At 67.6% G+C, this 57354-nt stretch carries 46 protein-coding genes and 1 pseudogene (1 of these 47 running past the window's edge); 24 read left to right on the top strand and 23 right to left on the bottom strand.

All coding sequences use genetic code 11. From position 1 onward, the window contains the following. The 4 genes from yidC to ACZK2G_RS21860 form a co-directional block, all read left to right on the top strand. Window positions 1–938 carry the 3' portion of a membrane protein insertase YidC gene (yidC, locus tag ACZK2G_RS21875; RefSeq protein WP_253077910.1) on the top strand. The gene continues 778 nt to the left of window position 1, outside the view, so 938 of the gene's 1716 nt are visible here — the last part of the coding sequence; its start codon lies beyond the left edge, outside the window; the stop codon is at window positions 936–938. 119 nt (window positions 939–1057) lie between these two features. Beyond that, entirely contained in the window at window positions 1058–3730 is a 2673-nt protein-coding gene (locus ACZK2G_RS21870; protein ID WP_478474353.1) for a polysaccharide deacetylase family protein, read from the top strand. 3 nt (window positions 3731–3733) lie between these two features. Further along, window positions 3734–5083 (top strand): tRNA uridine-5-carboxymethylaminomethyl(34) synthesis GTPase MnmE, encoded by a 1350-nt coding sequence (gene mnmE / locus ACZK2G_RS21865; protein WP_046983839.1) that lies wholly within the window; start codon window positions 3734–3736, stop codon window positions 5081–5083. A 292-nt stretch (window positions 5084–5375) separates the two neighbouring features. Further along, a complete protein-coding gene (locus tag ACZK2G_RS21860; RefSeq protein WP_046983838.1) occupies window positions 5376–6491 on the top strand; it encodes a glycerophosphodiester phosphodiesterase in 1116 nt (371 codons plus the stop codon). A 127-nt stretch (window positions 6492–6618) separates the two neighbouring features. Here the strand turns inward: ACZK2G_RS21860 and ACZK2G_RS21855 are convergent, their stop codons facing one another. Together ACZK2G_RS21855 and ACZK2G_RS21850 are read right to left on the bottom strand one after the other, a co-directional pair. Beyond that, window positions 6619–7389, bottom strand: a complete 771-nt coding sequence (locus ACZK2G_RS21855) for a rhomboid family intramembrane serine protease (protein ID WP_478474351.1) — start codon at window positions 7387–7389, stop codon at window positions 6619–6621. Window positions 7390–7483: 94 nt separating this feature from the next. Next, on the bottom strand, window positions 7484–8446 hold the full coding sequence (locus ACZK2G_RS21850; RefSeq protein WP_012512556.1) for a TerC family protein: 963 nt from the start codon (window positions 8444–8446) through the stop codon (window positions 7484–7486). A gap of 384 nt (window positions 8447–8830) precedes the next feature. On the opposite strand from ACZK2G_RS21850, the gene ACZK2G_RS21845 reads away from it, so the two are divergent. Both ACZK2G_RS21845 and ACZK2G_RS21840 read left to right on the top strand, forming a co-directional pair. Further along, window positions 8831–10000, top strand: a complete 1170-nt coding sequence (locus ACZK2G_RS21845; RefSeq protein WP_478474349.1) for a class I SAM-dependent rRNA methyltransferase — start codon at window positions 8831–8833, stop codon at window positions 9998–10000. Window positions 10001–10094: 94 nt separating this feature from the next. Then, window positions 10095–11336: a dipeptidase gene (locus ACZK2G_RS21840; protein WP_478474347.1), complete on the top strand. Its 1242-nt coding sequence runs from the start codon at window positions 10095–10097 to the stop codon at window positions 11334–11336. A 58-nt stretch (window positions 11337–11394) separates the two neighbouring features. Here ACZK2G_RS21840 and ACZK2G_RS21835 read toward each other — a convergent pair whose 3' ends face one another. From ACZK2G_RS21835 to ACZK2G_RS21825, 3 genes are all read right to left on the bottom strand, one after another. After that, window positions 11395–12822: an amino acid permease gene (locus ACZK2G_RS21835; protein ID WP_046983834.1), complete on the bottom strand. Its 1428-nt coding sequence runs from the start codon at window positions 12820–12822 to the stop codon at window positions 11395–11397. A gap of 158 nt (window positions 12823–12980) precedes the next feature. Beyond that, window positions 12981–13400 (bottom strand): hypothetical protein, encoded by a 420-nt coding sequence (locus tag ACZK2G_RS21830; RefSeq protein WP_046983833.1) that lies wholly within the window; start codon window positions 13398–13400, stop codon window positions 12981–12983. Between the two features lie 52 nt (window positions 13401–13452). Continuing rightward, window positions 13453–14523, bottom strand: coding sequence for an aldo/keto reductase (locus ACZK2G_RS21825; protein WP_478474345.1), 1071 nt, complete (start codon window positions 14521–14523; stop codon window positions 13453–13455). A gap of 113 nt (window positions 14524–14636) precedes the next feature. Here ACZK2G_RS21825 and ACZK2G_RS21820 point away from each other — a divergent pair, with 113 nt between their 5' ends. After that, window positions 14637–15539, top strand: a complete 903-nt coding sequence (locus tag ACZK2G_RS21820) for a LysR family transcriptional regulator (protein WP_136639521.1) — start codon at window positions 14637–14639, stop codon at window positions 15537–15539. A gap of 124 nt (window positions 15540–15663) precedes the next feature. Here ACZK2G_RS21820 and leuE read toward each other — a convergent pair whose 3' ends face one another. Both leuE and ACZK2G_RS21810 read right to left on the bottom strand, forming a co-directional pair. After that, a complete protein-coding gene (gene leuE, locus ACZK2G_RS21815; protein ID WP_046983831.1) occupies window positions 15664–16293 on the bottom strand; it encodes a leucine efflux protein LeuE in 630 nt (209 codons plus the stop codon). A 15-nt stretch (window positions 16294–16308) separates the two neighbouring features. Continuing rightward, window positions 16309–17280, bottom strand: coding sequence for a LysR family transcriptional regulator (locus ACZK2G_RS21810; protein WP_478474343.1), 972 nt, complete (start codon window positions 17278–17280; stop codon window positions 16309–16311). 91 nt (window positions 17281–17371) lie between these two features. On the opposite strand from ACZK2G_RS21810, the gene ACZK2G_RS21805 reads away from it, so the two are divergent. After that, window positions 17372–18379: a zinc-binding alcohol dehydrogenase family protein gene (locus ACZK2G_RS21805; protein ID WP_295381811.1), complete on the top strand. Its 1008-nt coding sequence runs from the start codon at window positions 17372–17374 to the stop codon at window positions 18377–18379. A gap of 121 nt (window positions 18380–18500) precedes the next feature. Here ACZK2G_RS21805 and ACZK2G_RS21800 read toward each other — a convergent pair whose 3' ends face one another. Then, window positions 18501–19106 carry a glutathione S-transferase family protein gene (locus tag ACZK2G_RS21800; protein WP_253077902.1) on the bottom strand — a complete coding sequence of 202 codons (606 nt, stop codon included), beginning with the start codon at window positions 19104–19106 and terminating at the stop codon, window positions 18501–18503. Between the two features lie 45 nt (window positions 19107–19151). Here ACZK2G_RS21800 and ACZK2G_RS21795 point away from each other — a divergent pair, with 45 nt between their 5' ends. From ACZK2G_RS21795 to ACZK2G_RS21785, 3 genes are all read left to right on the top strand, one after another. Next, window positions 19152–20708, top strand: a complete 1557-nt coding sequence (locus ACZK2G_RS21795; RefSeq protein WP_046983827.1) for a DNA recombination protein RmuC — start codon at window positions 19152–19154, stop codon at window positions 20706–20708. A 71-nt stretch (window positions 20709–20779) separates the two neighbouring features. Beyond that, the gene (locus ACZK2G_RS21790) at window positions 20780–21178 is read left to right on the top strand and encodes a hypothetical protein (RefSeq protein WP_046983826.1); all 399 of its coding nucleotides are present in this window, start codon (window positions 20780–20782) and stop codon (window positions 21176–21178) included. A gap of 137 nt (window positions 21179–21315) precedes the next feature. Further along, a complete protein-coding gene (locus ACZK2G_RS21785) occupies window positions 21316–21861 on the top strand; it encodes a glutathione peroxidase (protein ID WP_046983825.1) in 546 nt (181 codons plus the stop codon). Window positions 21862–21961: 100 nt separating this feature from the next. Here the strand turns inward: ACZK2G_RS21785 and ACZK2G_RS21780 are convergent, their stop codons facing one another. The 6 genes from ACZK2G_RS21780 to ACZK2G_RS21755 are packed head-to-tail and all read right to left on the bottom strand — an operon-like array spanning window position 21962 to window position 26055. Continuing rightward, the gene (locus ACZK2G_RS21780) at window positions 21962–22972 is read right to left on the bottom strand and encodes an MlaA family lipoprotein (RefSeq protein WP_046983824.1); all 1011 of its coding nucleotides are present in this window, start codon (window positions 22970–22972) and stop codon (window positions 21962–21964) included. Window position 22973: 1 nt separating this feature from the next. Beyond that, window positions 22974–23285, bottom strand: a complete 312-nt coding sequence (locus ACZK2G_RS21775; RefSeq protein ID WP_012512544.1) for an STAS domain-containing protein — start codon at window positions 23283–23285, stop codon at window positions 22974–22976. Further along, complete coding sequence (locus ACZK2G_RS21770; RefSeq protein ID WP_046983823.1) at window positions 23275–23937, bottom strand: MlaC/ttg2D family ABC transporter substrate-binding protein; 663 nt, start codon at window positions 23935–23937, stop codon at window positions 23275–23277. The genes ACZK2G_RS21775 and ACZK2G_RS21770 overlap by 11 nt, the downstream gene beginning before the upstream one ends. Further along, window positions 23934–24458: an outer membrane lipid asymmetry maintenance protein MlaD gene (gene mlaD / locus ACZK2G_RS21765; RefSeq protein ID WP_010487482.1), complete on the bottom strand. Its 525-nt coding sequence runs from the start codon at window positions 24456–24458 to the stop codon at window positions 23934–23936. Before mlaD ends, ACZK2G_RS21770 begins: the two co-directional genes overlap by 4 nt. Before the next feature lie 59 nt (window positions 24459–24517). After that, on the bottom strand, window positions 24518–25267 hold the full coding sequence (locus ACZK2G_RS21760; RefSeq protein ID WP_046983822.1) for an MlaE family lipid ABC transporter permease subunit: 750 nt from the start codon (window positions 25265–25267) through the stop codon (window positions 24518–24520). After that, window positions 25267–26055, bottom strand: a complete 789-nt coding sequence (locus ACZK2G_RS21755) for an ABC transporter ATP-binding protein (RefSeq protein WP_046983848.1) — start codon at window positions 26053–26055, stop codon at window positions 25267–25269. The genes ACZK2G_RS21760 and ACZK2G_RS21755 overlap by 1 nt, the downstream gene beginning before the upstream one ends. Window positions 26056–26248: 193 nt before the next feature. Here ACZK2G_RS21755 and recC point away from each other — a divergent pair, with 193 nt between their 5' ends. The 3 genes from recC to recD are packed head-to-tail and all read left to right on the top strand — an operon-like array spanning window position 26249 to window position 35147. Beyond that, entirely contained in the window at window positions 26249–29593 is a 3345-nt protein-coding gene (gene recC, locus ACZK2G_RS21750) for an exodeoxyribonuclease V subunit gamma (RefSeq protein ID WP_478475613.1), read from the top strand. Further along, window positions 29590–33270 carry an exodeoxyribonuclease V subunit beta gene (gene recB / locus ACZK2G_RS21745; RefSeq protein ID WP_478474338.1) on the top strand — a complete coding sequence of 1227 codons (3681 nt, stop codon included), beginning with the start codon at window positions 29590–29592 and terminating at the stop codon, window positions 33268–33270. Before recC ends, recB begins: the two co-directional genes overlap by 4 nt. After that, a complete protein-coding gene (gene recD / locus ACZK2G_RS21740; protein ID WP_478474337.1) occupies window positions 33267–35147 on the top strand; it encodes an exodeoxyribonuclease V subunit alpha in 1881 nt (626 codons plus the stop codon). The genes recB and recD overlap by 4 nt, the downstream gene beginning before the upstream one ends. A gap of 384 nt (window positions 35148–35531) precedes the next feature. Here the strand turns inward: recD and ACZK2G_RS21735 are convergent, their stop codons facing one another. The 6 genes from ACZK2G_RS21735 to ACZK2G_RS21710 all read right to left on the bottom strand — a co-directional run bounded on the left by ACZK2G_RS21735 (window position 35532) and on the right by ACZK2G_RS21710 (window position 41206). After that, a complete protein-coding gene (locus ACZK2G_RS21735; protein ID WP_046988844.1) occupies window positions 35532–35930 on the bottom strand; it encodes a hypothetical protein in 399 nt (132 codons plus the stop codon). A 94-nt stretch (window positions 35931–36024) separates the two neighbouring features. Beyond that, the gene (locus tag ACZK2G_RS21730; RefSeq protein WP_046988843.1) at window positions 36025–38064 is read right to left on the bottom strand and encodes an FUSC family protein; all 2040 of its coding nucleotides are present in this window, start codon (window positions 38062–38064) and stop codon (window positions 36025–36027) included. A 3-nt stretch (window positions 38065–38067) separates the two neighbouring features. Further along, the gene (locus tag ACZK2G_RS21725) at window positions 38068–39528 is read right to left on the bottom strand and encodes an efflux transporter outer membrane subunit (RefSeq protein ID WP_046988842.1); all 1461 of its coding nucleotides are present in this window, start codon (window positions 39526–39528) and stop codon (window positions 38068–38070) included. Further along, on the bottom strand, window positions 39525–40442 hold the full coding sequence (locus tag ACZK2G_RS21720; protein ID WP_046988841.1) for an efflux RND transporter periplasmic adaptor subunit: 918 nt from the start codon (window positions 40440–40442) through the stop codon (window positions 39525–39527). The genes ACZK2G_RS21725 and ACZK2G_RS21720 overlap by 4 nt, the downstream gene beginning before the upstream one ends. Further along, entirely contained in the window at window positions 40439–40648 is a 210-nt protein-coding gene (locus ACZK2G_RS21715) for a DUF1656 domain-containing protein (protein WP_010487502.1), read from the bottom strand. The genes ACZK2G_RS21720 and ACZK2G_RS21715 overlap by 4 nt, the downstream gene beginning before the upstream one ends. Window positions 40649–40750: 102 nt before the next feature. Continuing rightward, window positions 40751–41206, bottom strand: coding sequence for a MarR family winged helix-turn-helix transcriptional regulator (locus ACZK2G_RS21710; protein WP_012481667.1), 456 nt, complete (start codon window positions 41204–41206; stop codon window positions 40751–40753). Window positions 41207–41682: 476 nt separating this feature from the next. On the opposite strand from ACZK2G_RS21710, the gene folE reads away from it, so the two are divergent. The 4 genes from folE to ACZK2G_RS21690 all read left to right on the top strand — a co-directional run bounded on the left by folE (window position 41683) and on the right by ACZK2G_RS21690 (window position 47961). After that, window positions 41683–42294 carry a GTP cyclohydrolase I FolE gene (gene folE, locus ACZK2G_RS21705; RefSeq protein WP_004141296.1) on the top strand — a complete coding sequence of 204 codons (612 nt, stop codon included), beginning with the start codon at window positions 41683–41685 and terminating at the stop codon, window positions 42292–42294. Between the two features lie 112 nt (window positions 42295–42406). Then, window positions 42407–43876 carry a DUF3375 domain-containing protein gene (locus tag ACZK2G_RS21700; protein WP_046985163.1) on the top strand — a complete coding sequence of 490 codons (1470 nt, stop codon included), beginning with the start codon at window positions 42407–42409 and terminating at the stop codon, window positions 43874–43876. Beyond that, window positions 43863–44564: a DUF4194 domain-containing protein gene (locus tag ACZK2G_RS21695; RefSeq protein WP_046985162.1), complete on the top strand. Its 702-nt coding sequence runs from the start codon at window positions 43863–43865 to the stop codon at window positions 44562–44564. The genes ACZK2G_RS21700 and ACZK2G_RS21695 overlap by 14 nt, the downstream gene beginning before the upstream one ends. 16 nt (window positions 44565–44580) lie before the next feature. Continuing rightward, window positions 44581–47961 (top strand): ATP-binding protein, encoded by a 3381-nt coding sequence (locus ACZK2G_RS21690; RefSeq protein WP_046985161.1) that lies wholly within the window; start codon window positions 44581–44583, stop codon window positions 47959–47961. Between the two features lie 95 nt (window positions 47962–48056). Here ACZK2G_RS21690 and ACZK2G_RS21685 read toward each other — a convergent pair whose 3' ends face one another. Continuing rightward, window positions 48057–48836, bottom strand: a complete 780-nt coding sequence (locus ACZK2G_RS21685) for a sulfite exporter TauE/SafE family protein (RefSeq protein WP_012512533.1) — start codon at window positions 48834–48836, stop codon at window positions 48057–48059. Between the two features lie 103 nt (window positions 48837–48939). Here ACZK2G_RS21685 and ACZK2G_RS21680 point away from each other — a divergent pair, with 103 nt between their 5' ends. After that, complete coding sequence (locus tag ACZK2G_RS21680) at window positions 48940–49332, top strand: YchJ family protein (RefSeq protein ID WP_337302996.1); 393 nt, start codon at window positions 48940–48942, stop codon at window positions 49330–49332. Window positions 49333–49335: 3 nt separating this feature from the next. Here the strand turns inward: ACZK2G_RS21680 and ACZK2G_RS21675 are convergent, their stop codons facing one another. Continuing rightward, a complete protein-coding gene (locus tag ACZK2G_RS21675; RefSeq protein WP_136639981.1) occupies window positions 49336–50616 on the bottom strand; it encodes a GGDEF domain-containing protein in 1281 nt (426 codons plus the stop codon). A 150-nt stretch (window positions 50617–50766) separates the two neighbouring features. Between ACZK2G_RS21675 and egtB the strand changes: the two genes are divergently transcribed. From egtB to ACZK2G_RS21650, 5 genes and pseudogenes are all read left to right on the top strand, one after another. Continuing rightward, window positions 50767–52038: an ergothioneine biosynthesis protein EgtB gene (gene egtB / locus ACZK2G_RS21670; RefSeq protein ID WP_136639983.1), complete on the top strand. Its 1272-nt coding sequence runs from the start codon at window positions 50767–50769 to the stop codon at window positions 52036–52038. Then, the gene (gene egtD / locus ACZK2G_RS21665) at window positions 52035–53009 is read left to right on the top strand and encodes an L-histidine N(alpha)-methyltransferase (RefSeq protein WP_046985158.1); all 975 of its coding nucleotides are present in this window, start codon (window positions 52035–52037) and stop codon (window positions 53007–53009) included. The genes egtB and egtD overlap by 4 nt, the downstream gene beginning before the upstream one ends. An 84-nt stretch (window positions 53010–53093) precedes the next feature. Further along, a complete protein-coding gene (locus ACZK2G_RS21660; RefSeq protein WP_478474336.1) occupies window positions 53094–54362 on the top strand; it encodes a lytic murein transglycosylase in 1269 nt (422 codons plus the stop codon). Between the two features lie 40 nt (window positions 54363–54402). Then, on the top strand, window positions 54403–55269 hold the full coding sequence (locus ACZK2G_RS21655) for a D-hexose-6-phosphate mutarotase (RefSeq protein ID WP_046985156.1): 867 nt from the start codon (window positions 54403–54405) through the stop codon (window positions 55267–55269). Window positions 55270–55319: 50 nt separating this feature from the next. Next, a pseudogene (locus tag ACZK2G_RS21650) lies at window positions 55320–56093 on the top strand (DUF2628 domain-containing protein). Window positions 56094–56099: 6 nt separating this feature from the next. Here the strand turns inward: ACZK2G_RS21650 and ACZK2G_RS21645 are convergent. Continuing rightward, window positions 56100–57287 carry a benzoate/H(+) symporter BenE family transporter gene (locus tag ACZK2G_RS21645; RefSeq protein WP_046985155.1) on the bottom strand — a complete coding sequence of 396 codons (1188 nt, stop codon included), beginning with the start codon at window positions 57285–57287 and terminating at the stop codon, window positions 56100–56102. Window positions 57288–57354 lie beyond the last annotated feature (67 nt).

The raw sequence follows: 57354 nt of genomic DNA, 5'->3' as shown, positions 1-57354 counted from the left end.
TGAACCAGAACATCACCGGCGGCTGGCTGGCGATGCTGCAGCACCACTTCTTCACCGCCTGGATCCCGCAGAAGGACCAGACCGCACACTACGTGCTGTCGCAGGTGGCCGGTCGTGACCTGATCGAAGCGCGTGGCCCGGCATTCACCGTGGCCCCGGGCCAGTCCACCAGCACCGAAGCCCGCCTGTGGGTCGGCCCGAAGCTGGTCAACCTGATCGCCAAGGAAGACGTGCCGGGCCTGGACCGCGTGGTCGACTACAGCCGCTTCTCGATGATGGCGGTGATCGGCCAGGGCTTGTTCTGGGTGCTGAACCAGGTGCACAAGCTGGTTGGCAACTGGGGCTGGGCGATCGTCGGCCTGGTGGTGCTGCTGAAGCTGGTGCTGTACCCGCTGTCGGCGACCCAGTACAAGAGCGGTGCCAAGATGCGTCGCTTCCAGCCGCGCATCGCGCAGCTGAAGGAACGCTATGGCGATGACCGCCAGAAGTTCCAGACCGCGATGATGGAGCTGTACAAGAAGGAAAAGATCAATCCGATGGGCGGCTGCCTGCCGATCCTCATCCAGATGCCGATCTTCTTCGCGCTGTACTGGGTGCTGGTGGAATCGGTCGAACTGCGCCAGGCGCCCTGGTTCGGCTGGATCCAGGACCTGACCGCACGCGACCCGTACTTCATCCTGCCGGTGATCAACGTGGCGGTGATGTGGTTCACCCAGAAGTTGACCCCGGCACCGGGCATGGACCCGATGCAGCAGAAGATGATGCAGTTCATGCCGCTGGTGTTCGGCGTCATGATGGCCTTCATGCCGTCCGGTCTGGTCCTGTACTGGGTGGTCAACGGCGGCCTGGGCCTGCTGCAGCAGTGGTGGATGACCAAGCGCCACGGTGGCGAGCCGGTTCCGGCCACCACCGCACCGGCCCCGGTCAAAAAGAAGTAATCGGTAGAGCCGGCCGCTGGCCGGCTGACCTCAGCAAAAGCCCGCCGCAAGGCGGGCTTTTCGCATCCGGCGTTAGAATCGCCGGCACACACACCGTTCCTGCATCCATCGAGTCCGCCATGCCGCGTGCGTCGTCGTTCCGCCTGTTCCTGCCCTCGCTGTTGTTGACCCTGGTCGTTGCCGGCTGTGGCGACAAGGACGCGAAGGCGCCGGCGACCACGGTCACCCAGCCCAGCGCGCAGGCCGCGGCCGCCGCCGATCCCGCGGCTGCGCCGTTGCTGGCTGTGTTGCAGAAGCAGCTGGATGGCTACCGACGGATCATCGTGCTGCTGGCCGACGAAGAAGGGCAGTCGGCCGCCGACCGCAGCACCTCCACCCAGATTGGCCAGCAACTGTTCCACGATGGGCTGGAGCAACGCGCGGCCATCGCCGCGCAGTTCGACAGCCTGCTGCGCGGTTCCAGCCCGCAGCGCTTCGCCACCCTCGGCACGGTGCTGGATTACATCGAATCCGCACCGGAACTGTTCGATGCCGATCGCCTGGCCTTCCGCGAAGTACTGCGTGATCTGCACGAGCGGGTCGGTACCGATTCGTCGCTGCCGGCGGTGAAGCTGCACCAGCGCATCGGCGAGGACCTGGAGGCGCTCGACGAAATCGAACGCAACTACAATCAGGAACTGACCCGCATCTTCAGCCGCTTCGAGCGCACCCGCGCCATCGAGCTGAAGCGCGAGAAGTGGGATGACTACATCGCCCACCTGCACAAGGACTACAGCCGCGAAGCGATCCTACGCGACTACGGGGTGATCGAGCCGTACCCGATGTCAATGAAGGACAGCGACCGCGAGATCTTCGGCCGCGACCTGCCAGCCAAGACAGTGGTGCTGACCTTCGACGATGGCCCGCACAAGGCCTACACCGATGAAGTGGTGGCGATCCTGAAGCGCTACGACGTGCCGGGTGTGTTCTTCGAAGTCGGCCGCAACCTCGGCAAGGTCGAGAGTGATGGCAAAGTCAGCCTCGGGCCGATGGCGAAGATCAGCCGCAGCCTGATGGAAGATGGGTACGCCGTGGGCAACCACAGCCTGACCCACGCCCAGCTGTCGCGTACCACCGGCGACGCACTGCGCCAGCAGGTGCTCGACACCGATACGCTGCTGAAGGATGTCGACAGCAAGCGCGCACCGCTGTTCCGCTTCCCGTACGGCGCGCGCAATGCCGAAGGCCTGCAGCTGCTCAACGAGGCCGGGCTGAAGTCGATCATGTGGAACATCGACTCGATGGACTGGGCCGACCCGGTGCCGGAGTCGATCGTGCAACGCGTGCTCGACCAGGTGAACAAGGAACAGCGCGGCATCATCCTGTTCCACGACATCCACGATCGTGCGGTGAAGGCGTTGCCGCAGATTCTCGACCGGCTGATCGCCGACGGCTACCAGTTCGCCGGCTGGAATGGCCGTGAGTTCACTGTCGCCCGCGCGCGCAAGGGCGAGGCCAGTGCCGCCACCGTCACCACCGGCTACGAGAAGTCGTGGGCGATCGTGGTCGGCATCGACACCTACGCCAAGTGGCCGAAGCTGGAATACGCCAGCCATGACGCACAGGCGGTGGCCGATACCCTGACCGGGCAGTTCGGCTTCCCGTCCTCGCAGGTGATCGTGCTGAAGAACGAGCAGGCCACGCGCAACAACATCCTCGCCGCCTTCCACGACCGCCTGGCCGATGACCGCACCGGAAAGAACGACCGCGTGTTCGTGTTCTTCGCCGGCCATGGCGCTACCCGCCAGCTCGCCTCCGGGCGCGACCTCGGCTACATCATCCCGGTGGACTCGGACCCGAAGGAATTCGCCACCGACGCCATCGCGATGACCGACATCCAGAACATCGCCGAAAGCATGCAGGCCAAGCACGTGATGTTCGTGATGGATGCCTGCTACAGCGGCCTCGGCCTGACCCGCGGCGGCCCATCGTCGTCGTCGTTCCTGCGCGAGAATGCGCGTCGCAGCGCGCGGCAGATGCTGACCGCCGGTGGTGCGGACCAGCAGGTGGCCGATGCCGGCCCGAACGGCCATTCGGTGTTCACCTGGGTGCTGCTGCAGGCGCTGGCCGGCAAGGGGGACCTCAATGGCGATGGCCTGATCACCGGCACCGAACTGGCCGCCTACGTGGCGCCGGCGGTGTCCGCGGTTTCACACCAGACACCGGCCTTCGGCAGCCTGCCCGGTTCGCAGGGCGGCGAGTTCGTGTTCCAGGTGCCGGACAGCCAGGAATTCCTCAATGCCGACACGCGCCAGCTGACTGCCGATGCGATCGCGCTGAACAGCAAGGTGGATGCCGCCAGCGAAGCCAAGGGCAGCCAGGCACCGGTGACCGTGGCCGACCTGCAGGGCGGCAAGGCCAAGCTGGTGGTGCCCACTGCCGGACCTGCCTCCGACCGCCAGCGCGCGCAGCAGGCCAATGACCGTGGCCTGCAGCTGTACCGCGAGAAGCAGTACGACGAAGCAGTGGCGCAGTTCACCGAAGCGCTGAAGCTGCGCCCGGACTTCGCCCAGGCTGCCAACAACCTGGGCTTTGTCTACTACCGTCAGCAGCGCTACGCCGAAGCCGCGCGCTGGCTGGAGAACACGCTGAAGATCGACCCCTCGCGTGCGGTGGCCTATCTCAACCTGGGCGATGCCTACTTCAACGCCGGCGACAAGGCCAAGGCGAAGCAGGCTTACACCACCTACCTTGCGCTGCAGCCGCAGGGCAGCGGCGCAGCACAGGCGCGCGCGCAGCTGGAGAAACTCTGAGCCATGAACGAAGCGATCCGCACCGATACCATCGTGGCCATCGCCAGCGCACCGGGCGCTGGTGGTGTCGGCCTGCTGCGCCTGTCCGGTCCGCGCGCCGCGGCCATCGCCAACGCGCTGGGCGCGCCTGCACTGCGCCCGCGCCACGCGCATTACGCACGCCTGCGCGATGCCGACGGCGAGGTCATTGATGATGGCATCGTGCTGTGGTTCCCGGCACCGAACAGCTTCACCGGCGAAGAAGTGGTGGAACTGCAGGGCCATGGCAGCCCGGTGCTGCTGCAGCAACTGGTCGCGCGCTGCATCGCGCTCGGTGCACGCCAGGCGCGGCCGGGTGAGTTCAGCGAACGGGCGTTCCTCAACGGCAAGCTCGACCTGGCCCAGGCCGAGGCCATCGCCGACCTGATTGCCGCCGGTGACAACCGCGCCGCGCGCGCTGCACGCCGTTCGCTGGACGGCGTGTTCTCGCGCCGCATCGACGCGGTGATCGAGCAGTTGGTACTGCTGCGCATCCATGTGGAAGCAGCCATCGACTTCGCCGACGAACCACTTGATACGCTTGGTGGGGCACAGGTACGGCGTGGGCTGGAGCAGGCGCGCAGCGACCTGGCCTTGCTGCGCCGCGATGCAGAACGCGGTCGTCGCCTGCGCGATGGCCTGCACGCGGTGCTGATCGGCCCGCCGAACGCGGGCAAGAGTTCGCTGCTGAACGCCTTGGCCGGCAGCGAGCGTGCCATCGTCACCGACATCGCCGGTACCACCCGCGACACGCTGCGCGAGACCATCCGGCTGGATGGCCTGGAACTGACCCTGGTCGACACCGCCGGCCTGCGCGATGGCGGCGACGCCATCGAACGCGAAGGCATGCGCCGCGCCCACGTGGAAATCGAGCGCACCGACCTGGCGCTGATCGTGCTGGACGCGCGCGACCCCGTTGCAGGTGAAGCCGCGCTGGGCGAAGCCGTGGCCGCGGTGCCGCACAAGGTCTACATCCACAACAAGTCGGATCTCTTGGATGCGTTGCCGGCACTGGACGATCCTGATCGCGTGTTCGTCTCGGCTGCGACCGGCGCCGGGCTGGAAGACCTGCATGCGCGCCTGCGCAGCATCGCCAGTGCCGGGGCAGGGGAGCAGGTGGAGGGCGAATTCTCCGCACGCACCCGCCACGTCGATGCGATCGAGCGTGCGCAGGAACACGCGCAGCGCGCGGATGGCGAGCTGGCGCACGAGCACCTGGAGCTGGCGGCCGAGGAGCTGCGTCTGGCGCACGACGCGCTGGGCGAAATCACCGGGCAGATGAGTGCCGATGATCTGCTGGGAAGGATCTTCTCCAGCTTCTGCATCGGCAAGTAACTGTAGAGCCGAGCCCATGCTCGGCTGGGGCAGCACCTCGGGGTCAGATCCCCGAAGGGATCTCTGACCCCGTCATCGATCAATCGCGCGGCTCACGCTCTGGTAGGTGCCAACCTTGGTTGGCACAGGCCGTCTGGGGTCGTGAACGCCCGCTGGCAGAGCGCCGACCAAGGTCGGCGACTACCGGATACATGAGGCCGGGCCCCCTTCGGGGATCCGACCCCAGCTCCCCCAACCTGTCACATTGCCGCCGCATACTGACGCCCATCACATACCGCTTGGGGAAGTCGCAGTGAAGTCGTGGGGTTGTGCATTGCTGTTGTCGCTGGCCGTGGCACCATCGGTGGCCATGAGTGCTGAATCCTCCACCCCGGCCGCGCACAAGGTGTCGGTCTATGGCCATCGCGGCGCAAGCGCGCTGCTGCCCGAGCACACCCTGGCGGCCTATGCGCAGGCCATCGCCGATGGCGCCGACTACATCGAACCGGACCTGGTGATGACCAAGGACGGGGTGATGGTGGCCCGCCACGAGAACGAGATCAGCGGCACCACCGATGTCGCCTCGCATCCCGAATTCGCCAGCCGCCGGACAAGCAAGGTCATCGACGGGCAGAAGGTCGAGGGCTGGTTCACCGAAGACTTCACCCTGGCCGAGCTGAAGACACTGTACGCGCGCGAGCGCCTGCCGGAATTGCGCAGCACCGCTTACGACGGCCAGTTCCGCATTGCCAGCCTGGACGAGATCCTGGCCTTCCTGGTGCAGCAGGCCGGTCGTGCCAACCGCGGCATCGGCCTGGTGCCGGAGATCAAGCACCCGACCTACTTCCAGTCGGTCGGCCTGCCGATGGAAGACAAGCTGCTCGCCGCGCTGCGCGGCAATGCCTATACCAACGTTGGCCCGGTTACCATCCAGTCGTTCGAGACCGCCAACCTGCGCTACCTGCGCGGCAAGATCCCGCGTGGCAGCAACATCCGCCTGCTGCAGCTGCTGTGGAAGGGAGACACCCAGCCGGCCGACATCGTCAATGCAGGCGGCAAGCTGACCTACGCGCAGATGATGACCCCGTCTGGGCTGAAGGACATCGCCGTCTACGCCGACAGCATCGGCCCGGAACTGCGCTCGATCATTCCGCTGGACGCCAAGGGCGCACTGGGGACGCCAACCACGCTGGTACAGGATGCACATGCGGTGGGCCTGATGGTGATCCCGTACACCTTCCGCCCGGAGAATCATTTCCAGGCCAGCAACCTGCGCAGGGGCGCCGACAACGCGCGCAACGCGGAAGGCTCGATCGCCGAGATGCGTGCCTATCTGGCAACCGGCATCGATGCCTTCTTCACCGACGACCCGGCATTGGGCCGGCAGGCGGTGGATGGGATGGGCGCGGCGGGGAACGCGGCGAACTGACCCGCTCTGGTAGATGCCAACCTTGGTTGGCACACGGCAGGAGTGCCGACCAAGGTCGGCCACTACCGGGTCATGAAAATGCCGGGTGGGGTCGGAGCCCCTACGGGGATCCGACCCCGTTACCGTTTCAACCGCGCGGCTCTTCCGGCCGGCGGAACGGGATCACCACGTAGTCCTGCCCCTCGCGCGGCTGCCACAGCACCGGCACGCGCTGCGGCGACGGCGGCTCGAGTTCGTCGTCGGACAACGGCTCGATCGCGTCCTCTTCGTCTTCCCAGCTGTAGCGCTGGCGTGGCGGCAGCGGATCGGCGTTGCGGAACAGCAGCGCGGCAATGATGCCGGCGAAGGCGCCGCCCATGTGCGACTGCCAGGACACGCCGTCGGCGTGCGGCAGGATGGTCATCAGCATGCCGCCGTAGAACAGCATGCCGATCAGTCCGGTGGCGATTGCTGCGCGGTCGCGGCGCAGCAGGCCGAGGCTGGCCAGCAGGAACATCAGGCCATGGGTCACGCCGCTGGCACCCAGGTGCACGCTGCCCGGATTGCCGAGCATCCACGCGCCGATCCCCGAGCCCAGCCACAACAGCGGCAGCGCGCGAAGAGTAGCCCTGGGGTAGACGCTGCCGGCCAGGGTACCGAGGATCAGGATGGCGATGCTGTTGGCGGCGATGTGCTCGACCGAGGCATGCAGCAGCGGGCCGCCGATCAGGCCAAGCAGGCCCTTCGCTTCCAGTGGCGCAACCGCCCATGGCCGCCAGTCGAACGAGCCCTGCAGTGCGAACACGGCGATCAGTACCAGCACCGCGGCCAGGCTGACGTTGAACGCCCGCAGGATACGCATGCGGTCATTGCGGGGGGCTGGCGCGTCGCCAGCGGGCAGGGGCGCGTTGCTGTTCATACCTCAGCAATGGCGGTGACTGGCGCGAAACCAAGGCCACCGCCGCGGGAGAGTGGGGTGCGGCCGGCGGGACAATCCCGTCGGCCGGCCGTGATCAGGCGTGGCCGGAGCCTTCCTTCGGCGGGTATTTCAGGCTCAGCACCACAGTCGCGGCGATGATCACCGCCACCACGCCCAGCGACACCGGGGTCGGGATCTTGAACAGGTCGATGATCATCATCTTGATGCCGATGAAGCCCAGCACCAGCGCCAGACCGTACGGCAGCAGGTGGAAGCGGTCGGCCATGCCAGCCAGCAGGAAGAACATCGCGCGCAGGCCCAGCACCGCGAACACGTTGGAGGTGAGCACAATGAACGGGTCGGTGGTGATGGCGAAGATCGCCGGGATGCTGTCCACCGCGAAGATCACGTCGGTCACCGCGATCAGGATCAGCACCGCGAACAGCGGGGTGAACCAACGCACGCCGTCGCGCTTCACGCTCATTGCGTTGCCGGCGTAATCCGGGAGCAGGCGCAGGTGCTTGCGCATCCAGCGCAGGGCGGGGTTTGCCTCCAGATCCGGCTCCTGGCCGGCGGCGAACCACATCTTCCAGCCGGTGAACAGCAGGAAGGCACCGAACACGTAGAGCAGCCAATGGAACTGGGTGATCAGCACGCTGCCGGCGAAGATCATGACCGTACGCAGCACGATCGCGCCCAGGATGCCGATGATCAGCACCTTCTGGCGCTGCTCCTCCGGCACCGCGAAGTAGCTCATGATCATCAGGAAGACGAAAATGTTGTCGACGGCCAGCGCCTTCTCGACCAGGTAGCCGGTCAGGAACTCGAGGCCGACCTTGTTGGCCACGACCTGGCCGGCGGTCTCATTGAGGTAGTACCAGAGGCCGGCGTTGAACAGCAGGGCCAGCGCGACCCAGCCGATGGACCACCACAAGGCCTCCTTGAAGGTGACCTTGTGTGGTCCACCATGGCGCATCAATACGAGGTCGACCAGCAGGGCGATGATCACCACTGCTCCGAAGCCGCCCCACAACCACACGTTACCGATCGTCTGCATTGGGAATGTCCGTTGGAAAGATGAATGCCAGGCCGGACGGCGAGGATCTGCAACGGAGGATCGGGAGGGGGATCCAGGGACAGAGCTTCGCCAGTACGGCGAAGGTCTCGCTCGCAGTTCCAGTCGGCTGGAACTGCCGTTGCACCGGAGCCTGCGGGCTCGAAATGACGGCGACAACGTCTGGGAGCTACTCCCCTTCTGGCGCCGATTCTGCGGCCTGGCCGGGCCGCCGTCAAATGGCGGGTGACCGGGGTCGGATCCCCAGAGGGGCTCCGACCCCCGTCCCGTGCCCCCGCTCTGGAAGGTGCCAACCTTGGTTGGCATCCCCGCCGGGGTCAGAGCCCCCGCGGGATCTGACCCCGGCGCCCGGTTTACAATAGGTGGATGAATACCCCCCTTCCGATTGTCCGCCTCAAGAATGCGTGGCGTTCCAGCCACCCGTGGATCTTCCAGAAACTGGTCGAGAAGCCGACCGTCCGGCCCAAGCCCGGTTCCATCGTCGACGTGGTCGGCGTGGACGGGGAGTTCATCGGCCGCGGGTTCTACAACGGGCACTCGCGCATCGCCGTGCGCATCCTCGAAACCGATCAGAACGTGCCGGTGGATGCCCGCTGGTTCTCGCGCAAGATCGCCCAGGCCGTGTCGCTGCGCCGTGAGGTGCTGAAGCTCGATGCGGTGTCCGACGCCTGGCGCGTGGTGCACAGCGAAGGCGACGGCCTGTCCGGCCTGGTGGTGGACCGTTACAACGATCTGGTGGTGGTCGAGTTCTTCGCCGCCGGCATGTTCCGCCATCGCGAATGGATCTACGAAGCGCTGCGCGAGCAGTTCCCGGGTTGCCGCTTCCACAGCTTCGCCGACGAGCACGTGCAGAAGCAGGAGAGCTTCGACTTCCACGGCAACACCACCACCGAAGCGTCGGTGATCACCGAGTACGGCATCAAGTTCCGCGCCGACCCGGCCGGTGCCCACAAGACCGGTTTCTTCGCCGACCAGCGTGAGAACCGCGAGTGGCTGAGCCAGCAGGTGGAAGGCAAGAGCGTACTGGACCTGTGCTGCAACACTGGCGGTTTCGCGGTGTATGCGGCGGCGCGTGGCGCTTCGGAAGTGGTCGGCATCGACATCGATGAAGACGTCATCCAGATCGCCAAGGGCAATTCGCGCCTGAACAACGTGCGCCCGAAGTTCGTCCAGTCCGACATCTTCCCGTGGCTGCGCGATGCTGCCAACCGCGGCGAACAGTACGACGTGGTGATCCTGGACCCGGCGAAGATGACCCGCGACCGCGACCAGGTCATCACCGCGCTGAAGAAGTACCTGGACATGAACAAGCTGGCGCTGGGCGTGGTGAAGCCCGGTGGCCTGTTCGCCACGTTCTCCTGCACCGGCCTGGTGGCCGAGGACCAGTTCCTCGACATGCTGCGTCGTGCGGCGTACTTCTCCGGCCGTACGATCCAGATCCTGAAGGTGGCCGGCGCCGGCCCGGACCATCCGTTCATGGCCCACGTCCAGGAATCGCGTTACCTGAAGGCCGTGTTCTGCCGCGTGGTCGACTGATCGCGTGATGCCGTAGCGCCGGGCGCGGCCCGGCGCTACCCAATGCGTGGCCGCAGCGCTATGGTCGGGCTCTTCCCATTCGCGGTGAGAGCCCATGCCTTCGTTGCGCCATCTGTCCGTCGTGCTTGCTCTGGCGCTGTGCGCGCCGCTGTCCGCCCACGCCATCGAGTTCAGTGCGCAGGAACTGGCCCGCGCCAAGGCCCTGCAGCAGCGCCTGGTCACTCTCGACAGCCACTTGGACACGCCGGCCAATTTCGGCCGAACCGGCTTCGACATCGAGCAGCGCCACGACCGCAACGCGCTGTCGCAGGTCGACTATCCGCGCATGGTCGAAGGTGCGCTGGACGGCGGTTTCTGGGCGATCTACACCGATCAGGGGGACTGTAGTGCCGCTGCGCACCTGGCCGAGCGCGACCACGGCCTGCAGCGGCTGCTGCAGATCCGCGAGATGCTGGCGGCCAACCCCGAGCGCTTCGCGCTGGCACTGACCGCCGATGACGCCGCGCGGATCAAGGGCGCCGGCAAGCGCGTGGTCTACATCAGCATGGAAAACGCCAGCCCGCTGGTGGCCGATCCCAGCCTGCTGTCCTTCTACCATCGCGCCGGCCTGCGCCTGCTCAGCACCGTGCACTTCGCCAACAACGAGTTCGCCGATTCGGCCACCGACCCCAAGGGCGCGGAGTGGAAGGGGCTGAGCCCGACCGGCAAGGATCTGGTGCGTCAGGCAGTGAAACTGGGCATCGTGATCGACCAGTCGCACGCCTCCGACGCCGTGTTCGATGACCTGTTGGCGATGATGCCGGTGCCGTTCGTGCTGTCGCACAGTTCGGCCAAGGCGGTCTACGACCATCCGCGCAACCTGGATGACGCGCGTCTGCGCAAGCTGGCCAAGGCCGGTGGCGTGATCCAGGTGAATGCCTATGGCGGTTACCTGATTGACACCGCGAAGACGCCGGAGCGCAAGCAGGCCGAGGAAGCGCTGAGCAAGCAGCTGGGCGGCTGGGAAGGGATGGGCATCGAGCAGGGCGTGCAGCTGCTCAAGGCCGAGCAGGCGCTGGATCACGAGCATCCGGTGCGCCACGCCAGCTTGGATGACTTCTTCGCCCACTTCGAGCACATCCTCAAGGTGGTCGGTCCCGAGCACGTGGGCATCGGCCTGGACTGGGATGGCGGCGGCGGCCTGAGCGACCTGCCCGATGTCAGCCAGCTGCCGAAGATCACCGCGTGGCTGCTGCGCAAAGGCTATACCGAGAAGCAGATTGCCGGCATCTGGGGCGGCAACCTGCTGCGGGTGATGCGTCAGGCGCAGGATTACGCGGCAAAGCAGGGCGGCTGAGCGCCCTGCGTGCATCCGGAATTCCGCCGGGCATGGCCCGGCGCTACCGGTGATCCGTTTATTTCGCGATCAACGCGTGGCGGCGGCTGTACAGGAAGTACAGCACCAGGCCGGCCACGTTCCACAGCAGGAAGTACAGCTGGGTGCGGTGCGGCAGGCTGATGAACAGGTAGATGCAGCCCAGCGCGGCCAGCGGACCGACCACGAAGGCCAACGGCGTGCGGAAGCTGCGCTCACGGTCCGGTTCGCGCAGGCGCAGCACCACCAGGCAGATACCCACCGCAGTGAACGCGGCCAGGGTACCGGCGTTGGCGAGTGCGGCGATCTCGTCCAGGCGCGCCACGCCGGCCAGCGCCGACACCACCACGGCGGTGAACAGCGTGGTTGCCACCGGCGTGCCGGTGCGTGCGTTGACCTTGGACAGGCCGCGCGGCAGCAGGCCATCGCGGCTCATCACGAAGAAGATGCGGCTCTGGCCATACAGGAAGGCCAGCAGTACGGTCGGCAGGGCGATGATCGCGATCACACCGATCACCATTGCTGCAGTCGGGTGGCCGAGCTGGCGCATGATCAGCGCCAGCGGCTCGGCGCTGTGGCCGAACACGGCGTAGCTCATCGCACCCACGGCCGCCAGCGCGACCAGCACGTAGACGATGGTGCAGCCGATCATCGATCCGATGATGCCGATCGACAGGTCGCGGCTGGGGTTCTTGGTTTCCTCGGCTGCGGTGGAGATCGCATCGAAGCCGTAGAAGGCGAAGAAGATGATCGCCGCTGCTGCCATCACACCGTGCTCGACGCCGTCAGGGCCCATCGACTTGGCAAAGCCATACGGCATGAACGGCTGCAGGTTGTTGCTGTCGAAGGCGGGAAGGGCCACGGCCACGAAGATGGCCAGCGCGATCAGCTTGAACACCACCAGGATGGCGTTGAGGGTGGCGCTTTCCTTGGTGCCTGCCATCAGCATCAGTGCCACCAGCCAGGTGATGACGATCGCCGGCAGGTTGATCATGCCGCCTTCCACGTGCGGGCCGGCAGCCAGCCAGGCAGGCAGCTGCACGTTCCAGCCGAACTGGGTGTGGACCCATTCGAGGAAGCCGACGAAGTAGCCCGACCAGCCGACCGCCACCGTACTCACCACCAGCGAGTACTCCAGGATCAGGCTCCAGCCCACCACCCAGGCGAACACTTCGCCCAGCGCGCTGTAGCTGTAGGTGTAGGCGCTGCCTGCGGCCGGCATCATCGTCGACAGTTCGGCGTAGGACAGCGCCGCGCAGGCGCACACCGCACCGGCGATGGCAAAGGAGATCAGCACCGCCGGGCCGGCCAGGTTGGCGCCGACGCCGATCAGCGTGTAGATGCCGGTACCGACGATGGCGCCGATACCCAGCGCGATCAGGTGCGGCCAGCTGAGGGTCGGGACCAGGCGCCTGCCGGCTTCGTGGACGGTGACGGAATCTAGGGACTTGCGCCGGAACAGGGACATGCAGGCCTCGGAAGGGGTGACTGAGAACGACAAGTTCCCGAGTGTGACCGAACGCAGCGCAGCATTACCACTGACGGGGGTCATACCCGGCAAGACGCGCGCTGCACCGCGACCAGGCTGCCGGAATCGGCATAAAGGGAGGCCAGTCCGATCCTGGCTCAGGAGGCGCCGGGCCAGTGGCAGCCGTCTTCCTGCCAGGCCTCGATGTCATCGTGGAAGGAGGTGCGACGGCCATCGCGGGCGCGTTCGTAGCGCAGATCCAGCACCAGCGCCCCCTGCGTGCTGATCGTGTAGCGACCGTTGAGGCGGCCGTCGACGTGCTCTTCCCAGACGCTGTCGAACTGGTAGGGGCGGTCTTCGGCCAGCACCGTGGTCTCCATCGAAACCCGGCGCAGCAACAGGCGTTCACGCTGCCCGGCATAGCGAACGTCGGCCTGGCCGTCATCCAGCCAACGCCATTCCAGATGGATGCCGTCATTGCGGCCGCCGCTCAGGCAGCGATGATCCTGCGCGGTGGCCGCTGGGGCGGCACCAGCCAGCAGCAGCAACGGCAGGGTGAAGCAGGCCAGGCGGGCCATCCTCTCGCATCCTTCCAGCAGGGGCTGCCAGCATAGCGCCGCTGCCGCGACCTCAGCGCGCGCGTGGGCGCAGGCGGGTGCCCCCGCTCATCAGCATTCGCGGCAAAGGCATCTGCAGGAAATCGTGCGGGAATGCCGGCGCGACCGCACTGAATGCATCGAGGCGGGTCAATGCCTCGGTCGGCAGCTCCAGATCCAGCGCGATCAGATTGTGCTCGAACTGTTCCAGAGTGCGGGCGCCGATGATCGGCAGCGCATCCGCACCGGGTCGTCGCAACAACCAGGCCAATGCTACCTGCGCAGGGGAATGCGAAAGATCGGCGGCGATCTTCTGAACTTCATCGGCAATCTGCAGCGAACGGGATGTCAACGCGCCATTGATCAGGGCCACGCTGCGGCGCGATCCGCCCGGCGTGGCCTGCAGCGCGTCGGCGCTGGCCAGATCGGCCGTGCTGTACTTGCCGGTCAGCACGCCGCTGCCCAGCGGCGACCACGCCACCACGCCCAATCCCAGCGCGTCGGCCATCGGCAGCAGTTCGTGTTCGACGCTGCGCTGGATCAGGCTGTACTCGATCTGCAGCGCCACCAACGGCGACCAGCCGCGCAGGTCGGCCAGGGTCTGCATGCGCGCGATCTGCCAGGCCGGCGTATCGGAGATGCCGGCGTACAGCACCTTGCCGCTGCGGACCAGGTCGTCGAAGCCACGCATCACCTCGTCCACGCCCGTGGTGTCATCCCAGGCGTGCAGGTACAGCAGATCCAGATAGTCGGTACCCAGCCGGCGCAGGCTGTCCTCCACCGAGCGCAGCATGCTCTTGCGATGGTTGCCGGCGTTGTTCGGGTCGCCGGGCACGGTGGCCAGGGTGTACTTGCTGGCGATCACCAGCCGGTCGCGCTGCCCTTGGACGAAGCGGCCGAGCAGGGTCTCGGCGCTGCCATTGGTGTAGTTGTTCGCGGTATCGACGAAGTTGCCGCCCCGATCGACGTAACTGTCGAAGATGCGGCGGGCCTCGGCTTCGTCCGCGCCCCAGCCCCAATCGGCGCCGAAGGTCATCGTACCCAGCGCCATCGGGCTGATTCGCAGGCCGGAGCGCCCGAGCAGGCGATAGTGGTCCAGCGACATGGGAGGTCTCCATTACAGGAAGGCGGGCGTGCCGCCGGGAGGCACAGCATCCGCCGCCCGATCCTGTGGATAAACTGGATGGAACCGGACTCACCATGAAGAGTGGCTTCACAATGGATCCCTCCGCCCCCTTGTCGGCAGTGGTCGCCTTCGTCCACGTTGCCGACCATGCCAGCTTTACCCGTGCCGCTGATGCGCTGGGCGTCTCCACTTCCGCGCTGTCGCAGAGCGTGCGCGCGCTGGAAGCGCGGATGGGCGTGCGCCTGCTGCAGCGGACCACCCGCCGGGTCGGCCTGACCGAGCACGGCGCGCGCTTCCTCGAGCGCGTGCGCGGCGGACTGGCACAGATCGAATCGGCGTTTGCTGATCTCGACAGCGCGCGTGCGGTGCCGGCCGGCAAGCTGCGCGTCACCCTGCCACGCATCGTTGCCGAGCGCCGGGTGCTACCGGCCCTGCCTTCGTTCCTGGCGCGCTACCCGCAGGTGGATGTGGAACTGTGCGTGGAGCCGGCGCTGACCGATCTGGTGGCCGAGGGCTTCGATGCGGGCATCCGCCTTGGCGAGTCGCTGGCACGCGGCATGATCGCGGTGCCGATCGGGCCGCCGGAACGGCAAGTGGTGGTGGCCACGCCCGACTACTTCGTGCAGCACGGCATACCCGCGAGCCCGCACGACCTGCAGGGCCATCCGTGCATCGTCCATCGCCGTGCCAATGGCCGGCTGATGCCCTGGGAGTTCAGTCGCGATGGCCACGACATGGAAGTGGAGGTTGATGGGCGGCTGGTGTTCAACGATGCCGAACTGGCTTATGCCGCAGTGCTGGCCGGGCTCGGCATGGCGCAGGGGTTCGCGTCACTGGTGGCCGATGATCTGGCGGCAGGGCGGCTGCAGGCAGTGCTGCAGGACTGGCAGCCGCTGTTCCCCGGCTTCCACCTGTACTACCCCGCCCGCGAGCACATGGCGCCAAAGCTGCGGGTGTTCATCGACCACCTGCGCGCGGAAATGCTCGGCGGGTAGAGGCCAGCCTCATGAACGCCGATGGCGCCAGCGCCGACCAAGGTCGGCGACTACCGGATCCCGCGCTCTGGTAGAGGCCAACCTTGGTTGGCAGACGTGGCGTCGAGCCTGCTCGTTTGCGGTTTCATCCGTTCAGCCCCAGCCGGATGCCGAACCCCACCAGGAACAGGCCAGCCACGCGGCGCAGCGCATCGCTGATCCGTGGGTGCTGGATCAGGCGGCGACGGGCCAGGTTGCCGACCCCGATCAACATCGAGCAGTAGGCGATGCTGACCACCAGGATGATGCCCGCCAGCGCTGCGAAGGTAGCGATGCCCTGGTGCGCCTTGGGATCGATGAACAACGGCAGGAAGGCCATGTAGAACAGGATCGCCTTCGGATTGAGCAGGCTGACCAGGATCGCCTGCTGGAAGTAGCGGCCCGGCTGCATGCGGATCGGGCCGGCGTCACCGCCGTCATGCTTGGGCGTGCGCAGCAGGCTGATGCCCACCCACACCAGGTAGGCCGCACCCAGGTACTGCACCGCGTGGAACACCAGCGGGTTGGCCTTGAGCAGCGCGGCAACGCCGGCCAGCGCCAGCCACATCAGGATCTGATCGCCGACCAGCAGGCCGGCCAGCGCGGTGTAGCCGCCACGCACGCCGCCACGGCCGGTGGCGGTCAGCAGGGTGAAGGTGCCGGGGCCGGGCAGGGCAAGGAACACCAGCACGGCGACCAGAAATGTCCACAGGTCCTGGATGCCCATCCACGGCATGGCGGCGTTCTCTTGTTACGGGGGGCCGCCATTGTCGGCCAGCACCGGGATTGGCGACAGGGGGCGGGTGAGATCACTGGGCATGCCAGACAGCAGTGGTTGCAGGTGCTGGCGCAGCTGCGCGTGCAGTTGTCGCACGGCCGGCGAGAACTGCTTGCGGTGCGGGCATACCAGCTGCAGCGGGATGCTGCTGCCAACACCGTCCAGCAGCAGCTGCAGGCGCCCGGCCAGCACGTCCTCGCGCAGGTCCAGCCAGGACTTGTAAGTGATGCCTTCGCCGGCCACCGCCCAGCGTCGCACTACATCGGCGTCGTCGCAGACCAATGGGCCGCGCACCGGCATCACCACGCGGCGTCCATCCACGTCGAACGACCAGCGATCGTAGGCGCGGCCACCGAGCTGGTAGACCAGGCAATCGTGCTCACGCAGATCCTCCAGGCGGGTGGGCGTGCCACGCCGCTGCAGGTAGTCGGGCGAGGCCGCGAGTACGCGCCGATTGCCTTCCAGCAGGGGCAACGCCACGTAGCTGGCGTCGTCGAAGTGGCCGATGCGGATCGCCACGTCGACCGGGTCGCGGAACACATCGGCCACTTCGTCGGACAGGCGCAGGTGCAGGCGCAGCCGCGGGTGCGCAGCGCGGAAGGCGCTCAGCCAGGGCAGCAGCAGGTTGCGGCCGAGGTCCGAGGGAGCCGACAGCTGCAGGGTGCCGTGCAGCTCGGTGTCCTCGCCCTGCACGCGCGCCTTGCCCTCGCGCAGGGTGGCCAGCACCTCCTGCGCGTACGGCAGGTACAGCGCGCCCTCGCCGGTCAGGCGCAGGCTGCGGGTGGTGCGCACGAACAGGCGCAGGTCCAGCTCGCGTTCCAGCCGCGCCACAGCTGCAGCCACCTGGCCGGGCAGCAGGTCGGCCTCGCGCGCGGCCTGCGAGAAGCTACCCAGCGCGGCAGTGCGGACGAACAGCTGCAGATCGTCGAAGCGGATCATCTTCATTGCCAGAGTGAAAGTGCTGACCGATTCTGCGCCTTTCTGCGGGAGCGCGCGCGGCGCAACCTGTCGCCTCCTTCCCCACTGGACCGCTGCCATGCGCGCCATTGCCTACACCCAAGCCGGCCTGCCGATCGATGATGCCCGGGCCCTGATCGACATCGAACTGGAGCTGCCGCAGCCCGGCCCGCGTGATCTGCGGGTGGCGGTGCACGCGGTGGCAGTGAACCCGGTCGACACCAAGGTCCGCCGCGGCGTGGCCACCGATGGCCCGCGCGTGCTGGGCTGGGATGCGGTCGGCATCGTCGACGCAGTGGGCAGCGAGGTCACACTGTTCCAGCCTGGCGATGCGGTCTACTACGCCGGCGTCATCGACCGCCCGGGCAGCAATGCCGAGTACCAGCTGGTGGACGAGCGCAGCGTCGGCCGCAAGCCGGCCAGCCTCGACGATGCGGCCGCCGCCGCGTTGCCACTGACCGCAATCACCGCCTGGGAGCTGCTGTTCGACCGCCTGCGCATTCCCGAGGGCGGCGGCGAAGGGCAGGCCCTGCTGGTGATCGGTGCTGCCGGTGGCGTTGGTTCGATCCTGGTGCAGCTGGCGCGCCGCCTGACCAAGCTGACCGTGATCGGCACCGCCTCGCGCCCGGATACCCAGGACTGGGTCCATGCGATGGGCGCGCATCATGTGATCGACCATAGCCTGCCGCTGGCCGAGGGCCTGGCCCGGCTCGGCATCAGTGAGGTACAGCACGTGGCCAGCCTGACCCATACCGACCAGCACTACGCGCAGATCGTGGAACTGCTGGCGCCGCAGGGCCAGCTGGGGCTGATCGATGATCCGGGCCAGGTCGACGTGATGGCGCTCAAGCGCAAGGCACTGTCCCTGCACTGGGAATCGATGTTCACCCGACCGCTGTACAAGACCGCCGACATGCAGCGCCAGCATGACCTGTTGAATCGGGTGGCCGAGCTGATCGACGGCGGTGTGCTGCAGACCACCCTGGGCGAGCACTTCGGCCGCATCGATGCCGCCAACCTGCGGCGTGCCCACGCGCTGCTGGAAAGCCATCGCGCCAAGGGCAAGATCGTGCTGGAAGGCTGGTAAGGCCCGGTTTCTCCTGTAGAGCCGAGCCTGCGCTCGGCTCTACAGCGCTTCATCCACGCATGGCGTGGATCAGCCGTGTCGACCAAGGTCGACACCTACCAACAGCTGCGGAAGCCACTGCTCAGGCCACACCGTTGTCGACGTGGGCGGCGAAACCCGGCTGCTGGCGCAGGCGTTCGAACCACGCCGCGAGGTGTGGCAGCACGGGCTTGTTGCCAGGCGTGCTGCGCCAGCGTTGGGTCGACAGCCCGAGCACGATGTCAGCGAGAGTAAAGGTGTTGCCTGCCACGTAGCCGTCGGTAGCGCCCAGCTGTGCATCAAGCACCGCCATCAGCCGGTTCCACTGCACCAGGCTGGCCTCGGCGCGGGCGTCATCCGGATAGTCCGGATGCTGGCGCACGCGCGCCATGAACACCTGTCGCCAGGCACTGTTGAGGTCGCTGGCCTGCCAGTCCATCCATTGCTCCACCCGTGCACGGGCCTGCGCCGCGGCGGGCAGCAGGTCCTCGCGTCCGGCGCGCGTGGCCAGGTAGCGGCAGATGCTGTTGGATTCCCACAGCACGAAGTCGCCATCGCGCAGCACCGGGACCTGCCGGTTCGGGTTCAGCGTGGCCAGCAGCGCCGACGATGGCGTCGGTTCGTGGTGGAGCGGGAGATCCAGCACGGCGCCCAGCCACAGTACCTTGCGGACGTTGATCGAGGTCGCCTTTCCGTACAGGGTGAGCATGGTCCTGACGCAGCAGTTGAGACTCGGCCAGCCTACACTTGCCCCATGCAAACCGAATATCTGCTTATTGGCGCCCTTCTATTGGCCGTGCTCATCCTGCAGCTGGTCGCCCTGCTGCGCCGCCCGCCGCACGATCGCCTGGAACAGGCGGTGCGTGAGGAAGCGCGCTCCGGGCGCAGTGAACTGCGTGAACAGCTCGATGGCTTCGCCCGCGCGCTGACCGATCTGTCCACCCGCACCGACCAGCGCCTGGACCTGCTGCGCGAAGCGCTGGGCGAAGACGCGCGCAAGGCGCGTGCCGAAGCGGCCGAGAGCCAACAGCGGGGCGCGGCGTTGATGGGACAGCGCCTGCAGGAACTGCGCGCGCAGCTGGAAGTGTTCGGCCAGCAGCAGGAGGCCCGCATCCATGCCTTTGGCCAGCAGCTGCAGGAACTCACCGGGCGCACCGATACCCAGCTCGGCGCGCTGCGCCAGACCCTGGTGGACGATGCGCGCAAGGGGCGCGAGGAAGGTGCGCAGTCGCAGCAGCGCCTGACTGAAAGCCTGGGCCTGCGCCTGCAGGAACTGACCCAGCGCAACGAACAGCGCATCGCCGAGATGCGTACGACCCTCGAAGAACAGCTGCGCGCGCTGCAGAACGACAATGCGCAGAAGCTGGAGCAGATGCGCCACACCGTGGATGAGAAGCTGCAGTCGACGTTGGAAACCCGCCTGGGCAATTCCTTCAAGCTGGTCTCCGAACGCCTGGAGCAGGTGCAGCGCGGCCTCGGCGAGATGCAGCAGCTGGCCACAGGCGTCGGCGACCTCAAGCGCGTGCTGACCAACGTCAAAAACCGCGGCAGCTGGGGCGAAGTGCAGTTGGAGAACATTCTCGAGCAGACGCTGACCCAGGAGCAGTACGCGCGTGCGGTGAAGGTGCGCCCGGACAGCGGAGAGATGGTTGATATTGCGGTGCGCCTGCCGGGTCGCAGCGGCGACGACACGCCGGTGTGGTTGCCGATCGACTCCAAGTTCCCGCGTGAGGACTACGAGCGGTTGCTGGACGCGCAGGAGCAGGGCGACGCCGAGGGTGTGCGCCTGCAAGGCATCCAGCTGGAGCGCGCGGTACGCGTGCAGGCGAAGTCGATCTGCGACAAATACATCGCGCCGCCGCACACCACCGACTTCGCGGTGATGTTCCTGCCCACCGAAGGCCTGTATGCCGAAGTGATCCGGCGCCCGGGCCTGGTTGATCTGCTTCAGCGCGAGCACCGCGTGGTGGTGGCCGGGCCAACCACGGTCACCGCCCTGCTCAACAGCCTGCAGATGGGCTTCCGCACGCTGGCCATCGAGCAGCGTTCCAGCGAGGTGTGGAGCCTGCTGGGCGCGGTGAAGAGCGAGTTCGGCAAGTTCGCCGGCATCCTGGAAAAGGCCGAGAAGCAGATCACCACGGTTGGTCGCAGCATCGGCGAGGCCAGCCGCAAGACGCGTACGATCGAACGGCGCCTGCGTGGCGTGGAGTCGCTGGCATCCGAACAGGCGCAGTCGCTGCTGGGCGATCTGGCCGAGAGTGATGCGGCGGGCGAGGACGAAGGCAGCGACGGCGACACCGACGAGGCCTGAGTCACGCGGATACGCCGCCTGCATCGTCGATGCGTATGCTGGCGGCCTGTCCGTCTCGATCAGGTACCGCCATGCGCCTGTGCCTCTGTACCAGCCTCGTCCTGACCGCGTTGCTTGCCGCCTGCAGCAGCGCACCACCGGCTGCCGATACGGCGGCGACACCTGCCGCAGCCACCAGTCCTGAAGCAGCCGAGGCGTACCGCGAAGCGCGTGACGTCGACTGCCAGGCAGCGGGTGGCACCCTGCAGCGGCTCGGCCGGCTGCAGCGCGAGCAATGCGTGATTCCCCATGCTGATGCCGGCAAGGCCTGCAGCCGCAAGAGCGACTGCACCGGCCAGTGCCTGGCCACGGGCGAAGTGGCCGCCGGCAGTGCCGCCACCGGTACATGCCAGCGCGATGCCAGCCAGAACTTCGGTTGCCGCCAGCGCATCGAGGATGGAAAGGCGCTGGGCACGATCTGCGTGGATTGATCGTAGCGCCGGTCGCAGGCCGGCAACCGCATGAACCCTTGCGAACGGTCGCACGATTGCCGGCCAGCGGCCGGCACTACCGGCATCGCGCGGCGCTATGCTGGTGGGCCATTCCCCGCTGTTGCCGGAGCCCCCGCGTGAGCACCCCGATCCAGGACATTTCCCTCACCACCATTGACGGCCAGCCGTCCTCGCTTGCCGACTACCAGGGCAAGGTGCTGCTGCTGGTCAACGTCGCCTCCAAGTGTGGCCTGACCCCGCAGTACGAAGGCCTGCAGGCGCTGTATGCGGAAAAGCACGCGCAGGGCCTGGAAGTGCTGGGCTTCCCCGCCAACAACTTCCTCGGCCAGGAGCCGGGCAGCGAGGCGGAAATCCAGCAGTTCTGCCAGCTCACCTACGACGTCAGCTTCCCGATGTTCTCCAAGATCAGCGTGGCCGGTGACGACACCCACCCGCTGTACCAGCAGCTGACCGCCGCACAGCCGCAGTCGATCGGCGAAGGCCCGCTGCGTGAGCGCCTGGCCAGCAAGGAGATCCCGATCCATCCGGCACCGGCGGTGCTGTGGAACTTCGAGAAGTTCCTGATCGGCCGCGACGGCAAGGTCATCGCCCGCTTTGCCCCGGACGTGGCCGCTGACGATGCGCGCGTGCGCGAGGCCATCGAGGCAGCGCTGGCAGCCTGAGGAAAGCGTGCCAACCAAGGTTGGCACCTACCGGAGAAGAATCTCGCTGGAAAAGAAAACCCCCGCCGAGGCGGGGGTTTTCATGCGTCGATGGAAGGACTCAACGAGTCCACTGCGGCATCGGCATCGCATCGACCGGGATCGGCGAATTGGCGTCGTCGTGACCACGGTCGCGCTTGCTGCGCAGATCGTTCTCGATCTGGTAGTTGCGGCGCTGCATCCACGCGTCGCGGACCAGCGAGTACTCGTCCACGGCGGTGTCGCGAAGGTCGTCGATCGCCAGCAGCTGGGCGCGGGTATCGACCAGCTGCAGGCCCTGCAGGCCGATACGCAGCTTGTCCTCTTCGATGCGGCGGATCGGCGACAGCGGAATGTCACCGGCCAGGCCGAACACATCGCGCACGGTGCGCGGGCCGAAGAACGGCAGTTCCACGTAGCGCGAACGACGCCAGCCCCAGGCACCCAGGGTCTGCCCGAAGTCTTCATTGCGACGCGGCACCATCGCCTTGCTGGCCGGATCGAACAGGCCACCGATACCCAGCGTGCTGTTCATCAGGAAGCGGCCCAGGCTGTCCCAGGCATCGCCACCGCGGCCCTGCAGCAGCTGGTTGGTGATGGTCACCGGCGCACGCAGGTTGCTGAAGAAATTGCTGACACCGGTACGCGCGAAGCGCGGCACCACGTGGGTATAGGCGGTGGCCAGCGGGCGGGCGATGCCGCGGTCAACCGCGTTGTTGAACTTGTGCACCTTGCGGTTGAACGGTTCCCACGGGTCGTAGGCCGCTGCACTGCCGGTGTTGCCGGCACCACCGTAGAGGGCATCGAAGTCGTCGTCACCGCCCGGTGCGGTGGCGGCTGCAGCCTTCGCAGCGTCGGTGTCGGCGCTGGACGCGGCCGCTGCCTGAGGCAGACTGGCCGCAGCCGGCGGGCTTGCGACGGGTGCGGCCGAGCCGGCTTCGGCCGCTGCGGTATCGACGGCAGGGGCCTCGGCGGTGGTGCTGGCCGGGACCACGGTGCTGGCCACCGGTGCATCGCTGCGCGCGGGTTTGCCGGCGCAGGCGGTGAGGGCGGTGGCCAGGACGATCAGGGGGAGAGTGCGTACGACGTTCATGTCAGCTCGCAGCAGAAGTAGCGTTGAAATCCAGGTCGGGCGACAGCCGGTAGGCCGCGCTCAATTCGTTGTAGCCGGCCGGCGCGCCGGAGATCGCCAGCGGATGGCCGCTCGTGCGTGCACGCGCGGCCAGCTCAGCCAGCAGGGCCAGGCCGGCGCTGTCCACGCGCTCGACCTCGCCCAGCTCCAGCCGTGCCAGTTTCGCCGGCAGTGCCTGAAGTTGCGGCCACAGTGCGATCACCGCGGCACGGTCGAGCACCCCGCGCAGGCGCAGGGTGTCGCCTTCCAGCAGCGCCAGCGCGTTACTTGCCATTGCCCGCGGGCCCGGCCTGCATGCTGCCGCTGTGCAGCTCGGTGGCCACCTGCTTGATGCCCTTCTGGCGCAGCGGGGTGTCAAACTGGTTGCGGAAGGTCTGCACGTAGGAGATGCCTTCGATGTTGACGTCGAAGATCTTCCACTGGCCGTTCACGTTGCGCATCCAGTACTCGACCGGGGTCGGCTCGTTGCCGGCGCGCACCAGTTCGGTGCTCACGCGCACGCCACGATTGCCCGGCAGCGGGCTTTCACCCTTCAGGCGGAAGCTCGGCTTGCCCTGGATGTTCAGCAGGGTCGAACCGTAGCGCTGCATCAGGCTGTCGGCCATCGCATCGGCGAACAGCTTGATGTCAGCATCGGAAGCACCGCGGGCGTGCGGGCCCAGCACCAGGCGCGCGGCATAGTCGCGGTCGAAGGTGCGGGTCAGCTCGCTGTCGATGTAGCTGCGCAGGCTGGCCGGGTTGCTGGTGAATTCGCTCTTGCGCTGCTGCAGGGTGCTCAGGATGCGGCTGCTGGCATCGATCACCACCTTGCCCGCCTGCCCCTGCGCCGCGGCTGCGGCGGGAGCGGCGGCCTGCGCCTGGGCGAGGAACGGAGTGGCTGCCAGCAGCGCCGAGGCGAGCAGGGCCGGGATCAGTTTCATCTTCATGGTTGCGGTTCCGTTGCAGGCGCCTGTGCGCCATCGTTGGGCTTCTGAGCAGCGCCGCCACCGGCGCCGCCACTGAACATGTACTTGCCGACCAGCTGGATCAGGTCCACGGCGGGCTGGGTGAAGACGATCTCGTCGCCGGCCTTGAGCACGTCCGGATCACCGCCCGGCTGCAGACCGATATAGCTCTCGCCCAGCAAACCGCTGGTGAAGATGCCGGCCGAGGTGTCCGCCGGCAGGTCCTTGACCTTGCTGTCCATGCGCAGGGTCACGATCGATTCGAACTTCACCGGGTCCAGGTCGATCGAAGCGACCTGGCCGACGGTGACGCCGCCGATCTTCACCGGCGCCTGCTTGCGCAGCTGACCAACCTGGGAGAAGCGTGCCTTCAGGTCGTAGCCTTCGCTGCCCCAGCTCCAGCGCTGGTTGGTCGAGGCCACGGCCAGCACCATCAGCGAGGCCAGGGCCAGCAGCAGGAAGGCGCCGACGGAGAATTCGAGTCTGGGACCGCGGATGGCCATGTGGATTACCTGATCGAGTCGTTGTGGCTGCGCGCCGATGCGCACCGCCGGTGGAGGGGTTAGGTGAACAACATTGCCGACAGCACGAAGTTGAACATCAGCACCAGCAGCGAGGCGTTGACCACCGCACGGGTAGTGGCGACAGAGGTGCCTTCGATGGTCGGTTCGGCATGGAAGCCGACGTAGGACGCGACCAGTGCCGCGGTGCCGCCGAAGATCGCCGACTTCAGCATCGCCACGCCGAAGTCGTCCCAGAAGTCCACGCTGTTGCGCAGCGCCGACCAGAACACGCCATTGTCCAGGCCCAGCACGTGTACTGCTTCAAAGTAGCTGGCGCTGATCGCCAGCGAACAGAACACGCCGGTCAGCAGCGGCACGGTCAGCACCGCCGCCCAGAAGCGCGGCGCCACGGCCTTGGCCACTGGATCGATGGCCATCAGCTCCAGTGCCTTGATCTGGTCGGTGGCACGCATCAGGCCCAGTTCGGCGGCGATCGAGCTGCCGGCGCGGCCGATGAACAGCAACGCGGTCAGCACCGGTGCCAGTTCGCGGTACAGCGACAGGCCGAGCAGGGTCGATAGTGCGTCGGCCGCACCGAAGGTGGTCAGCGTGCGGTAGCCCTGCAGGGTCAGCACCAGGCCGACGAAGGCACCACCGACGGCGATGATCGGCAGCGAGCGCGCACCGATCTTGTAGATCTCGCGGGTCAGCTCGCCCAGGAAATCACGGGTCGGCAGCGAACCACGCAGCACGGTCAGCGAGAACAGGCCGGCACGGCCCAGCGAGCGGGTGGCTTGGACGAACGGCATCAGGCGACCCTCGCGCGCGGCGCGGCATCGAACGGAATGGGGCCATCGGGCTGGCCATGCAGGAACTGCCGCAGCAGCGGGTCCTGGCTGGACTGCAGCGCTTCGGGAGACCCCTGGAACACGACGCCGCCATTGGCGATCGCGATCACCTGGTCGCAGATCGGCAGCGTCTCGTGCACGTGGTGGCTGACGATGATGCTGGTCAGGCCCAGGCTGTGGTTGAGGCGCTGGATCAGGCTCATGATCACCCCCGAGGCGATCGGGTCCAGCCCGGTCAGCGGCTCGTCGTAGATCATCAGTGGTGGGTCCAGTGCCAGCGCGCGGGCCAGCGCTACGCGCCGGGCCATGCCGCCGGACAGCTCACGCGGCCAGGCATCGGCGGCGGCCAGCAGGCCCACCGCATGCAGCTTCATCTGCACCAGCCGGCGCAGTACCGCAGCGGGCAGGCGGGTGTGGGTGCGCAGCGGCAGCGCCACGTTCTCGGCCACGGTGAGGTCGGTCAGCAGGCCATTGCCCTGCAGCAGCACGCCCACGCTCTTGCGCATTTCCAGCAGCGCGCCGCTGTTGTGCGGAATCGGCTTGCCGAACAGGGTGACCTCGCCGGCGACCGGGCGCAGTTCGCCGGTCAGCGCCGCCAGCAGGGTCGACTTGCCACTGCCGGACGGACCGAGCACCGCAGTGATGCTGCCCTTGGGCACCTGCAGCGACACGTCGCGCAGGATCGTGCGCCCGCTCCGGTCGATGCGGACGTTGGATAACTGCACCAGACTGGAGGCGGAAGCCGACATGGGCACCATTAACGTTTTTTAGACATCGAAGGATCGGGCCCGTCTGCTGAACATAAGCAGACTGGACGGTCCAGTATTGTTGCACGGCAAGCCCTCGCGCAGGCCGGGACAATCGACAGGGGTCCCGGAACAATCCGTACCGGCGATGGCCCGGATCATTGAATACTGCGTGCCGTGCTGCACACTGTGCACGATGAGTGACCCGGGCAGCGATTTCCGCCTCTACCATTCCAACTCCCTGGACGTGCTGGCCGCGCTGCTGGCGCGCAACGTGCGTGCGCCGGTATCTGGCCAGCCGTTGCTGGCACCGGAAGTGGTGCTGATCCCGCAGGTGGCGATGCGGCGTTGGCTGCAAGCGACACTGGCGGCTGAGTTTGGCGTTGCCGCCAATCTTGAATTCCTGACCCCGGGCGAGTTCGTGGCCCGTGCGCTGAAGGCCAATGTCAGCGGCGAGCAGGACGACCTGGACGCGGCCGGCCTGCACTGGAAGCTGTACCAGGCACTGCGTGACCCGGTACTGCTGGCGCAGCCCCCGATGCGCGCGCTGCAGTCCTATCTTGCCGGTGGCGACGCGTTGAAACCGTGGGCGCTGGCCGGCGAGCTGGCCTCGGTGTTCGAGAAGTACCAGGCCTGGCGTCGTGACTGGCTGCTGCGCTGGGCCGCCGGTGCCGATCCGGCCGACCCGCAGGCGATCCTGTGGCGCACCATCACCCACGGCCACGACTATCGCGCGCGCCGCATCCAGGAATACCTGGACCGCTTCGAGGGTGCCGGTAAGCCGCTGCCGCAGGGCTTGCCGCTGCGCATGTCCGCGTTTGCGACGCTCAACATCTCGCCCGACGTGCTGCGGGTGATGGCCACCCAGGCGCGTGTCGGCGAGCTGCACTTCTATATGCCCACCCCGGTGCAGTCGTACTGGGGCGATCTGCAGACCCTGGCCGAGCGCCTGCGCAGCGGCGCGCCGGACCCGTTCGGCGAGGCCGCAGGCGAGAACCGCCTGCTGGAAGCCTGGGGTGCGGCGGGCCGCGACTTCATGGCGGTGCTGGGCAGCTACGAGGTGGTGCACCCGGCCGGCGAGATTGCGGCCTATTCCGATCCGGAGGAGGACACACGCCCGAGCCTGGACCAGGGCGGCCTGTCCGATAGCCTGCTGCATCGCCTGCAGCGCGATCTGTTCCACCGCCGCGCGCTGCCCTCGGGCGAGCTGCGCGACGGGCTGCGCAGCGACGACCCCAGCCTGCAGGTGCACGCCTGCCACACCCGCCTGCGTGAGCTGCAGGTGCTGCACGACCAGCTGCGCAGCCTGCTGCAGGACCCGCGCTTCGACCCGCCGCTGCAGGCGCGCGAGATCGCGGTGCTGGCGCCGGACATCGATCCCTACGTGCCGTACCTGGAAGCGGTGTTCGGCGGCCGTGGTGGCGAGGAGGAGCACATCCCCTATGCGCTGGCCGACAGCAGCCCGCTTGCAGGTGAACCACTTGCCGATGTGTTCGTGCACCTGCTGGGGCTGCCGGTATCGCGATTCGGGCTCAATGAAGTGCTGGACCTGCTGGCCAGTGCACCGCTGGCCGAAGCGGCTGGGCTGGAAGCGGTGGACTTCGACCGCCTGCATGGCTGGCTGCAGCAGGCCGGTGCACGCTGGGGCCTGGATGCGAAGCACCGCCACCAGCACCAGGCGCCGGCCGACGACGCCTACACCTGGCAGTTCGCGCTGGACCGCCTGGTACTCGGTCACGCCACCGGCAGCGAGACCGACCTGGCCGGCGTGGCGCCGTGGATCGAGCTGGAAGGGGGTGCGCTGGAAGCGCTGGACCGGCTGCTGCGCCTGCTGCGCGTGCTGGCGATCTACCAGCATCGCCTCGGCGAGCTGCTGACCCCGGCGCAGTGGCGGCAGCGGCTGCTGTCGCTGCTCGATGCACTGTTGCCCACCGCGCCCAGCTCGCCCAACAGCCAGCGCGCGCTGGAGCGCCTGCGCAAGCTGCTCAACCAGTTTGCCGACGATGCCGCCAAGGCCGGTTTCGAAGACGGCGTGCCACCGGAGGTGGTGCGTTCGCACTTCGCCGGTGCGCTGGGCGAGGCCGATACGCGCGCACCGCTGCTGACCGGTGGCATCAGTTTCGGCCGCATGGTGCCGATGCGCCTGCTGCCATTCCGGGTGATCTGCGTGCTGGGCCTCAATGACGGTGATTTCCCGCGCCGTGACCCGGCTGCCGGTCTCAACCAGCTCACCGCCGAGCTGGATACGCCGCGCCGCCGTCCGGGCGACCGCTCCACGCGCGAGGACGACCGCTTCCTGTTCCTGCAGCTGTTCGCCGCCGCGCAGGAGGTGTTCTATCTCAGCTATCTCGGCGCCGATCCGCGCGATGGAAGCGTGCGCGAGCCGTCGGTGCTGGTCAGCGAACTGATCGATGCCGCCGCTGCGTATCACCTCGATCCGCCTCTGGCGGTCCGCGACTTCACCGTGCGCCACGCACTGCAGCCGTTCTCGCCAGCCGCGTTTGGTGATGGCGATCCACGCCGCTTCAGCTATCGCCGCCAGTGGCATCCGGCGGCCGGTCGCCTCACCGGCCAGCGTGGTGGACTGCAGCCGTGGTTCGATGCACCGTTGCCACCGCCGCTCGACGATGCGGTGGAAGACGAGGTCGCGCTCGATACCCTGCGCCGTTTCCTGTGCGATCCGGCCGGGCAGTTCCTGGCGCAGTCGCTGGGCCTGCGCCTGGCTGACGAGGTCGAGGAGGTCGATGACCTGGAACCGCTGGTGCTGTCTTCGCGTGGCCCGGAAAAGCGCAGTGTGCAGGCGGCGGTGGTGCGCGCTGCGCTCAGTGGCGATATCGAGCCGTTGTACCCGCGCTTGCGCGCACGCGGCCTGCTGCCCTCGGGTCCATTGGGCGAGCGCCAGTTCGAGGTGGAGCAGTTGAAGACGCGCCCGTATGCCAGTGCATTGCTGGGCTGGATGCAGGGCGAACCACTGGAAAGCCGTCGCTATGAGGTGGAGATCGATGGCGTGCGCCTGCATGGCCGCGTGGCCGATCGGCATCCCGAAGGGCTGGTACGCCTGCGCGCCGGCACGCTCAATGGCAACGCAGTGATCCGTCAGGGCCTGGACTGGCTGCTGGCCAACGCCGCCGGCGACGCATTGCCCCTCGTGCAGTTCCACGATGGCGGCGATGCCGGTCCGGGCCCGCATGTGCTGCCGGCACTGAGCGTTCCCGCTGCACGGGCGGCGCTGCGTGCACTGCTGCAGCTGCGCCAGCGTGGCCTGCGTGAACCGCTGCGCTTTGCCCCGTATACCGGCTGGGTGCTGTACAACGCGCCGGCAGAAAAACAGCGCAGCGAAGGCTGGAAGCAGTGGCACGGCAGCGACCGCAGCTGGGGTGAAGCCAGCAGCGACGCCTGGCAGCTGCTGCTGCGTGGCGCCGACCCGTTCGCCACCGATGCCAGCTATGCCGACCTGCTGCGCAACAGCCAAGTGGTCTTCAGCGCGGTGCGCGAAGGCCGCACCCTCGGCGCCGAAGCACGCCAGGAGGGCGGCGCATGAACACCGCCATCGCCGAAGACGGCATCGAATCCCTCAACCGCGATCCCTATCTGGCCCTGCCGCTGGACGGCATCCGCCTCATCGAAGCCAGCGCCGGCACCGGCAAGACCTTCACCCTGGCCACGCTGTTCACCCGGCTGGTGGTGGAGCAGGGCCTGCGTATCGGCCAGATCCTGGCAGTGACCTTCACCGATGCCGCCACCCAGGAACTGCGCAAGCGCATCCGCGAGCGCCTGGCGCTGGCCGCGCGCCTGGTCGATCTGGAAGCGGCCGAGGGTGAAGCACCGGACGTGCGATTGACCCGCGAGGTACTGCAGCGCCATCTACAGGTCGGAACCGAGAGCGCGGCCGCATTGAAGCGACGCCTGCAGGTGGCCGCCGATGAGATCGACCTGGCTTCGATCTTCACCATCCACGGCTTCTGCACCCGCGTGCTGCGTGAGCATGCGCTGGAAAGCGGCCATACCTTTGATCCGCCGGAACTGCTGGCCAGCGATCGTGAACTGCTGGAGGAGCTGGCCGCTGACCTGTGGCGCGTGCATGCCAACGACCCGGCCACGCTGGAGCCGCTGACCTGGCTGTGGTCCAACCCGGATGCGCTGGCCGCCGATCTGCGCGCGCTGCTGGCTGCGCCGCCACTGCACCCGTTGCCACAGGCGGTGGCGCTGGCCGATCCACACCCGGCATTGCAGTGCGCGGCGGAAGCACTGTCGGCAAGCGTGCGCGAGCATGGCGAGCAGTTCTTCATCGACCTCTGCGATGCCGTCGACAACAAGTGGATCAACGGGGTGTCCTACAAGCTGGGCTGGCTGCACCCGCTGGGCCGGCAGCTGCTGGCCTGGGCCGAGCGTGCCGACCCGCGCGAACTTCTGGCCAGCGAACGCCTGCCAGCACTGCTGCCGGATGTACTGGCCGAAAAGACCAACAAGAAATTCCCCGATCGCACGCCGTCGTCGCCATTGCAGGCGCCGTTGGCGCGCTATGTCGCGCTGCTGGCCGAACGCGATGCCTGGTTGCGTGCCACTGCATTGAATTTCCTGCACGTGCTTCGCGCCGAAGCCACGCAGCGGCTGCAGGCGCTGAAGCGCACGCGCCGGGTGCAGACCTACGACGATCTGATCGATGGCGTGGCGGTGGCGCTGGAAGGCCCGCAACGGCTGCCACTGGTGAAACAACTGCGCGCGCAGTACCGCATCGCGCTGGTCGATGAGTTCCAGGACACCGACGACCGCCAGTGGGGCATCTTCCACACCGTGTTCGGCGATTCGCCGGAGGTACGCGAGCTCGGCCTGGCACCGGCGCTGTTCCTGATCGGCGACCCCAAGCAGGCGATCTATGGTTTCCGCGGCGGCGATATCCATACTTACCTGAAGGCCAGGCAGGTGGCGCAGCAGGCGCCTGTGCTGGACCAGAACTTCCGCTCGCGCCCGGCTGTGCTGCGTGCGCTGCAGGCGCTGTACGACAACGGTGGTGAGGACGCCTTCCTCGAACGCGACATCCAGTTCGAGCCGGTGCGGCCCGGTGGCGTGCGTATCGATACGGACTATCTGCGCAACGGTGATGCCGCCGTGGCGCTGACCCTGCGCGTGCTGCGCAGTGGCGGTGACAAGGCAATGAGTGCCGATGCCTCGCGCGATGCGGCCACCCAGGCCTGCGTGGCCGCGATCCATCAGACCCTGGTCGCTGCGCGGGCCGGCAATGCCGTGTTGCGTGGGCGCCCGGTGCAGCCTGGTGACATCGCGGTGCTGGTGCGCTCGCATCGCGAGGCCACCCTGGTACAGCGCGCGCTGGCCGCGGTCGGCATTCCCGCGGTGGCAGCCGGCAAGCAGAGCCTGTTCGCCACCGCTGAAGCGCGCGATCTTCGTGCGCTGCTGCTGGCACTGCTGCAACCCGCCGACGAAGGCCGCCTGCGTGCGGTGCTGGCCACCGTGCTGCTTGGCCAGCGGGCAAGTGCGATCGCCGCGATGGAACGCGAGGGCGACCTGCAACGCGAGTTCCAGGCGCGGCTGCTGCATTGGCGCGAGCGCTGGCAACGCGGCGGGCCGTTCGCGGTGATTGCCGATGTCTGCGCCGCACAGGGCGAACGCCTGCTGGCGCTGATCGACGGCGAGCGCCGTCTGACCAATTACCTGCAACTGGGTGAACTGCTGCAGGAAGCCTCGGCGCAGGCGCTGGGCATGCACGGCCTGCTGGACTGGCTGCAGGGGCAGATGGCCAGCGCCGACCAGGATGACGAGCAACAGCTGCTGCGCTTGGAATCGGACGCGCGCCGCGTGCAGATCATAACCCTGCACAAGAGCAAGGGCTTGGAGTATCCGCTGGTGTTCCTGCCGTTTGTCGGCATCGACGGTGGCGCACCGAACACTGCCTCGCACTGCACGGTGCATGTGGGCGGCCGGCGCCAGCTGCACTGGAAGCTGGACAAGGACGAGGCCTGGGAAGCGGCGAGTGCCCAGCGCGAGCGTGAGCAGCGTGCCGAGGATGCGCGCCTGCTGTATGTGGGACTGACCCGTGCCGAGCATGCGCTGTGGATCGCAGTGGGCGATCTGGCGGGGCTCGGCAAGACGCGTCTGGCGCCGCTGCTGGGTGACCTGCAGGCGCTGCGCTCGCACGCCGATGTGTACATCGATGACAGTGAGGCACCGTCCTCGCTGCCACCGCTGGCGGCCGAAGTGGAAGGTGACCTTCCGGCGGTGCGTGCCCTGACCCGGCGCGTACCGCACGATTGGTGGGTATACAGCTTCACCCAGCTCGCCCATGCCGATGCCGGCGCGGGCAGTGATATCGAAGCCGCCGCGACCGAGCTGCCGGCGCCCGCTGCTGACGAACCCGCTGGCCCGGAACTGCCACTGGAACCGGCGTTGCCGGAAGCCGCGGCGGCGGCCGAGGACAGCACACCGATCGACCCGCGCTTCATGGGCAGTCGTTTCGGCAACGTGCTGCACGAAGCCATGGAGAACGTCGATTTCGCTGCCTGGGGCGATTGGCAGCCCGGCCAACAAGCGCCAGAAGGCCAGGCCGAGGTGCTGCGCAAGGCGCTGCACGATGAGGGCTATGCCGATGCCGATCTGGACGATGGCGTGGCGGTGCTGGTGCCGCTGGTCGGCCACACGCTGACCGTACCGCTGCCCGAAGGCGGCGCGCTGCACAGTCTGGGCGAAGGCGAGCGCCGCGCGGAAATCGACTTCCATTTCGCCATCGAACCGACGACGGTGCCGGCGCTGCTGCAGGTGCTGCATGCGCACGGTGTTTCCAGCACGCGACGCGGCTTCGGCCAGCGCCGCCGGTTGGAAGGGCTGATGACCGGCATGATCGACCTGACCTATGTGCGCGACGGGCGCTGGTACGTGCTCGACTACAAGTCCAACCGCCTGCCTGGTTACAGCCCGGACCTGCTGGCCATTGCCATGCGCCACAGCGAGTACGACCTGCAGGCGCTGATCTACACCGTGGCCCTGCATCGCTGGCTGCGTTTCCGCCTGGGTGCGGCCTACGACTACGAGCGCGACATGGGCGGCATCCGCTATCTGTTCTGCCGCGGCCTGGATGCCGCCGGCAACGGTGTGCATGTGGACCGCTTCCCGTTGGCGCTGGTGGATGCCCTGGATGCGTTGTTCGCCGGTGGCGAAAAGGCCCAGGCCGAACTGGCCGCGCGTGCCCGTGGAGCCGGCGCATGAGCCTGTTGAAGGAGCTGCACAAGAAAGGCTTGCTACGCACCCTCGACCATGCATTGGCGACCAGCCTGCAGCGGCTGCGCGACGACACGCCCGAGAGTGTGGCACTGGCGGCCGCCCTGGCTTCTTTGGCGGTATCGCAGGGACACGCAGCGTTCGATCCGGCACATCCGCAGCGGTTGCTGGAAGGCGTTCCCGAGTGGCCTGCCGCGCAGGACTGGCTGGCACAGTTGCGCGCATCGCCCTGGATCGCGACGCCGGAGCAGGCCGACGCCATCGCCGAGGATGCACCGCTGGTGCTGGAAAACGGGTTGCTCTACCTGCGCCGCTACCGTGAGTACGAGCGTCAGCTGGCGGCTGGGCTGCAGCGCATCGGCCGACATCCGCTGCCGGCGCCGGACATGGCAGCGTTGGCGCCGTTGTTCGCGCAGCTGTTCCCACAGGCACTGGGCGGCGAGGATCACCAGGCACGCGCCGCCGGCGTGACCCTGCGCCATCCGCTGGCGCTGGTCACCGGCGGCCCCGGCACCGGCAAAACCACCACCATCGCGCGCCTGTTGCTGCTGCTGGCCGCGCAGGCCCGGCAGGCCGGCCAGCCGCTTCCCGAGGTGGCGCTGGCTGCGCCTACCGGGCGCGCCGCCGAGCGCATGGCCGAGAGCCTGCGCGTGGCCGTGCAAAGGCTGCAGGAACAAGGACTGGACCCGGCGTTGTGCACGGCGCTGCCCAGTACCGGCACCACCCTGCATCGCCTGCTCGGCGTGATTCCCGATTCACCGCGCTTCCGCCATCACGCCGATAACCCGCTGCCGGTGGACGTGGTCGTGGTCGACGAAGCCTCGATGATCGATCTGCCGATGATGGCCAAGCTGGTCGATGCGATCGACAGCGGCACCCGGCTGATCCTGCTCGGCGATCCCGACCAGCTGCCGTCGGTCGAAGCCGGCGACGTGCTCAGCGCGATCCTGCGTGCCAGCGGCGACGGCATCGGCACCCGTGCCGACGACGCGCAGGCGTTGCACGGCCTGCTGGCGCCGGCCACCTTGCAGCCGCAGGCCTCGCCACGCGCCTTCGCCGGCCGCCGCGTGCAGCTGCAGCGCGGTTACCGGCAGAGCGATGCGCTGGACCTGGCACCGCTGGCACATGCCGTGCGCGAGGGCGACAGCAGCACCGCGCTGCAGCTGCTGCGCAGTGGTGAACTGGCCGGCGTGCATTTCCACGAAGGCGAAGCCGATCCGCTGCGTGGCCAGCGTGAGCACCTGCTGGGCCATTGGCGCGCGCTGGCCGACACCGCCGATCCGGTACGGGCCCTGCAGCAGGCGGGTCGCCTGCGCGTGCTGACCGCCTTGCGCGAAGGCCCGCAGGGCGCGCGCGGGCTCAACAGCCGTATCGAACAGCTGCTGGCCGGCAACACCCCCGGCTACTTCCAGGGCCGCCTGCTGCTGGTCACCGAGAACAGCTACCGGCATCGCCTGTTCAACGGCGATATCGGCATCTGCCTGCGTGATGGCAGCGGCGCGATGGTGGCCTGGTTCCCCGGCGACAGCGTCGATCAGCCGCGCGCCTTCCACCCGGCCGCACTGCCCGCGCACGAAAGCGCCTTCGCGATGACCGTGCACAAGGCGCAGGGCTCGGAGTTCGACGAAGTGTGGTTGCAGCTGCCGCGCCAGGACAGCCGCGTGCTGTCGCGCGAACTGGTCTACACCGGCCTGACCCGCGCCCGTCAGGTCCTGCATGTGGCCGGCAGTGCCGACGTGCTGCAGGCCGCGCTGAAGCGCCACGCCAGCCGGTTGGGTGGCCTGGCCTGGCGACTGGGTGTGGAAGCGGTGGTCGAAGCACCGGCGCGCATCGAACAGCCTACGGTGCAGGGCAGGTTGTTCTGAACGGGGGTCGGATCCCGTTCCCTTCGGGAACGGGCTCTGACCCCTTCACCTGATCGCCAGGCAGAAGCAGTCGAGCATGACTCGACTCTACAACAGCGTACTTCGATCATTCCGACGTTCATCCACGCATGCCGTGGATCTACCGTGTCGACCAAGGTCGACACCCACCAGAGCAGAACGCCGTGCCGACAGCTCGCAGGAAACTGTCGAAGGCGGGGTGGGTCCGGTTGAGGGGGTGTGAGCGGCATGGATGCCGCGACCAAGCCCCCATGGATGGGTTTACGGCGTCCCCCTCAACCGGACCCACCCCGCCATCCCAAGGAATACCCGCTTTTGACGTTGACGTTGATTCGGCAGGTGCAGGGTGCAGCCCTGCCGCCCCCGTCATTCCGCGATCAGTACCAGCCCATCGGGGAACACGATCGCCGCTTCGTCCGCACTGACATCGAAGAACCCCACGCCGTGCTTCTCGGCCAGGTCCTGCACGCGGCCATGCGCGCGCTCGGCCACCGAATAGGCGAATGCACCGTAGATCACCTGACTACCGATGCTGTACTCGGTCACCTCGGCACGATCATCGTCGTCATTGCTCAACGGCCCGTTCATTGGCGGGAACTCCTGCGCCATCTCCGCGAACCACGCCTGCAACGCGGGACTGCTGACCACTGGGTCGTCGTACTCGTGGCGCTCGTTCCACTGCGTCTGCTTCTCGAACCAGGCGATGAAAGCCGCCGCCTCCCGCGGGGCCGCACTGGCCTCGAACACCATCATGTCGTAACTCATTGAACCGTCCTGTTGCAGCGGCAGGGTCGGATCCCTCTCTGCAGGAGAGGGCTCTGACCCCTGCGCGGAGTCTGTGGACGCACAGGGTATCGCGCTACGGCTGTGCGTCCGCACTCATCGCCAGCCCCGGCGCCAATGCCTTCGCCTCCGGGAACAGCGCGAAGCGCAGGCCGATCAGGCCCATCAGGGCTTCATCGCGGGCCTTGCAGGCAGCCACGCTGCCGACCCGGCCCAGCGAGGTATCCAGCCGCTCGCGCAGCGCTTCGGCCGCCACAATCGGCTTGCGCGCGGCAATCTGTCGCCGGTAGTGCACGGCCACTTCTTCCAGGATGTGCTCGACCGCTTCGCGGCTGCGCTCGGGCAGTTCCAGTCGCGCGCGGCGCAGCTGCAGGATGTTCAGGCCGATGCGCGCTTCGTTGAGCATATCCACCGAGGCGATGTCGCTGCCCTCCGGCGTCGCCGCCAGTCGTGGGGCGAGCAGGCCCAGCAGGTCGAGCATGCGTGCGGCGAAGCGCTGCCGATCCTGCTGGCCCCGCCCTTCGGCGGCTTCGGCCAGCGTGGTCCAGCCCTGCCGCACCAGTCGGCGTGCGGTCCACTCGGCACCCACCGAACGGAACAGGCGGGTCATCACCACCGCAAAACCAATGCCGATGAACATCGCGATCGACGAGTTGAGGAAGGTCTGGATGTTGGCGCTGTAGGTGTTCTGCAGGCTCAGCAGCGCGGCCAGGTTCACCGTCAGCGGCAGTGCGAACAGCGCGCTCTTCGGATGGTGCAGCATCAGCCCCAGCGGCAGGAACGCAACCGCCAGCACCAGTGCCAGCAGGCCAAAGTCGTGCACCGCCGGGAACACGCCGAACAGGTACACACCGGCCACCACCGAGGCAACCATCGCCCACACCAGGAACGACACCATGCTCGGTGCCGGGTCGTCCTGTGCGGCGAAGAACGCGGCGGTCACCGCGGCCATCATCGCGCCGTTGCCGCCGCCTTCCCAACCCAGGCCGATCCACAGCACGCAGTAGCTCATCAGCGCCACGCCGGCGCTGAGCGCGGAGAACAGCGCCATGCCGTAGTCGACGTGCTTGTCGGCGGGCACTCGTTCGGTGCGGATGCGGTAGTGCGCGCGGTCCAGCGGCGCAGTGCCGTGGTCGATCGCATGCTGCAGGGTACGGCAGTCCTGCCACAGGTCCACCAGCTCCTCCAGGCGCAGCAGCAGGCTGGCCAGCTGCAGATGCTGCAGGTCGCGGTCCACCTGCGGCTTCAGTGCGCTGATGCGCGCGCGCAGGCGGGCGTACTCGCTGGCGTTGGTCGGCCCGTCCAGCCAGTCGTGGATGTCATCGACCAGCGCCGGCAGGCCTTCGGGCAGGGCGTGGCCATCGCTGCGCAGCGCGCTCAGGCGGTCGGCAATCGAGGACAGCACCGGCAACAGCAGCAGCATGCGCTCGCGCAGGCGCTCCATCGACACCGCCGAACCGGCATGGCGCGGATCATCACGGCGCAGGAATTCGATCAGCGCCTCGAACTGCACCAGGTCGGCGGCCAGCCGGTTGCGTGGCGCATGCGCGCGGCCACGTTCAAGGATCTGCCGGCACCACTGCGCGGCGTCCTCCATCCAGTTGCCGATGCGCGCGCGCAGCATCGGGCGTACCGAGGCCGGGAACAGCAGCGAAGCAAAGAGCACTGCCACCACCGTGCCGAGGATGATCTCCTCGCTGCGTGCCACCACTGTGTCGAAGATGGTTTCCGGCGAGGTCACTGCCGGGAAGCCGATGAAGGCGGTGGTGTAGCCGGCCAGCAGGAATGCGTAACCGCGCGGGCCACGGTTGAGCAGGGCCATGAACAGGCAGCCGGCCAGCCAGATCGACATCGCCGCGCTCAGCACCAGCGGCGTTTCCACCAGCGCCGGCAGCACCAGCAGGGTGGCCAGGCCCGCCACCAGCGTGCCGACGATGCGGTACACGCCCTTGGCCCGGGTGGGGCCGAGCAGCGGTTGGCTGACGATGTACACCGTGCCCATCGCCCAGTACGGGCGCGACAGGTTGCCGGCCATGGCGATGTACAGCGCGGCTACCGCAGCCAGATAGGTCTTGATCGAGAACAGCCAGGCCTGGCGGTCGGTCAGCGCGTTCATGGCTTACTTCGCTGCGGTCGGGGCGTTGGGCGCGGCGGCGCTGGCCTGCCAGCCACCACCCAGCACCAGGAACAGGTGGATCTGGTCGCGCGAGACCTGCGCTTCGGCGGCGGCCAGGGTGGCGTCGCTGGTGGCCAGGCTGCGGTCGGCATCCAGACTGGACAGGTACGGCGTGCGGCCGCCCTGGTACAGCCGGCGGTTCTGCTCGGCGGCCAGCGCGGCCTGCTCCTGCGCGATGCGCAGCGACTGCAACCGGCGCAGGTCCTGCGCATAGCGATCCAGCGCGGTCTGGGTCTCGCGCAGCGCCTGCAGCACGGTGTGGTCGAACTCGGCCAGGGCTGCATCGGCACCCGCCTCGGCGGCGTGGATGCGCGCATGCGTGCCCGAGGACGGCAGCGTCCACGAGATCAACGGGCCGATCGACCACTGCTGGGTCATTGGCGTGCCGAAGTCTTCCAGCAGGCCGGCGGCACCGAGCGAGGCACCCAGGCGGATGTCCGGGTACAGTTCGGCAGTGGCGACACCAATCCGCGCCGTGGCCGAGGCCAGCTTGCGCTCGGCCTGGCGCACGTCCGGGCGACGCTGCAGCAGCGCACGGCCATCACCGACCGGCAGCGGCTGCGCCAGGCTGGGGGCATGTGCACAGTCGATCACGCCGGCCGGCAGCTGACCCGGGGTCTGCCCGAGCAGGGCGGCCAGCGAATAGGCGGCGGCCGAGCGCTGCGCATGCAGCGGTGGCAGTGCGGCTTCCAGCAGCGCCACCTGCGCATTGGCGCGGGCCAGTTCCGGCGGTGTGCCGCGGCCAGCCGCGATCAGGCGCTCGGTGACCGTACGGCTGCGCTGCTGCAATTGCAGGGAATGCTCGGCCACGTGCAGCTCGTGGTTGGCGTGGCAGATTTCCAGGTAGCTGTCCGCCACCTGCGCGACCACGCTGACCTGGGCCAGATCGCGTGCTGCGGCGACCGACTGCTCGTCGGCACGCGCCGCTTCGGCGCCGCGCTTGAGCTTGCCGAACAGGTCGAACTGGTAGCTGACCGCGAACTTGCCATCGGCCAGGTTGATCACCGGCAGCTCGTGCTCCTGCAGGAACGATTCGGCCGACAGCTGTGCGCGGCTGACCCCGGCCTCGGCCTCGTACTCGAAGCCGCCAGCGTCCAGCGCCTGCTCGTACACCGCCGCAGCGCGACGCAGATGCGCATTGGCGGCCTTCAGTTCAACGTTGTCTCGCAGCGCCTGGGTGATCAGGCCTTCCAGTACCGGGTCGTTGTACAGCGACCACCAGCGGTCGGGCAGCGCCTGGTTGGCGGCAATCTGCGGGTTCTGCGTGTCGATGAAGGCGGTATTGGCCTGCGGACGCTTGAACGCCGAACCTTCCGGCAATGCGTAGTCGGGACCGACGGTCCTGCACGCGGCCAGGCTGGCCAGCGCGACGATCAGGCCGAGACGGGGCAGGGCGGCGTTCACAGGCCCGCCTGTGTCGGCGCGTTGCCGGCCTTGTCGTTGTGCGGGTGGCGGCCGGTGTCCACGGTTACGGTGGCGGTGCGGCCGGCGATCAGTTCCACGCCCTTGGGTACTTCATCAATGGCGATGCGCACCGGAATGCGCTGCGCCAGCCGCACCCAGTCGAAGGCCGGGGTCACGTTCGGCAGCAGGGTGCTGCCATTGCTGCGATAACGGTCCTCGATGCCGGCGGCGATGCTTTCGACATGGCCACGCAGCGGGGTCGATTCGCCCATCAGGCGGATGTCCACGGCTTGTCCCGGGGTCACGCCACGCAGGCGGGTTTCCTCGAAGTAGCCGTCAATGCGGAACGAGCCGGTATCCAGCAGCGCCAGCACCGGCTTGCCGGCCACCACGTAGTCGCCCACGCGCATGGTGCGGTCGTTGACGCGGCCATTGGCCGGCGCACGCACTTCCGTACGGGCCAGGTTGAGTTCGGCCAGGTCGACCGCCGCCTGCGCGGTGGCCAGCGCGGCCTGGGCGGCCTGCAGCTTGGCGCGGCGTACTTCGGCATCCTCGGCGGCGACCAGGTCCTGCAGGCTGCGATCACGCCCGATCTCGCGGCGCAGCTGCGTTACCGATGCCTGGCGTTCGGCCAGGCTGGCGCGGCTCTGTTCCAGCGCGATGCGGTAGCGCGCCCGATCAATCACGAACAGCAGATCGCCCTTCTTCACCGCCTGGTTGTCGGCCACCTGCACTGTTTCCACCAAGCCGGACACATCCGGTGCGACCTGCACCACGTCGGCGCCGACATGGGCGTCGCGGGTCCATGGCTCATCCATGTAGTAGACCCACAGCTGGCGCAGCACCAGCAGGGCGACGATCACGGCTGCGCTGGTGAGCAGCACCGGCAGGGTCTTCTTCACGATCTTGTTCACGATTGCATCCAACGCAGAAGGTGGAACAGCAGGCCAAGCACGATCCCGTACAGGGCCAGGTTGAACAGCGCCGGGTGCCATACATGGCGATAGGCGCCGGCACGCTGCAGCAGCGCGTGCAGGCCGCTGTTGACCAGATAGGCCAACAACATCAACCCGAGCAGGGTCGGGACGAACACTCCGTGGAGACTGAATTCACCGGGCATCGGTAGGGGCGAGGTGGGGGAGGGGAGGAACAACGAAACAACGGCAACGGGTAAAAGCCGCTGGCGTGTGAACGGCAGCGGCGGTACTCGGGGGCAGCGGTCTTACGTGATGCGGTCGGCGGCCTCGGCCAGCAGGCGCCATGCCTTCAGCACGGCGTGCAGTTCATCCATGGAAAGCTCGCCGAACACGTCCTGGCGCAGGCCGATCAACTGGTCTTCCAGCTCGCTGACCAGCGCGTGGCCGGCGTCGGTCAGCCACAACAGGTTGGCGCGGCGGTCGCTGGCGTCGCTCTCGCGGCGGACCAGGTCGCTGGCGCACAGCTTGTCCAGCAGGCGGACCAGGGAAGGCCCCTCCATGCCCAGCTGCTGGGCCAGCGCCACCTGGCGGATGCCACCCCCCGAGCGGCCGATCATCAGCAGCGGCATGGTGCAGGCGGTGGAGATGCCATAGCTGCCGAGCCGGCTGTCGGCCAGGCGCTGCCACTGCCGCCCTGCGTACAGCAGGCCGGAGCTGAGCTGCATTTGCAGCACGGTGCGCTCGTCGAGGGGTCGGTCCATAAGAGATAGATAGGATACTACTAATTTCATTCCTATCAATGGGTTTTTCTGAATGGGCGGGGTGCAGTGAGGAAAGCGTTGCGCCTGCTGGCTATCGGCTGGGGTGGCGGAGGGTTGGCTCTTTAAAGGCAAGGGCAGAAGCAGTGCGGACCAAGGTCCGCACCCACCAGGGCAGTGGCGCGAGCCGTTTCCGAAGCCATGAACCCCAGCTTTTGACCCCGCTTTCGGGCGGTCCGGCCGCGCCCGCAGGAAACCGTCAAGGAGGGGGAGGGGGGCTGCGCAGGACCGTTGGCGCCATGGATGGCGCCATCGAGCCCCCATGGACGGGTTTACGGCGTGTCCTGCGCAGCCCCCTCTCCCACTCCAGACCGATAGCAAGCACGCGCCGGAAGTACCCCCCGATGAACCGTCCCAACAGGACGACCCACCCCCCGGTCGGGTACGATGCTCGCCCCCCGATCGGGACGCTGTACGCAATGAGCAAGAACAACGAAAAGGCCGCCCCGCAGGGCGACGTGACCCAGGACCAGGCCGAGGATGCCGTGCGCACCCTGCTGCGCTGGGCCGGTGAGGACCCGTCCCGTGAAGGCCTGCTGGATACCCCCCGCCGTGTTGCCGAAGCCTATGGCGACTGGTTCAGCGGTTACCGCGACGACCCGCGCGCCTACATGGAGCGGACCTTCGAGGAAGTGGCCGGCTATGACGAACTGATCGTCCTGCGCGACATCGAGTACGAAAGCCACTGCGAACACCACATGGCGCCGATCATCGGCCGCGTGCACGTCGGCTACCTGCCGGCCGGCAAGGTGGTGGGCATCAGCAAGCTGGCCCGCGTCGTCGAAGCCTACGCCCGCCGTTTCCAGGTGCAGGAGAAGATGACCGCGCAGATCGCCCAGTGCATCCAGGATGTGCTGCAGCCGATCGGTGTCGGCGTGGTCGTCGAAGGCGCCCACGAATGCATGACCACCCGCGGCATCCACAAGCGCGGCGTCAGCATGGTCACCTCGAAGATGCTGGGCAGCTTCCGCGACGACGCGCGTACCCGCGCCGAGTTCCTGCGTTTCATCGAAGTGGGCGGCAAGCGCTGAGCCGCTTGCCCGCACCCCGCTGGCCCCGCGTGGCCGGCATGCCCACGGCTGCCTGCACGGCAGCCGTGCGTGGCTGCTCGTCCCCGCCAGCCCTCATGACTCCTTTCGCTGCATGAAGCACCGCGAACGCATCTCCCGTTACCGCCATCTGCGCGAACAGCCCCAGTGGAAGCTGCTCGCCGCCGACCACGCTCCGGAAATCATCGGCCTGCTGCAAGGGCTGCTGATGGACGGCGAGCGCACGCTGTCGTCGTCGGTACTCAACGAGCGCCTGCAACGTGCGCTGGACCAGCTCAACGGCGACGAACTGTCGCGCGACCTGCCGCGCACCGCGCAGGCCTACATCGCGCACTGGCTGGCCCAGGGTTGGCTGGAACGCCGCCTGCCCGAGGGCGCCGACCAGGAGCAGTACGAACTGTCGACCGCGGCGCTGCAGGCCATCCGCTTCGCCGACGGCCTCGAGCAGGCCCGCGTGGCCGCCACCGAAAGCCGCCTGGCGCTGGTCATCGAACAGCTCTCGCAGCTGGCCGCACAGACCGAGTCCGATCCGGACGCGCGCCTGTCGGCGCTGCGCGACGAGCGTGACCGCATCGACGCCGAGATCGCCCGTGTCGGTGCCGGTCGTGTGATCGCGCTGGACGGCAAGCGCGCGCTGGAACGTGCGCGCCAGATCATCGGCCTCGCCGACGAACTGACCGAGGACTTCCGCCGCGTACGCGACGACTTCGAGCAGCTCAACCGCGATTTCCGCGAACGCATCATTGACGATGAGGGCGAGCGCGGCGATGTGCTGTCGCAGCTGTTCGAAGGCGTGGATGTGATCGGCGAGAGCGATGCAGGACGCAGCTTCCAGGCCTTCTGGCGCCTGCTCAATGACGCCGAACAGAGCGCTCAGCTCGATGCCGCGCTGGAAGCGGTGCTGGCGCGTGGCTTTGCCCGTCGCCTGGACCGCAACGAACGCAACTTCCTGCGTGGCTTCACCAGCACCATGCTTGAACGCGGTGGCCAGGTGCACGACGTGCTGCAGAACTTCGCGCGCAGCCTGCGCGGCTTCGTGCAGAGCCGTGGCTACCTGGAACAGCGCCGCCTCAACCAGTTGCTGAAACAGGCGCAGTCTGAAGCGCTGGCGCTGCGCGACGAGTTCCCCGCACAGCGTGGCATCGGCCGCGACCTGCAGCTGACCACCAGCCGCCTGCGTTCGTGGTCGCAGTGGAAGCTGCATGATCCGCGCAGTGCCCAGGTCGATGGCAACGTCGAATACAACGACGCGGCCGCGATCAGCCTGGAAAGCGTCGGCGACCTGGTCGCCTCGTCCGAAATCGACTTCCGCACCCTGCGCCGCGACCTGCACGACCTGCTCGATGCACAGCCGCGGCTCAGCATTGCCCAGGCGCTGTCGCAGCGTGAAGCGCCGCAGGGCCTGGGCAGCGTCATCGGCTACCTGTCGCTGGGCACGCGCTTCGGCAACGTGATCGCCGGCGAGCAGGAGCTTGCCGAATGGCGTGGTGGCGACGGCCAGATCCGTCGCGCCCGCATCCCGCTGGTTTGGTTCACCCAGGAGAGACGCCATGAGCTGGCATGAAGATCCCATCGACGCAGCGCAGGCCGACGTGGCGGAAGACGCCTACGAAGCCGAACCGGTGGCGACCGTGGCGCAGCCCCGCCGTGGCAACGACGTGTACTACCTCGGCGATACCGGGCGCCTGCCGCTGGATGCGCGCCGCGCGCTGTGCCAGCTGCTGATCGGCCCCAGCATCGACCAGCTGCGTCACGCCAAACTGTGGCCGGCGCTGATCCGCAGCGAAGCCGCCATCCGCTCGTCGCTGGCCGACCTGTTCCTGGAACTGGTGCTCGACCGTGACAGCGGTGTGGCCTTCACCCGCCAGGCCGATACCGAAGACGTTGATGCGCCGGTGCTGCTGCGCACCTCGCCGCTGACCTTCATCGATTCGGTGCTGCTGCTGTACCTGCGCCAGCAGCTGGCCGAGGCCGATGCGCGCGGCAATCGCGCGGTGGTTGCAGACGCCGAGATGGCCGAAGCGCTGGCCATCTACGAAAAGAACCTGTCCACCGACCGCGCCGGCTTCAACCGCCGTGTCGCCTCGGCGGTGCAGAAGATGAAGGACAACCACATCCTGACCCGCCTCAGCGGCCAGGAAGACCGCCACGAAGTCTCGCCGGCGCTGAAGCTGTTGTTCTCCGCCGAAGACGTGTCCCAGCTTTCGGCGGTATACCGCCAGCTGCGCGAAACCCCGGCCGCCGAGGCCTGAGAGACCCGACCATCGCATGGCTATCTCCAAGCACACTCCCGCCCTGTTCAACGAAGGCCTGCCGGACCCGCGCCTGCAGCAGTTCCGCATGCGCCGCCTGCAGGTGCACAACTGGGGCACCTTCAATGGCCTGACCGAAGTGCCGATCGCCGAGCGCGGCTTCCTGTTCGTCGGCCGTTCCGGCTCGGGCAAGTCGACCCTGCTCGATGCCATGTCCGCGCTGCTGACGCCGCCGGCCATCGTCGACTTCAACGCCGCCGCGCGTGAAGCCGAGCGCAGTGGCCGCGACCGCAACCTGGTGTCCTATGTGCGTGGCGCCTGGGCCGACCAGCAGGACAGCGGGACCGGTGAAATCGCCACCCAGTACCTGCGCAAGGGCGCGACCTGGACCGCACTGGTGCTGGAATACCGCGCCGGCGACGGCCGCGTGGTCAGCCTGGTGCGCCTGCTGTGGATCTCCGGCAACGGCACCTCGGCCGGTGACGTGCGCAAGCACTACATGATCGCCGAGCGCCCGTTCGACATCGCCAAGGATCTCGGCGGCTTCGACCTGGACCTGCGCAAGCTCAAGCAGAAGCTGTCCGACCTGCATCACTTCGACACCTTCTCCGGCTACGCCGAACGCTTCCGCGACCTGCTCGGCATCGACAACGAGATGGCGCTGCGCCTGCTGCACAAGACGCAGTCGGCGAAGAACCTGGGCGACCTCAACGTCTTCCTGCGCGACTTCATGCTCGACACGCCGAAGACCTTCGACGCCGCCGAGCGCCTGGTCAGCGACTTCGCCGAACTCGATGGCGCACATCAGGCCGTGGTCACCGCCCGTCGCCAGGTGGAAACCCTGCTGCCGGCACGCGCCTACTACAACGACCTGAAGGAAATGCACCGCCAGCGCGGCGACGACGAAGCACTGAAGCTCGGCGTCGACAGCTTCCGCGAAAGCCGCCGCCAGGCGCTGATCGAAGCGCGCCTGCGCGAGATGGATGTGCGTGACCGTGGCCTGCTCGGCGAAGAAGCCCAGCGCCGTGCCGCGCTGGACAACCACACCGAGCGTCTGGCCGAACTGGAACTGCAGCGCCGCCAGCAGGGCGGTGAGCGCATCGAGGAACTGGAACGCGAACAGGGCCGCGCCGAAGCCGAGCGCGACCGCCGCAAGGCCAAGCGTGACCAGGCCCAGGAAGCCGCACAGCAGCTGCAGGCCGAACTGCCCGACGATGCCCATGGCTTCGCCGAGCTGGTCGAGCGTGCGCAGAATGAACTGCAGGACCGCCAGCGTGCCTCGGCAGCACTGGACGATGCGATCAGCGATCGCCTCGGCGGCAAGCGCGATGACGAGCGCCGCTTCGGTGAAGTGCGCAGCGAACTCGAAGCGATGCAGCGCACGCCCTCCAACATCCCGGCGCCGATGCAGAAGCTGCGCGCGCGCCTGGCCGAGGAAACCGGCATCGCTGAAGCGGCGCTGCCGTTCGTCGGCGAGCTGATCCAGGTCCGCTCGGAAGAGCAGGGCTGGCAGGGCGCCATCGAGCGCGTGCTGGGCGGTTTCGCGCTGTCACTGCTGGTCGATGACAAGCATTACAACGACGTCGCCGAGTGGGTGAACCGTACCCACCTGGGCATGCGTTTCACCTATTACCGTGTGCGCCGCAATGACGATGCGTTCGCGCGTGAGCCGTCGGCGAAGTCGCTGCTGCACAAGCTGGAACTGCGCGAGCACGTGTTCGAAAGCTGGCTGCGCCGCGAGCTCGGCAAGCGCTTCGACTACGAATGCGTCGATGCCAAGCAGCTGCGCAATGTCGACCGCGGCATCACCCGCGAAGGCCAGGTCAAGCATCCGGGCGACCGCTTCGAGAAGGACGACCGCAGTGCCGTGGGCGACCGCCGTCGCTGGATCCTCGGCTTCAACAACCACGACAAGGTGGGCGCCTTCGAGCGCGAAGCACAGGAACTGGCCAAGCGCATCGCCAGCTGCGAGACCGACATAGCGCGCCTGCGCGGCCAGCGTGACCGCGACAATGAACGTCGCCTGGCCTGCCACGAGCTGGTCAGCATCAGCTGGAACGAGATCGATATCGCCGCCCCACAGCAGCGTCTGAGCGATATCGAGGCCACCCTGCGCGATCTGCGCGAAGGCAACGCCGATCTCGCCAAGCTGGCCAAGCAGATCGACGCGGTGCGTGCCGACATCGAGCAGGCGCGCCGTACCTATGAAGACGTCCGCGTCGAACGTGGGCAGCTGGTCAAGGAACGTGATCGCCTGGACCGTGCACGCCAGCAGAGCCGTGCACTGGTGCTGCCGAGCCTGGCCCAGGAGCACGAGGCTGGACTTGCCGAGCGCCTGCAGGAGCAGGGCCCGCTCAGCCTGGAAACGCTGGAAGCGCACATGCGCCAGGTCAGCAACGCGCTGAACGAGCAGCTGTCGTCCTCGCAGCAGGACCTCAACCGCATCGAGAACCAGCTGATCGGTTGCTTCCGCCGCTTCATCCAGCAGTGGCCGGAGGAATCGGGCGACTTCACCGTGTCGGTGGCCTCGGCCGAGGACTTCCTTGCACGCCTCGAACGCCTGGAGCGCGATGGCCTGCCGCAGCACGAAGAGCGTTTCTTCGACCTGCTGCAGAACCAGAGCAAGAACAACCTGCTGGCCCTGCAGCGCCACAGCGCCGAGGCCCGCAAGTCGATCGGCCAGCGCCTGGACGAAGTGAATGCCAGCCTGGAACAGGTGCCGTTCAACCGCGGCACGCTGCTGACCATCGAACTGAGCGACCGCCGCCTGCCGGAAGTCGGCGAGTTCCATCTGCAGCTGCGCGAAGTGTTGTCGCAGCAGCAGACCGAGCAGCGCGAGCTGGCCGAATCGCAGTTCACCGTGCTGCGCCAGCTGGTCAACCGCCTGGGTTCACAGGAAGGCGAAGACAAGCGCTGGCGCGAGCTGGTGCTGGACGTGCGCATGCACGTGGAGTTCATCGGCGTCGAGCTGGATGCGGAGACGCGCCAGCAGGTCGAGATCTACCGCAGCGGTGCCGGCAAGTCCGGTGGCCAGCGCCAGAAGCTGGCCACCACCTGCCTGGCGGCTGCCCTGCGCTACCAGCTCGGCGGCGCCGACAGCCAGCTGCCCAGCTATGCCGCGGTCGTGCTCGACGAAGCCTTCGACAAGGCCGACAACGAGTTCACCGCACTGGCGATGAACATCTTCGACAACTTCGGCTTCCAGATGGTGGTGGCCACCCCGTTGAAGTCGGTGATGACGCTGGAACCGTTCATCGGAGGCGCCTGCTTCGTCGAAATCAGCGGCCGCCACGATTCCGGCGTGCTGCTGATCGAGTACGACGAAGAGGGCAAGCGCCTGAAGCTGCCCGAGCGCAGCCGCCAGCAGGCCAACGAGCCGGAAGAAGCGGAGGCCTGACCTGGCCGATTGAATGGGAATGCCGGCCAGCGGCCGGCACTACCCATGGCGGGGTTCATGGCCCGGTAGTGCCGGCCGCTGGCCGGCAACCGCATTCACGCTCCGCGCAACGTATCCCACGCCATCCGCGCGATCAGCACCACCACCAGCCCCACGAACAGCTTGCGGATGAACGGCGTACCACCCTTCAGCGCCAACCGCGTGCCCACCACCGATCCAATGATGTTGGCCGCCGCCATCGGCAGCGCGAACAGCCACAGGATGTTGCCGGTCGGCACGAAGAACGAGATCGCCGCCACATTGGTCGCCAGGTTCACCACCTTCGACGCGGCCGATGCGCGCAGGAAATCCAGGCCGAAGAAGCGCACGAACAGGAAGATCAGGAAGCTGCCCGTACCCGGCCCGAAAAAGCCATCGTAGAAGCCGATCGCCGCACCAATGGCCAGTGCGATGGCCAGCTCGCGGCGGCCGATCTCCTGCGGCCGGTGCAGTGCACCGAAATCCTTCTTCCAAAGCGTGTAAGCCAGCATCGCGATCAGCAGCACCAGTACCAGCGGGCGCACCGCATCCTTGGGCAGCAGGCTAACCGCGGTGGCCCCGGCGAAGGAGAAGATGAAGGCCGTGCCAGCCGCGAACAGCACCGGCTTCCACGGGAAGCGCACATTGCGTGCATAGCGCCAGGCCGCTGCACCCGTGCCGAACATCGAGCTGAACTTGTTGGTACCGAACAGCATCGCCGGCGTCTGCTGCGGCAGCACCGTGAACAGGCCGGGCAGCTGCACCAGGCCACCGCCACCGACGGCGGCATCCACAAGGCCGGCGATGAAGGCGATCACCACCAGCCACCACAACTCAGGGGGAACCAGTTCCAGCACGGCGATCAATCAAGGTGGGGGGCGCGACAGCATACGCCTGTCCTGCATCAGCTGACCCGTGCCGCGCGTGGATCAATCCATGCAACCCGGCGACAATGCCGGCATGAGCCGAAAACCCGCCGATCCCTGTCCCTGCGGCCTGGCCGCCGACTACACCGCCTGCTGCGGCCGTTTTCACGCCGGCGAGGCCGCGCCCGATGCCGAGCGCCTGATGCGTTCGCGTTACAGCGCCTACGTGCGGGGTCTGGCCGACTACCTGCGCCAGACCTGGCACCCGGACACGCGTCCGGCCGAGCTGACGCTGGACGATGCGCCGGGCCAGCGCACGCATTGGCTGGGCCTGACCGTGCACGAGCACACCGTTACCGGTGCCGACAGCGCCGACGTCCGCTTCACCGCGCGCTACCGCATCGGCGGCGGCAGCGCGGTGAAGATGACCGAACACAGCCGCTTCCTGCGCATCGACGGCCGCTGGTACTACCTCGACGCGGTCTGAGCCTCAGCCGCCACGCATGGCCAGCACGCGTTGGCCGGCCTGCGCGTGCACCTGGTTGCGGCCCCCGTCCTTGGCCGCGTACAGCGCCTGGTCGGCGGCCTTGACCACCGCCATCGGTCGCCGGTCCACACGACTGTCGGCCAGGCCGATGCTCACCGTCACCTGCACGACCTGGCCGCTGCCACCGCGTCCGCGCTGCTGGCGGCCGGCTTCGTCATCGCGGCTGCGGGTGCTGCGGTCGCGCAGCTGCATGCGGGTGTCCTCGATGCTCTGCCGCAGCGCCTCCACGGCATCCATGCAGGCCGCCGCAGGGCGGTCCAGGAACACCACCGCGAACTCCTCGCCGCCATAGCGGAACGCGCGGCCGCCGTCACCCACCCGCGCCAGCCGCGAGGCTACCAGGCGCAGCACGTCGTCGCCGGTGTCGTGGCCATGGGTATCGTTGAACGATTTGAAGTGGTCTACGTCCACCATCGCGATGCTGTAGGTGCCGCGTGCCCGTTGCAGGGTTTCGTTGAACACGCGGCGCCCCGGCAGGCCGGTCAGTTCGTCGCGGAACGCCATGTGGAAGGATTCCTGCAGCATCGCACCCAGCACCAGCAGCAGGGCGGCGCAGCTCAGCGCCGGCAGCAGCACCGGCTGCAGGAACACCCGCGGCAGCATCCACCACAGGCACAGCATCGCAAGCAGCATCGACGTATGCAGCGGGCGCGGGTGCCGCCAGGCCTGCCAGCCCAGCGCAGCGGTGGCCAGCAGGAACAGCAGCGCCGGCAGTTGTGCCAGCGCGTTCCAGTCAGCCGGAATCCAGCTCCAATGGCGGTTCGACAGCAGGTCGTGCATGCCACGCGGTTGTTGTGCCGCCAGCAGGAGGAAGATCAGAAGCGCGGTGCCACTGGCAATACCACGCAGCAACAGGTCGTGGCGTCGGCGCCCGCGCTCCGGCCACAACGCCAGTCCGGCGAACAACAGCGGCAACCAGGTTGAGATGGCGTGGAAGCGAAGCGGCGTCAGTGCGGTGACATGGCCACTGCGCAGGTAGCCAGCGACATCGTGGTGCAGTAGCGCAAACACCACCGCCACCAGCAGTAGCAGGCACAGCGCGCGCATCTGATGGTAGAGCAGGGCCAGCCCCGCGCCGAGGCAGGCCAGCAGCCAGGGCAGGATGCGCGGGGCGGGACTGGCCACGTCTTCAGCACCCAATGCGGTGCACAGCACCACGGCGACCAGCATGGCGGGCAGCACGAACAGGTAATGCGCAGGCTGGCGGAGCGGATGCAGGGGCAAGCAGGAATTCCAGCGCGGTGACGACGCGGCCGCAGCATTGCCGTTAGCGGCGTTCGTGCCTGCATCTTGAATGCGGGTGGCTTACCCATGTGAACAAAGTGACGTCGAACCATGACATCGCACTCACCGTTCTGCGCCGATGCTGCGCGCATGGACAGCGTACCCGCCGCCGTCGCTGCCCCGCAGCACGATCTCGCCCACCAGTTCGCCCGCATCCGGGCGCGCAGCCTGCAGCTGGCCGCACCGCTCAGTGCCGAGGACGCCATGCTGCAGAGCATGGCCGACGCCAGCCCGAGCAAGTGGCATCTGGCCCATACCACCTGGTTCTTCGAGCGCTTCGTGCTGGCGGGACTCGGCACCACACCGGCGCATGACCCGGCCTGGGACTATCTGTTCAACAGCTACTACAAGAGCATCGGCCCGGCGCATGCGCGGCCGCAGCGTGGGCTGCTGTCGCGACCCTCGCTGCAGCAGGTGCGCGACTACCGGCAGCAGGTCGATGCGCAGGTACAGGCACGCCTGACGGCAGGCGACCTTGATGAGCAGGCGCTGCAGCACCTGCAGCTGGGACTGCAGCATGAGCAGCAGCATCAGGAGCTGCTGCTCACCGACATCAAGCATGCGTTCTGGTGCAATCCGCTGCAGCCGCCGTATCGCGAAGACCTGCAACCCACCGCAAGCAGCGCCAGCGCTCAGGGTTGGATCGAGTCACCCGAGCGCATCGTCACCGTCGGCGCCGCAGCCTGGCCGCAGCAGGCCGCGTTCGCGTACGACAACGAATCGCCAGCGCACCGCGTGCTGCTGCCCGCCCACGCCCTGGCCGAGCGCCCGCTCAGCAATGCCGAATACCTCGCCTTCATCGAGGCCGGTGGTTACCGGGAGCCGCGCTGGTGGCTCAGCGAAGGCTGGGCGCTGCGCGAAGCCGAGGGCTGGCAGCACCCGCTGTACTGGGATGACGCTCTGCAGCGCGAATACACCCTCGGCGGTTGGCGTGAGCTGGATCCGCACGCGCCGGTCTGCCACCTCAGCTACTACGAGGCTGATGCCTGCGCCCGCTGGGCCGGCGCGCGCCTGCCCAGCGAGTTCGAATGGGAAGCGGCTGCGACGTCGCAACCGGTCAGCGGCCACTTCGCAGAGGATGACCACCTGCACCCGCAGGCGGGGCAGGGCAGTGGACTGCGGCAGCTGTTCGGCGATGTATGGGAATGGACCCAATCGGCCTATGGCGCCTACCCCGGCTTCCGCCCATTTGCTGGAAACCTGGGTGAGTACAACGGCAAGTTCATGTGCGGGCAGTGGGTGCTGCGCGGCGGGAGCTGCGCCACGCCGCGCGGACATGTGCGCGCCAGCTACCGCAACTTCTTCATGCCACCGGCGCGCTGGCAGTTCTCTGGGCTGCGCCTGGCCAGGGACCTTACATGAGCACCGTGCATGACGCGCTGCAGGCGCTGACCGATCTCACTCCCGGCCGCCAACAGATCCTGGCCGACGCGGTGACCGGGCTCTCACGTTCGCCGCGGCAGCTGCCGTCCAAGTACTTCTACGACGCACGTGGCTCGCGCCTGTTCGAGCAGATCACCCAGACCCCCGAGTACTACCCCACGCGCACCGAGCTGGCCTTGCTGAAGCGCGTGCTGCCGGACATTGCCCGCAGCGTCGGCGCGCGCCTGCACGTGGTGGAACTGGGCAGCGGCAGCGGCCGCAAGACCGCGCTGCTGCTGGCCGCCCTGCACGACCCGGTGGCCTACACACCGATCGAAATCTCACGCGCCGCACTGCTGTCCAGCATCGACCATCTGGCCCCGGCGCTGCCCCAGGTCGAGATGCTGCCGGTCTGTGCCGACTTCACCAGCCCTGTGACCGTGCCCATGCCCGAGCGCGAACCCGCGCGACGCCTGTTGTTCTTCCCCGGTTCCACACTGGGCAACTTTGAAGGCGAAGACGCGGTCGCACTGCTGCGCGCGATGCGCCAGACCATGGGCCGTGACGGGCTGGCCCTGGTCGGCATCGACCTGCACAAGGACCCGGCGCTGATCGAAGCGGCCTACAACGATGCGCAGGGTGTCACCGCCGCGTTCACTCTCAACCTGCTGGCCCGGCTCAACCGCGAGATCGGCAGCGACTTCGACCTCGACGGCTTCCGCCACCGCGCCTGCTACAGCACCGCGCGGCTGCGCATCGAGACTGATCTGGTCAGCCGCTGGGCGCAGAATGTGCATCTGGGCGGCCGCACTTTCCACTTTGCCGCCGATGAACCGATCCGCGTGGAGTACAGCCACAAGTACACCGACGACAGCTTTGAACAGCTGCTGCAGCAGGCCGGGCTGCAGGTGGTGCAGCGCTGGGATGCCGACGCCCCGGCCTATGGCCTGCGCCTGCTGCGTGCTCTGTAGGACCGATCACCCGCCGGTGCCGCTTCAGGTTCGGCTGCACCGCTGGCCCTAAGATGGCCCTGCACCGGCAACACGGAGGACGCCATGCCCATTCTGATCACGCTCGGCCTGGCCGCCGCCCTCGCCTCGACGCCGGCGCAGTCGACGGCACCCGATCCCGACCCCGATCCGGCCTTCAGCCGCTGCCTGGCGGGCCTGCAGGCCGCGGCCGCCAGCCAGGGCATCAGTGCCGACCGCTTCAACGAAATCACCGCCGGCCTCACCCCGGACCCCAGCGTGCTCGGCCTGCTCGATGCGCAGCCGGAATTCACCACGCCGATCTGGGATTACCTGGCAGCCCTGGTCGATCGCCAGCGCGTTGATGATGGGCGCGCGATGCTGCAGCAGCATCGTGACCTGCTCGATCGCGTGTCCGCACAGTACGGCGTCGATCCGACCACCATCGTCGCCGTATGGGGCGTGGAGAGCGACTATGGCCGCGTGTTCGGCAAGCGCCCGCTGCTGCAGTCCCTGGCCACGCTGTCCTGCGCCGGCCGTCGCCAGGCCTTCTTCCGTGGCGAACTGCTGGCCCTGCTCAAGCTGATCGACCGGTGTGACCTGCAGGCGCAGGGGCTGACTGGTTCCTGGGCCGGCGCGTTCGGCCATACCCAGTTCATGCCCAGCACCTATGCACGCATCGCGGTCGACGGTGACGGCGACGGTCGTCGTGATCTGGTCGGCAGCATTCCCGACGCGCTGGCGTCCACCGCCAACTACCTCAAGCGTGCCGGCTGGCGCAGTGGCGAGCCATGGGGCATGGAGGTCCGTATCCCGGCCGGCTTCAACGCCAGCCAGGCCGGTCGTACCCAACGCCGCGCGCTGGCCGACTGGCGCGCGCAGGGCGTGACCGCGCTGGATGGCAGCGCGCTGGCACCGGCCAACCTCCCGGCCGACGCGCGCGCCGCCCTGCTGCTGCCGGCCGGCAACAAGGGCCCGGCATTGCTGGTGTTCCGCAACTACGACGCGATCTACAGCTACAACGCCGCCGAAAGCTATGCGCTGGCGATCGCGACGCTGGCTGACCAATTGCGTGGCGGCAACGGGTTGGCCACCGCCTGGCCGACCGACGACCCGGGCCTGGGCCGCGATGAGCGCCGCCAACTGCAGACCCTGCTGCTGGCCCGCGGCCACGATATCGGCAGCGCCGATGGCATGATCGGTACGGCCACGCGTCGCGCGATCCAGTCCGAGCAGCAGCGCCTCGGCTGGACCAATGCCGATGGGCGTGCTGGGCAGCGCATCCTGCGCACGCTGCAGGAAGAGGCCGCAGCGGCAGCGCCCAGCGTGCAGAAGGCCTTGCCCCAGGCACGCTGACCGCGACATCATCGCCGCGGTCTTCAAGGAGCGTCATCGCATGCAGTCGAATCCGGACATCAGCAGCGGCCTGTATCACGGGCTGGAGGCCTGGCAGGTGCGAACCGCCAATGCCACGGCGGTCATCAGCGTGTTCGGTGGACAGCTGCTGTCGTTCATTCCGGAAGGGCAGCACGACCTGTTGTGGCTGTCGCCCACGCGCGCCGAACTGCCCACGCCGATCCGCGGAGGTGTGCCGGTGTGCTGGCCGTGGTTCGGACGCCAGGGCCAGGACACTGATGTTCCCGCACACGGGTTGGTGCGTACCGTGCGCTGGGAACTGCAGCAGGTGTGCCAGAACGACACGGGAGAGCTGGAGCTGCAGCTGGCGCCGCCATTGCCTGCAGACCTCGGCCTGCGTCTGCAGATGCAGCTGCGTATCGGCCACCAGCTGCATCAGCAGTTGACCAGTGAGAACATCGGCAGCGCCCCGGTCACTTTCACCCAGGCCCTGCACAGCTATTTCCGTGTTGGCGATGCCGGTCGCGTCGAGGTCGATGGCCTCGATGGACTGCAGTATCTCGACAAGTACGAGGATTACGCGCAGGCGCGCCTGCAGCAGGGACCGTGGTCATTGCGCGATCCGCGTGATCCCGGCCGCAGCGATCGCATCTATACCGGTGCTGGCGGCCATTACGCGCTGCGTGATCCCGTACTGCAGCGGCGGATCGAGATCCGCAGCGAAGGCAGCCAGACGCTGGTGGCATGGAACCCGGGTGCGGACGCGGCGGCGAAGATGGCGGACGTCGGCGATGGCTGGCACGATTATGTCTGCCTGGAGGTGGCCAATGCCGGCCCCGAGCAGATCACCCTCGCACCGGGGGAGCGCCACCGGTTGGCGCAGACCCTGGCCAGTGCCCCGCTATAGGTGGTGGCAGCAGTTCCAGTTTGATGATGTACGCAGGAAGGATGGAGAACATGCAGGAAGCACAGTGGTGGTATGCCAATGGCAGGCAGAGCAGTGGGCCGGTCGACCTGGCCGGTCTTCGCAAGCTGCAGCAGGACGGGACGGTAACGGCACGCACGCTGCTGTGATGCGAAGGGATGCCGTCGTGGCGTCCATTGGCCGAGCTGGATCAGGTTCCAACGCCCATCGAAGTGGTTCCGGCCCCGGATATCGACGCAGCCCCTGTCGTGGAGGGCATCGCGCCGAGCGTCGGCGATCCCTCCGATCCGTATCGTGCGCCGGCCACTGCACCGGATACGACAGCGGCGGCTGGGCTGGAAGGCGAATTGGCGCTGTACGCCAGTGTGGTGGGAGGCAACTTCCCGATCTATCGCCAGCGCTGGCGGCTGGATCAAGGCATCGCCACGGGCACTGGCACCTGGCACTGGCCGGCCTTCCTGCTCGGCCTGGTGTGGATGATGTACCGCAGGATGTACCGTCTGGCGGCGATGTGGGCTGGCCTGCTGCTGCTGATCAGCGTGGTCGAGACCTTGCTGGATGTGCCTGATGGCCTGTCGCTGGTCATCACCTTCGCGCTCAGCATCACCACCGGCATCTTTGGCAACAGCTGGTACCTGGCGCACTGCCAGCGCCTGATCGCCCAGGCCCGTACCGTGGCCGGCGGCGATGACGCACGGCTGCGCAGCGAGCTGACTGCACGCGGCGGCACCAGCGTGGTCGCCACACTGATCGCCATCGTCATCGCGGTGGTGCTGAGTACGGTCGGCGCTGCGTTGGCGGGGTAGGCCGGATCAGCCGGCTTGGCGTGGCCGCAGTACCAGCAGGCACAGGGCTCCGGCCACCAGCCCCCAGAACGCCGAGCCGATGCCGGCCAGGCTGACCCCGGAGGCGGTGACCAGGAAGGTGACCAGTGCCGCCTCGCGGTCCCGCTCTATCGCCAGCGCACTGGCCAGGCTGTTGGCGATGGTGCCGAACAGCGCGATACCGGCCACGCAGGCCACCAGTTCCTTCGGGAACGCGGCGAACAGTGCCGCCACGGTGGCACCGAACAGTCCGATCGCGATGTAGAAGGCGCCCGCTGCCATGGCCGCGGTATAGCGTCGCGCCGGATCTTCATGCGCATCGCGGCCCATGCAGATCGCGGCGGTGATTGCAGCGAGGTTGAGCGCATAGGCACCGAAGGGGGCCAGCAGCGTGTTGACCACACCGATCCAGCCGATCAGTGGCGACACCGGTGCTTCGTAGCCGGATGCGCGCATCACCGCGACGCCGGGAATGTTCTGCGAAGCCATGGTGACCACGAACAGGGGCAGGGCGATGCCTGCCACCGCCGTCCACGATAGTGACGGCGTGACCCACTGAGGTACTGCCAGTTGCAGTTGTACCTGTTGTGCGTGCAGCAGGCCGCGGCTGGCCGCGACCGCGATACCTACCGCCAGGGTGGCGATCACTGCATAGCGTGGGAACAGGCGGCGCCCGGCCAGCCAGGTGGCGAACATCGCCAGCGCCAGCACCAGTTGGGTGTTCATCGCCACGAACACATCCAGGCCGAAGCGCAGCAGCACGCCGGCCAGCATGCCGGCGGCCAGCGCCATCGGCACCCGTTGCATCAGGCGGGCGAAGATGCCGGAGAAGCCGGCCAGCATGCCCAGCACCGCGGCAAGCAGGAAGGCGCCGGTCGCTTCAGACAGTGAGGCGCCACCGGCACCGACCACCAGCATCGCCGCGCCCGGGGTCGACCATGCGGTCACCACCGGCACGCGGTAGCGCAGCGACAGGCCGATGCAGGTCACGCCCATGCCCAGCCCCAGTGCCCACATCCATGAGGCGATCTGCGCCTGGTCGGCACCGACGGCCTGTGCAGCCTGGAACACGATCACGGCCGAACTGGCGAAGCCGACCAATACAGTAATGAAGCCAGCGACGATCGCCGGCATCGAAAGATCGCGCCACCACACCCGCCGCACCTGCATGTTCATTGCTGTCCCTCTACTGTGCATCCGTGCATTGATAGCCCCTGCGGTGTTGACCGCGCAACGCGCGGTC

This window comes from Stenotrophomonas sp. 107298_Sma, from assembly GCF_056480345.1.
Note: the sequence above shows the minus strand (reverse complement) of the source record. Positions and strands in the feature narration are given on the sequence as shown.

What these genes read in the sequence shown, in the direction of transcription:
- ACZK2G_RS21870 (WP_478474353.1), top strand. Translation starts at nt 1,058, where the DNA reads ATGCCGCGTGCGTCGTCGTTCCGCCTGTTCCTGCCCTCGCTGTTGTTG.
- ACZK2G_RS21730 (WP_046988843.1), bottom strand. Translation starts at nt 38,064, where the DNA reads ATGAACGCGCTGACCGACCGCCAGGCCTGGCTGTTCTCGATCAAGACC.
- ACZK2G_RS21770 (WP_046983823.1), bottom strand. Translation starts at nt 23,937, where the DNA reads ATGAAGATGAAACTGATCCCGGCCCTGCTCGCCTCGGCGCTGCTGGCA.
- ACZK2G_RS21835 (WP_046983834.1), bottom strand. Translation starts at nt 12,822, where the DNA reads ATGTCCCTGTTCCGGCGCAAGTCCCTAGATTCCGTCACCGTCCACGAA.
- egtB (WP_136639983.1), top strand. Translation starts at nt 50,767, where the DNA reads ATGGACAGCGTACCCGCCGCCGTCGCTGCCCCGCAGCACGATCTCGCC.
- leuE (WP_046983831.1), bottom strand. Translation starts at nt 16,293, where the DNA reads ATGCCGTGGATGGGCATCCAGGACCTGTGGACATTTCTGGTCGCCGTG.
- ACZK2G_RS21735 (WP_046988844.1), bottom strand. Translation starts at nt 35,930, where the DNA reads ATGAGTTACGACATGATGGTGTTCGAGGCCAGTGCGGCCCCGCGGGAG.
- ACZK2G_RS21680 (WP_337302996.1), top strand. Translation starts at nt 48,940, where the DNA reads ATGAGCCGAAAACCCGCCGATCCCTGTCCCTGCGGCCTGGCCGCCGAC.
- mnmE (WP_046983839.1), top strand. Translation starts at nt 3,734, where the DNA reads ATGAACGAAGCGATCCGCACCGATACCATCGTGGCCATCGCCAGCGCA.
- ACZK2G_RS21800 (WP_253077902.1), bottom strand. Translation starts at nt 19,106, where the DNA reads ATGCTCACCCTGTACGGAAAGGCGACCTCGATCAACGTCCGCAAGGTA.
- ACZK2G_RS21760 (WP_046983822.1), bottom strand. Translation starts at nt 25,267, where the DNA reads ATGCCGTTCGTCCAAGCCACCCGCTCGCTGGGCCGTGCCGGCCTGTTC.
- ACZK2G_RS21645 (WP_046985155.1), bottom strand. Translation starts at nt 57,287, where the DNA reads ATGAACATGCAGGTGCGGCGGGTGTGGTGGCGCGATCTTTCGATGCCG.
- ACZK2G_RS21795 (WP_046983827.1), top strand. Translation starts at nt 19,152, where the DNA reads ATGCAAACCGAATATCTGCTTATTGGCGCCCTTCTATTGGCCGTGCTC.
- ACZK2G_RS21850 (WP_012512556.1), bottom strand. Translation starts at nt 8,446, where the DNA reads ATGCAGACGATCGGTAACGTGTGGTTGTGGGGCGGCTTCGGAGCAGTG.
- ACZK2G_RS21690 (WP_046985161.1), top strand. Translation starts at nt 44,581, where the DNA reads ATGGCTATCTCCAAGCACACTCCCGCCCTGTTCAACGAAGGCCTGCCG.
- ACZK2G_RS21700 (WP_046985163.1), top strand. Translation starts at nt 42,407, where the DNA reads ATGAAGCACCGCGAACGCATCTCCCGTTACCGCCATCTGCGCGAACAG.
- ACZK2G_RS21715 (WP_010487502.1), bottom strand. Translation starts at nt 40,648, where the DNA reads ATGCCCGGTGAATTCAGTCTCCACGGAGTGTTCGTCCCGACCCTGCTC.
- recD (WP_478474337.1), top strand. Translation starts at nt 33,267, where the DNA reads ATGAGCCTGTTGAAGGAGCTGCACAAGAAAGGCTTGCTACGCACCCTC.
- ACZK2G_RS21790 (WP_046983826.1), top strand. Translation starts at nt 20,780, where the DNA reads ATGCGCCTGTGCCTCTGTACCAGCCTCGTCCTGACCGCGTTGCTTGCC.
- ACZK2G_RS21845 (WP_478474349.1), top strand. Translation starts at nt 8,831, where the DNA reads ATGAATACCCCCCTTCCGATTGTCCGCCTCAAGAATGCGTGGCGTTCC.
- ACZK2G_RS21840 (WP_478474347.1), top strand. Translation starts at nt 10,095, where the DNA reads ATGCCTTCGTTGCGCCATCTGTCCGTCGTGCTTGCTCTGGCGCTGTGC.
- recB (WP_478474338.1), top strand. Translation starts at nt 29,590, where the DNA reads ATGAACACCGCCATCGCCGAAGACGGCATCGAATCCCTCAACCGCGAT.
- ACZK2G_RS21830 (WP_046983833.1), bottom strand. Translation starts at nt 13,400, where the DNA reads ATGGCCCGCCTGGCCTGCTTCACCCTGCCGTTGCTGCTGCTGGCTGGT.
- ACZK2G_RS21710 (WP_012481667.1), bottom strand. Translation starts at nt 41,206, where the DNA reads ATGGACCGACCCCTCGACGAGCGCACCGTGCTGCAAATGCAGCTCAGC.
- ACZK2G_RS21655 (WP_046985156.1), top strand. Translation starts at nt 54,403, where the DNA reads ATGCAGTCGAATCCGGACATCAGCAGCGGCCTGTATCACGGGCTGGAG.
- ACZK2G_RS21825 (WP_478474345.1), bottom strand. Translation starts at nt 14,523, where the DNA reads ATGTCGCTGGACCACTATCGCCTGCTCGGGCGCTCCGGCCTGCGAATC.
- egtD (WP_046985158.1), top strand. Translation starts at nt 52,035, where the DNA reads ATGAGCACCGTGCATGACGCGCTGCAGGCGCTGACCGATCTCACTCCC.
- ACZK2G_RS21810 (WP_478474343.1), bottom strand. Translation starts at nt 17,280, where the DNA reads ATGAAGATGATCCGCTTCGACGATCTGCAGCTGTTCGTCCGCACTGCC.
- folE (WP_004141296.1), top strand. Translation starts at nt 41,683, where the DNA reads ATGAGCAAGAACAACGAAAAGGCCGCCCCGCAGGGCGACGTGACCCAG.
- ACZK2G_RS21660 (WP_478474336.1), top strand. Translation starts at nt 53,094, where the DNA reads ATGCCCATTCTGATCACGCTCGGCCTGGCCGCCGCCCTCGCCTCGACG.
- ACZK2G_RS21855 (WP_478474351.1), bottom strand. Translation starts at nt 7,389, where the DNA reads ATGAACAGCAACGCGCCCCTGCCCGCTGGCGACGCGCCAGCCCCCCGC.
- mlaD (WP_010487482.1), bottom strand. Translation starts at nt 24,458, where the DNA reads ATGGCCATCCGCGGTCCCAGACTCGAATTCTCCGTCGGCGCCTTCCTG.
- ACZK2G_RS21820 (WP_136639521.1), top strand. Translation starts at nt 14,637, where the DNA reads ATGGATCCCTCCGCCCCCTTGTCGGCAGTGGTCGCCTTCGTCCACGTT.
- recC (WP_478475613.1), top strand. Translation starts at nt 26,249, where the DNA reads ATGAGTGACCCGGGCAGCGATTTCCGCCTCTACCATTCCAACTCCCTG.
- ACZK2G_RS21755 (WP_046983848.1), bottom strand. Translation starts at nt 26,055, where the DNA reads ATGTCGGCTTCCGCCTCCAGTCTGGTGCAGTTATCCAACGTCCGCATC.
- ACZK2G_RS21780 (WP_046983824.1), bottom strand. Translation starts at nt 22,972, where the DNA reads ATGAACGTCGTACGCACTCTCCCCCTGATCGTCCTGGCCACCGCCCTC.
- ACZK2G_RS21775 (WP_012512544.1), bottom strand. Translation starts at nt 23,285, where the DNA reads ATGGCAAGTAACGCGCTGGCGCTGCTGGAAGGCGACACCCTGCGCCTG.
- ACZK2G_RS21695 (WP_046985162.1), top strand. Translation starts at nt 43,863, where the DNA reads ATGAGCTGGCATGAAGATCCCATCGACGCAGCGCAGGCCGACGTGGCG.
- ACZK2G_RS21805 (WP_295381811.1), top strand. Translation starts at nt 17,372, where the DNA reads ATGCGCGCCATTGCCTACACCCAAGCCGGCCTGCCGATCGATGATGCC.